General features: G+C 58.5%; 44 protein-coding genes and 1 pseudogene (1 of these 45 cut by a window edge). 19 read left to right on the top strand and 26 right to left on the bottom strand.

The features are described from left to right. Window positions 1-142: 142 nt before the first annotated feature. The 7 genes and pseudogenes from HU765_RS08765 to HU765_RS08740 all read left to right on the top strand — a co-directional run bounded on the left by HU765_RS08765 (window position 143) and on the right by HU765_RS08740 (window position 7,118). Complete coding sequence (locus HU765_RS08765; protein WP_186619788.1) at window positions 143-1,159, top strand: AraC family transcriptional regulator; 1,017 nt, start codon at window positions 143-145, stop codon at window positions 1,157-1,159. 248 nt (window positions 1,160-1,407) lie between these two features. Continuing rightward, the gene (locus HU765_RS08760) at window positions 1,408-3,072 is read left to right on the top strand and encodes an AMP-binding protein (RefSeq protein WP_186619779.1); all 1,665 of its coding nucleotides are present in this window, start codon (window positions 1,408-1,410) and stop codon (window positions 3,070-3,072) included. Window positions 3,073-3,090: 18 nt separating this feature from the next. Further along, window positions 3,091-3,852: an SDR family NAD(P)-dependent oxidoreductase gene (locus HU765_RS08755; RefSeq protein WP_186619778.1), complete on the top strand. Its 762-nt coding sequence runs from the start codon at window positions 3,091-3,093 to the stop codon at window positions 3,850-3,852. A gap of 12 nt (window positions 3,853-3,864) precedes the next feature. Next, window positions 3,865-5,058: an acetyl-CoA C-acyltransferase gene (locus HU765_RS08750; RefSeq protein WP_186619777.1), complete on the top strand. Its 1,194-nt coding sequence runs from the start codon at window positions 3,865-3,867 to the stop codon at window positions 5,056-5,058. A gap of 11 nt (window positions 5,059-5,069) precedes the next feature. Beyond that, window positions 5,070-5,165, top strand: a pseudogene (locus HU765_RS27075) (metal ABC transporter ATP-binding protein); the annotation flags it as partial. A 36-nt stretch (window positions 5,166-5,201) separates the two neighbouring features. Next, a complete protein-coding gene (locus HU765_RS08745) occupies window positions 5,202-6,329 on the top strand; it encodes an acyl-CoA dehydrogenase (protein ID WP_186619776.1) in 1,128 nt (375 codons plus the stop codon). Between the two features lie 15 nt (window positions 6,330-6,344). Beyond that, on the top strand, window positions 6,345-7,118 hold the full coding sequence (locus HU765_RS08740) for an enoyl-CoA hydratase (protein WP_186619775.1): 774 nt from the start codon (window positions 6,345-6,347) through the stop codon (window positions 7,116-7,118). A 418-nt stretch (window positions 7,119-7,536) separates the two neighbouring features. Here the strand turns inward: HU765_RS08740 and HU765_RS08735 are convergent, their stop codons facing one another. From HU765_RS08735 to HU765_RS08715, 5 genes are all read right to left on the bottom strand, one after another. Continuing rightward, window positions 7,537-8,688, bottom strand: a complete 1,152-nt coding sequence (locus HU765_RS08735; RefSeq protein WP_186619774.1) for an acyl-CoA dehydrogenase family protein — start codon at window positions 8,686-8,688, stop codon at window positions 7,537-7,539. Between the two features lie 3 nt (window positions 8,689-8,691). Next, window positions 8,692-9,798 carry an enoyl-CoA hydratase/isomerase family protein gene (locus HU765_RS08730; protein WP_186619773.1) on the bottom strand — a complete coding sequence of 369 codons (1,107 nt, stop codon included), beginning with the start codon at window positions 9,796-9,798 and terminating at the stop codon, window positions 8,692-8,694. Window positions 9,799-10,071: 273 nt separating this feature from the next. After that, complete coding sequence (locus tag HU765_RS08725) at window positions 10,072-10,761, bottom strand: HPP family protein (RefSeq protein WP_186619772.1); 690 nt, start codon at window positions 10,759-10,761, stop codon at window positions 10,072-10,074. Window positions 10,762-10,916: 155 nt separating this feature from the next. Beyond that, a complete protein-coding gene (locus HU765_RS08720) occupies window positions 10,917-12,095 on the bottom strand; it encodes an MFS transporter (protein ID WP_186619771.1) in 1,179 nt (392 codons plus the stop codon). 670 nt (window positions 12,096-12,765) lie between these two features. Beyond that, window positions 12,766-14,145, bottom strand: a complete 1,380-nt coding sequence (locus HU765_RS08715) for a UDP-glucose/GDP-mannose dehydrogenase family protein (protein ID WP_186619770.1) — start codon at window positions 14,143-14,145, stop codon at window positions 12,766-12,768. Between the two features lie 415 nt (window positions 14,146-14,560). On the opposite strand from HU765_RS08715, the gene HU765_RS08710 reads away from it, so the two are divergent. Next, on the top strand, window positions 14,561-15,406 hold the full coding sequence (locus tag HU765_RS08710) for a tyrosine-type recombinase/integrase (RefSeq protein WP_238344673.1): 846 nt from the start codon (window positions 14,561-14,563) through the stop codon (window positions 15,404-15,406). 6 nt (window positions 15,407-15,412) lie between these two features. Here the strand turns inward: HU765_RS08710 and HU765_RS08705 are convergent, their stop codons facing one another. The 5 genes from HU765_RS08705 to HU765_RS08685 all read right to left on the bottom strand — a co-directional run bounded on the left by HU765_RS08705 (window position 15,413) and on the right by HU765_RS08685 (window position 21,650). Continuing rightward, complete coding sequence (locus HU765_RS08705) at window positions 15,413-15,967, bottom strand: PqiC family protein (protein ID WP_186619769.1); 555 nt, start codon at window positions 15,965-15,967, stop codon at window positions 15,413-15,415. A gap of 16 nt (window positions 15,968-15,983) precedes the next feature. Then, the gene (locus HU765_RS08700; RefSeq protein WP_186619768.1) at window positions 15,984-17,639 is read right to left on the bottom strand and encodes an MlaD family protein; all 1,656 of its coding nucleotides are present in this window, start codon (window positions 17,637-17,639) and stop codon (window positions 15,984-15,986) included. 202 nt (window positions 17,640-17,841) lie between these two features. Then, on the bottom strand, window positions 17,842-19,143 hold the full coding sequence (locus HU765_RS08695; RefSeq protein ID WP_186619767.1) for an FAD-binding oxidoreductase: 1,302 nt from the start codon (window positions 19,141-19,143) through the stop codon (window positions 17,842-17,844). Next, window positions 19,140-20,228, bottom strand: a complete 1,089-nt coding sequence (locus tag HU765_RS08690; protein WP_186619766.1) for a polyamine ABC transporter substrate-binding protein — start codon at window positions 20,226-20,228, stop codon at window positions 19,140-19,142. The genes HU765_RS08695 and HU765_RS08690 overlap by 4 nt, the downstream gene beginning before the upstream one ends. A gap of 63 nt (window positions 20,229-20,291) precedes the next feature. Beyond that, the gene (locus HU765_RS08685; RefSeq protein WP_186619765.1) at window positions 20,292-21,650 is read right to left on the bottom strand and encodes a glutamine synthetase family protein; all 1,359 of its coding nucleotides are present in this window, start codon (window positions 21,648-21,650) and stop codon (window positions 20,292-20,294) included. Window positions 21,651-21,812: 162 nt separating this feature from the next. Here HU765_RS08685 and HU765_RS08680 point away from each other — a divergent pair, with 162 nt between their 5' ends. Next, a complete protein-coding gene (locus tag HU765_RS08680; RefSeq protein WP_186619764.1) occupies window positions 21,813-22,712 on the top strand; it encodes a helix-turn-helix domain-containing protein in 900 nt (299 codons plus the stop codon). A gap of 11 nt (window positions 22,713-22,723) precedes the next feature. On the opposite strand, the gene HU765_RS08675 is transcribed toward HU765_RS08680, so the two are convergent. The 15 genes from HU765_RS08675 to rfaH all read right to left on the bottom strand — a co-directional run bounded on the left by HU765_RS08675 (window position 22,724) and on the right by rfaH (window position 40,629). Continuing rightward, a complete protein-coding gene (locus HU765_RS08675) occupies window positions 22,724-23,773 on the bottom strand; it encodes an acyltransferase (RefSeq protein WP_186619763.1) in 1,050 nt (349 codons plus the stop codon). Window positions 23,774-23,868: 95 nt separating this feature from the next. Then, on the bottom strand, window positions 23,869-25,371 hold the full coding sequence (locus tag HU765_RS08670; protein WP_186619762.1) for a family 16 glycosylhydrolase: 1,503 nt from the start codon (window positions 25,369-25,371) through the stop codon (window positions 23,869-23,871). After that, entirely contained in the window at window positions 25,368-26,423 is a 1,056-nt protein-coding gene (galE, locus tag HU765_RS08665) for a UDP-glucose 4-epimerase GalE (RefSeq protein ID WP_186548177.1), read from the bottom strand. Before galE ends, HU765_RS08670 begins: the two co-directional genes overlap by 4 nt. Before the next feature lie 32 nt (window positions 26,424-26,455). Continuing rightward, the gene (locus HU765_RS08660) at window positions 26,456-27,874 is read right to left on the bottom strand and encodes an oligosaccharide flippase family protein (RefSeq protein ID WP_186619761.1); all 1,419 of its coding nucleotides are present in this window, start codon (window positions 27,872-27,874) and stop codon (window positions 26,456-26,458) included. A gap of 13 nt (window positions 27,875-27,887) precedes the next feature. Continuing rightward, entirely contained in the window at window positions 27,888-28,841 is a 954-nt protein-coding gene (locus HU765_RS08655) for a glycosyltransferase (protein WP_186619760.1), read from the bottom strand. A gap of 17 nt (window positions 28,842-28,858) precedes the next feature. After that, entirely contained in the window at window positions 28,859-30,172 is a 1,314-nt protein-coding gene (locus HU765_RS08650; RefSeq protein WP_186548183.1) for an O-antigen ligase family protein, read from the bottom strand. After that, window positions 30,169-31,281, bottom strand: coding sequence for a glycosyltransferase (locus tag HU765_RS08645; protein ID WP_186619759.1), 1,113 nt, complete (start codon window positions 31,279-31,281; stop codon window positions 30,169-30,171). Before HU765_RS08645 ends, HU765_RS08650 begins: the two co-directional genes overlap by 4 nt. Then, complete coding sequence (locus HU765_RS08640; protein ID WP_186548187.1) at window positions 31,278-32,360, bottom strand: glycosyltransferase; 1,083 nt, start codon at window positions 32,358-32,360, stop codon at window positions 31,278-31,280. Before HU765_RS08640 ends, HU765_RS08645 begins: the two co-directional genes overlap by 4 nt. A gap of 2 nt (window positions 32,361-32,362) precedes the next feature. Continuing rightward, a complete protein-coding gene (locus tag HU765_RS08635; protein WP_186619758.1) occupies window positions 32,363-33,067 on the bottom strand; it encodes a WecB/TagA/CpsF family glycosyltransferase in 705 nt (234 codons plus the stop codon). Between the two features lie 13 nt (window positions 33,068-33,080). Next, the gene (locus HU765_RS08630) at window positions 33,081-34,421 is read right to left on the bottom strand and encodes a UDP-glucose/GDP-mannose dehydrogenase family protein (protein ID WP_186619757.1); all 1,341 of its coding nucleotides are present in this window, start codon (window positions 34,419-34,421) and stop codon (window positions 33,081-33,083) included. A gap of 68 nt (window positions 34,422-34,489) precedes the next feature. Then, window positions 34,490-35,881: an undecaprenyl-phosphate glucose phosphotransferase gene (locus tag HU765_RS08625; RefSeq protein ID WP_238344671.1), complete on the bottom strand. Its 1,392-nt coding sequence runs from the start codon at window positions 35,879-35,881 to the stop codon at window positions 34,490-34,492. A 147-nt stretch (window positions 35,882-36,028) separates the two neighbouring features. Beyond that, a complete protein-coding gene (locus tag HU765_RS08620; RefSeq protein WP_186619756.1) occupies window positions 36,029-38,350 on the bottom strand; it encodes a GNVR domain-containing protein in 2,322 nt (773 codons plus the stop codon). A gap of 2 nt (window positions 38,351-38,352) precedes the next feature. Continuing rightward, entirely contained in the window at window positions 38,353-38,886 is a 534-nt protein-coding gene (locus tag HU765_RS08615) for a polysaccharide biosynthesis/export family protein (RefSeq protein ID WP_186619755.1), read from the bottom strand. Between the two features lie 12 nt (window positions 38,887-38,898). After that, window positions 38,899-40,059 carry an outer membrane beta-barrel protein gene (locus tag HU765_RS08610; RefSeq protein ID WP_186619754.1) on the bottom strand — a complete coding sequence of 387 codons (1,161 nt, stop codon included), beginning with the start codon at window positions 40,057-40,059 and terminating at the stop codon, window positions 38,899-38,901. A gap of 36 nt (window positions 40,060-40,095) precedes the next feature. Next, the gene (gene rfaH / locus HU765_RS08605) at window positions 40,096-40,629 is read right to left on the bottom strand and encodes a transcription/translation regulatory transformer protein RfaH (RefSeq protein WP_186619753.1); all 534 of its coding nucleotides are present in this window, start codon (window positions 40,627-40,629) and stop codon (window positions 40,096-40,098) included. A gap of 879 nt (window positions 40,630-41,508) precedes the next feature. Here rfaH and HU765_RS08600 point away from each other — a divergent pair. The 4 genes from HU765_RS08600 to HU765_RS08585 all read left to right on the top strand — a co-directional run bounded on the left by HU765_RS08600 (window position 41,509) and on the right by HU765_RS08585 (window position 46,436). Next, window positions 41,509-42,525, top strand: a complete 1,017-nt coding sequence (locus HU765_RS08600) for a LecA/PA-IL family lectin (protein ID WP_186619752.1) — start codon at window positions 41,509-41,511, stop codon at window positions 42,523-42,525. 55 nt (window positions 42,526-42,580) lie between these two features. Further along, a complete protein-coding gene (locus HU765_RS08595; RefSeq protein WP_186619751.1) occupies window positions 42,581-44,437 on the top strand; it encodes a hypothetical protein in 1,857 nt (618 codons plus the stop codon). 337 nt (window positions 44,438-44,774) lie between these two features. Next, window positions 44,775-45,188: a hypothetical protein gene (locus HU765_RS08590; RefSeq protein ID WP_238344670.1), complete on the top strand. Its 414-nt coding sequence runs from the start codon at window positions 44,775-44,777 to the stop codon at window positions 45,186-45,188. Window positions 45,189-45,704: 516 nt separating this feature from the next. After that, the gene (locus tag HU765_RS08585) at window positions 45,705-46,436 is read left to right on the top strand and encodes a hypothetical protein (RefSeq protein WP_186548205.1); all 732 of its coding nucleotides are present in this window, start codon (window positions 45,705-45,707) and stop codon (window positions 46,434-46,436) included. Between the two features lie 108 nt (window positions 46,437-46,544). Here HU765_RS08585 and HU765_RS08580 read toward each other — a convergent pair whose 3' ends face one another. Beyond that, window positions 46,545-47,174 carry a dTMP kinase gene (locus tag HU765_RS08580; protein WP_186619750.1) on the bottom strand — a complete coding sequence of 210 codons (630 nt, stop codon included), beginning with the start codon at window positions 47,172-47,174 and terminating at the stop codon, window positions 46,545-46,547. 102 nt (window positions 47,175-47,276) lie between these two features. Between HU765_RS08580 and HU765_RS08575 the strand changes: the two genes are divergently transcribed. From HU765_RS08575 to HU765_RS08550, 6 genes are all read left to right on the top strand, one after another. Further along, window positions 47,277-48,338 carry an SDR family oxidoreductase gene (locus HU765_RS08575; RefSeq protein WP_186619749.1) on the top strand — a complete coding sequence of 354 codons (1,062 nt, stop codon included), beginning with the start codon at window positions 47,277-47,279 and terminating at the stop codon, window positions 48,336-48,338. Window positions 48,339-48,812: 474 nt separating this feature from the next. Continuing rightward, window positions 48,813-49,328, top strand: coding sequence for a DoxX family protein (locus tag HU765_RS08570; RefSeq protein ID WP_186619748.1), 516 nt, complete (start codon window positions 48,813-48,815; stop codon window positions 49,326-49,328). Window positions 49,329-49,356: 28 nt separating this feature from the next. Then, window positions 49,357-50,241, top strand: coding sequence for a DUF692 domain-containing protein (locus HU765_RS08565; RefSeq protein WP_186619747.1), 885 nt, complete (start codon window positions 49,357-49,359; stop codon window positions 50,239-50,241). Further along, the gene (locus tag HU765_RS08560) at window positions 50,234-51,025 is read left to right on the top strand and encodes a putative DNA-binding domain-containing protein (protein WP_186619746.1); all 792 of its coding nucleotides are present in this window, start codon (window positions 50,234-50,236) and stop codon (window positions 51,023-51,025) included. The genes HU765_RS08565 and HU765_RS08560 overlap by 8 nt, the downstream gene beginning before the upstream one ends. A gap of 316 nt (window positions 51,026-51,341) precedes the next feature. Continuing rightward, complete coding sequence (locus HU765_RS08555) at window positions 51,342-51,809, top strand: hypothetical protein (protein ID WP_186619745.1); 468 nt, start codon at window positions 51,342-51,344, stop codon at window positions 51,807-51,809. 355 nt (window positions 51,810-52,164) lie between these two features. Next, window positions 52,165-52,233, top strand: the 5' portion of a protein-coding gene (locus HU765_RS08550) for a DUF1206 domain-containing protein (RefSeq protein WP_186619785.1). 735 nt of this gene lie beyond the right edge of the window; only the first 69 of its 804 coding nucleotides appear in the window; its start codon is at window positions 52,165-52,167; the stop codon falls past the right edge of the window.

The raw sequence follows: 52,233 nt of genomic DNA, 5'->3' as shown, positions 1-52,233 counted from the left end.
CGATGTCGGTCTATCAGTCACATCTTGTTAGCTGACACAACGCCATCGCGAGCAGGCTCACTCCTACAAGGGAACTGTGTGGGGGGCGGGAGGCTGGGTTAAGATGCCCACCACCCAAAAACAACAAGGCTCACCTCGCTCCATGGCGGAAAAAGACACCATTGCCATCCAACTGGTGCGCGAAGCGCTGCTGCAAAGCTGTGCGCCGGGCGCGGCCACGGAAGAGGCGTTGAACAAGGTTGGCATCGATCCGGCGCTACTGATGACGGATCAGGGCAGGGTGCCGGCCTCGCAGTACGCCAGGCTCTGGCGTCTGCTGGCCCGGCGCGGCGATGACGAATTCTTCGGCATGGACCCGCGCAAGCTCAAGTCCGGCAGCCTGGCCTTTCTGTGCCGCAGCGCGATGGCGCAACCGACGTTGGCGGCGGGTCTGGAGAACGGCTTGAGTTTTTTGTCGTTGATGCTTGAACGGCTGCCGGCGCAACTGGTGCGTCAGCAGAGCCTCGCCGAAATCGTCCTGCTCGAAGACGACGCAGACCCGCGCCGCGCCTTCACTTATTTCACTTATTGGATGATCGTCCACGGCGTCGCCTGTTGGCTGGCGGGGCGCCGGATACCGATTCTGGCAATTGAGCTGCGTTGCGCGGAGCCGGCGTTCATCGATGACTACCAGGTGATGTTCTCCGACAACCTGCGCTTCGACCGCCCGCGCACACGGATGATTTTTTCCGCCGATTGCCTCGATCTGCCGATCAAGCGCAGTGCCGAAGAACTGAAACGCTTCCTGGCTCACGCCCCGGCCAACATTCTGGTGAAGTACCGCGACCCGCAAAGCCTCGCCAGTCGGATCAAGCACGATCTACGGCAACTGCCAGCCGAACAGTGGCCGGAAACCGAGGCACTGGCCCAGCAACTGTGCATGTCCGCCTCGACCCTGCGCCGGCGCCTGGCCGAAGAGGGGCAGACCTATCAAGGCCTCAAGGACAGCGTGCGCAAGGAGTTGGCGATTACCTGGCTGGCTGAGCCTTCGATCAGTTTTGTCGAGATTGCCAGTCGCCTGGGCTTTGCGGATGCGAGTTCGTTCTATAAGGCGTTTCGCAAGTGGTCGGGGTCGAACCCTGGACACTACCGGACGTTGATTCTCAACGAAGTCGTCTGACCCGAACTTCCAGGCGCTTATATCGGCCCTTTCGCGAGCAGGCTCGCTCCCACACTTTTGGAATGCATTCTCTGTGGGAGCGAGCCTGCTCGCGAAAGCGTCCGACCCGGCGACACATTTCCCAAGCCTTGGCCAAACCAGTCAGCCACTTTGATAGCTTTGACCATTGCCGCCCAAGCCCCGCAGCGCGACTATTCCCCTGTTGTTTACGGTTCCCAGCCTAATAAAAACACCGAGGGATTCTGGCAATGCGCGATTACCTGTCTGCCACCGCACAGTTCAATTATCAGCACACCGTGGAGGCCGCGCTCAGCGGTACGCTTGAGGCGCTCAACGCCTGTGTCGAATGTTGCGATCGCCATGCCTTGCCCGGGCGCATTGCGCTGTTCTGGGAAGGTCGTGACGGCGCCAGCGCGACGTACACGTTCAGCGATCTGCAGGACCAGGCCGCGCGTTTCGCCAATTTCCTTCTCGCCCAGGGTGTGCGCAAGGGCGACCGGGTCGCCGGTTTGCTGCCGCGCAATATCGAACTGCTCATCACGGTGTTCGCCACTTGGCGCATTGGCGCGGTGTATCAGCCGTTGTTTACCGCATTCGGCCCCAAAGCCCTCGAACATCGCCTGAACAGCTCCGGGGCGAAAGTCGTGGTCACTGACGCGGTCAACCGGTCGAAACTCGCCGAAGTTGCCGACTGCCCGACCATCGTTACGGTCGGCGGCAGCAAAGGCCAGGGCATCGTGCGCGGCGATTTCAGTTTCTGGGCCGAACTGGGCAATCACTCGAACATCTGCGAACCGGTACTGCTCAATGGCGAAGACCCGTTCCTGCTGATGTTCACCTCGGGCACCACCGGGCCGTCGAAAGCGCTGTCGGTGCCGCTCAAGGCTATCGTTGCATTTCAGAGTTACACCCGCGATGCGGTGGACCTGCGCCCCGAAGATGCCTTCTGGAACGTGGCCGATCCGGGTTGGGCCTACGGCATCTATTTCGGCGTCACCGGGCCGCTGGCGATGGGGCACCCGATCACGTTCTACGACGGGCCGTTCACCCTTGAAAGCACCTGCCGGGTGATCAACAAGTACGGCATCACCAACCTCACCGGATCGCCGACGGCGTACCGTTTGCTGATTGCCGGCGGTGACACGTTCGCCAAGTCGGTCAAAGGCAAACTGCGCGTCGTCAGCAGCGCTGGCGAGCCGCTGAACCCGGAAGTCATCCGCTGGTTCGCCGACAACCTCGACGTGGTCATTCATGATCATTACGGCCAGACCGAGCTGGGCATGGTGCTGTGCAATCACCATGGCCTCGATCACCCGGTGCACATCGGCGCCGCCGGCTTCGCCTCGCCGGGCCATCGCATTGTTGTGCTGGACGAGCACTACAACGAGCTTGGGGCCGGACAGCCGGGCATCCTCGCCATTGACCGTGGGCAATCACCGATGTGCTGGTTCGGCGGTTACGAAGGCGCACCGACCAAGGCCTTCGTCGGCAATTACTACCTGAGCGGCGACACCGTGGAATGGAACCCGGACGGCAGCATCAGTTTTGTCGGTCGAAGCGATGATGTGATTACCACCTCCGGCTATCGCGTCGGCCCGTTCGACGTCGAAAGCGCGCTGATCGAACACCCGGCCGTGGTCGAAGCGGCGGTGGTCGGCAAACCCGACCCGGAGCGCACCGAACTGGTCAAAGCCTTTGTCGTGTTGAGTGCGCAATATCGCGCGGCGCCGGAGCTGGCCGAAGAACTGCGCCAGCACGTGCGCAAGCGCCTGGCCGCGCATTCCTACCCGCGTGAAATCGAATTTGTCAGCGAATTGCCCAAGACCCCCAGTGGCAAATTGCAGCGCTTTATCTTGCGCAACCAGGAAATCGCCAAGGCTCAAGAGGCCGCGGCGCACAACGTTTCAGCTTGAATCCAAGGGAACACCGACATGCAGATCGACAACAAGGTTTTTATCGTCACCGGCGGCGCTTCTGGCCTCGGCGCCGCCACGGCTGAGCTGCTGGTGAACGCCGGTGCCAAGGTGATGCTCGTGGACATGAATGCCGAAGCGCTTGCCGCTCAAGCCCAGCGCCTGGGTGCGCAAAGCGTCGTCGCGGACATCAGCAACGAAGCCGCGGCCGAGGCTGCTGTGCAGGCGACCGTCGCCGCGTTTGGCAGCCTCAACGGTCTGGTCAACTGCGCCGGCATCGTCCGGGGCGAGAAGATCCTTGGCAAGAACGGCCCGCATGCGCTGGCCAGTTTCGCCCAGGTCATCAACGTCAACCTGGTCGGCAGTTTCAACATGCTGCGCCTGGCGGCTGCGGCCATTGCAGAAAGCGAAGCCAATGCCGACGGCGAACGCGGCGTGATCATCAACACCGCCTCGGTCGCCGCGTTCGACGGGCAGATTGGCCAAGCCGCGTATTCGGCATCGAAAGGCGCGATTGCCAGCCTGACCCTGCCGGCCGCCCGTGAGCTGGCGCGTTTCGGCATTCGCGTAATGACCATTGCACCGGGCATTTTCGAAACCCCGATGATGGCCGGCATGACCCCCGAAGTGCGCGACTCGCTGGCCGCCGGCGTGCCGTTCCCGCCGCGCCTGGGCAAGCCGGCCGAGTACGCCGCGCTGGTGCGGCACATCATCGAAAACAGCATGCTTAATGGCGAGGTGATCCGTCTCGACGGCGCCTTGCGCATGGCGGCCAAGTAAGGAGGAACCATCATGACTGTTTCCAACGATCCGATTGTTATCGTCAGTGCCGTGCGCACGCCAATGGGCGGCTTTCAGGGCGAGCTGAAAAGCCTCACCGCTCCACAACTCGGCGCCGCCGCGATCAAGGCCGCGGTTGAACGCGCCGGTGTCGCCAGCGATGCGGTTGATGAAGTGCTGTTCGGTTGCGTCTTGCCCGCCGGCCTCGGTCAGGCTCCGGCACGTCAGGCCGCGCTGGGCGCCGGGCTGGATAAATCCACCCGCTGCACCACCGTCAACAAGATGTGCGGCTCGGGCATGCAAACCACCATCATGGCCCACGACATGCTGCTCGCGGGCAGTGCCGACGTGGTCATCGCCGGCGGTATGGAGAGCATGTCCAACTCGCCGTACTTGCTGGATCGTGCCCGCGCCGGTTATCGCATGGGCCATGGCCGTGTACTCGACTCGATGTTCCTCGACGGCCTCGAAGACGCCTATGACAAAGGACGCTTGATGGGCACCTTCGCCGAGGATTGCGCCGAGACCAATGGCTTCAGCCGCGAAGCGCAGGACGCCTTCGCCATCGCCTCGACCACCCGCGCACAGCAGGCGATCAAGGATGGCAGCTTCCAGGACGAAATCGTCCCGCTGACCGTGACCGTCGGCAAAGAACAGGTGCTGATCAGTCACGACGAGCAGCCGCCGAAAGCCAAACTCGACAAAGTCGCCTCGCTGAAACCGGCCTTCCGCGAAGGCGGCACGGTGACGGCGGCGAACTCCAGTTCGATCTCCGATGGCGCTGCTGCGCTGGTGCTGATGCGCCAGTCTCACGCGCAGCAACTGGGCCTCACACCACTGGCTGTGATTCATGGTCATGCGGCGTTCGCCGACACGCCGGGGCTGTTTCCGACCGCGCCGATCGGCGCGATCAAAACCCTGCTGAAACGGACTGGATGGGCGCTGGATCAGGTTGATCTGTTCGAAGTCAACGAAGCGTTTGCCGTGGTCGGCATGGCGGCGATGACGCATCTGCAGATCCCGCACGACAAGCTCAATGTGCACGGCGGCGCCTGTGCGCTGGGCCACCCGATCGGTGCGTCGGGCGCGCGGATTCTGGTGACGCTGCTGGCGGCGCTGCGGCAGAAACAGCTCAAACGCGGGATTGCGGCCATCTGCATCGGCGGCGGCGAAGCCACGGCCATGGCTGTGGAATGCCTCTATTGAGGTAAACAACAATCCCTGTGGGAGCGAGCTTGCTCGCGAAGGCGTTCTGTCAGCCAACATTAGGGTTGAATGACACACCGCCTTCGCGAGCAAGCTCGCTCCCACAGGGGTTCTTTGTGGTAACCCGGATTTAAGGATTCACCATGATTCCCAACCAAGACCAACAACAGATCCGTGACATGGCCCGGCAGTTTGCCGGGGAGCGTCTCAAGCCGTTCGCCGCCGAGTGGGATCGCGAGCACCGGTTCCCCAGAGAAGCCATCTCTGAGATGGCTGAACTGGGCTTCTTCGGCATGCTCGTGCCGGAGCAGTGGGGTGGCTGCGACACCGGCTATCTGGCCTACGCCATGGCTCTGGAGGAAATCGCCGCCGGCGATGGCGCCTGCTCGACGATCATGAGCGTGCACAACTCGGTCGGTTGCGTGCCGATTCTCAAGTTCGGCAACGACGATCAACGCGAGCGATTCCTCAAACCGCTGGCCAGCGGCGCGATGCTCGGCGCCTTTGCCCTGACCGAGCCGCAGGCCGGTTCTGACGCCAGCAGCCTGAAAACCCGCGCACGCCTGGAAGGCGATCACTACGTGCTCAATGGCTGCAAACAGTTCATCACTTCCGGGCAGAATGCCGGTGTGGTGATTGTGTTTGCCGTGACCGATCCGAGCGCCGGCAAGCGCGGCATCAGCGCGTTTATCGTGCCGACCGACTCGCCGGGCTATAAGGTCGCAAGGGTCGAAGACAAACTCGGCCAGCACGCTTCAGACACTTGCCAGATTCTCTTTGAGGACGTCAAAGTCCCGGTAGCCAATCGGCTGGGCGAGGAGGGCGAGGGCTATAAAATCGCCCTGGCGAATCTTGAGGGCGGCCGCGTCGGTATTGCTTCCCAGGCCGTCGGCATGGCGCGCGCCGCGTTCGAAGCGGCGCGTGATTACGCCCGCGAGCGCGACACCTTCGGCAAGCCGATCATCGAACATCAGGCCGTTGCGTTCCGCCTCGCCGACATGGCCACGCAAATCGCCGTGGCCCGGCAGATGGTGCATTACGCTGCGGCCCTGCGCGACAGCGGTCAGCCGGCGCTGGTGGAGGCGTCGATGGCCAAACTGTTTGCTTCGGAAATGGCCGAAAAGGTCTGCTCCATGGCCTTGCAAACCCTCGGCGGTTACGGTTACCTCAACGACTTCCCGCTGGAACGCATTTACCGCGATGTGCGTGTCTGCCAGATCTACGAAGGCACCAGCGACATTCAACGCATGGTCATTTCGCGCAATCTCTGACAAGGAATTTTATTCATGACTTACGAAACGATCCTCCTGGAAATCCGCGACCGCGTTGGCCTGATTACCCTCAACCGGCCCCAGGCGCTGAATGCCTTGAACGCGCAACTGGTCAGCGAAGTGAACCACGCCCTCGACGCGCTGGAAGCCGACGCGAACATTGGCTGCATCGTCCTCACGGGGTCGAAAAAAGCCTTTGCCGCCGGTGCCGACATCAAGGAAATGGCCGAGCTGACCTATCCGCAGATCTACATGGACGATCTGTTCAGCGACAGCGATCGCGTCGCCAACCGACGCAAGCCGATCATCGCCGCGGTCAACGGCTTTGCTCTTGGCGGGGGGTGTGAACTGGCGCTGATGTGCGACTTCATTCTGGCCGGCGACAACGCCAGATTCGGCCAACCGGAAATCAACCTTGGCGTCCTTCCGGGCATGGGCGGCACCCAGCGCCTGACCCGCGCCGTGGGCAAGGCCAAAGCCATGGACATGTGCCTGAGCGGGCGCATGATCGATGCCGTGGAAGCCGAGCGTTGCGGCATCGTCGCGCGCATCGTGCCGAGCGATGAATTGCTGGCAGAAGCGCTGAAGGTTGCGGCGGTGATTGCCAGCAAGTCACTGCCGATTGCGATGATGATCAAGGAAAGCGTCAACCGCGCTTTTGAAGTGAACCTGACTGAAGGCGTACGCTTCGAGCGCCGGGTGTTCCATGCGGCGTTTGCCACCCAGGATCAGAAGGAAGGGATGGCCGCGTTTGTCGGTAAGCGCGATCCGGTGTTCCGGGGCAAGTGATGCAGCGTCCGGGCTGACGCCTTCGCGAGCAGGCTCGCTCCCACAAGGTTATGCGAGTACTCGCAGCATTTGTGGACAACAAAGCCACTGAGGGACCAGGCCTGCTCCCTCTGGTTTTTTGGCTGTCAGCAGGTCCTGTGAACACTGGAAACCACTGTGGGAGCGGGCTTGCTCGCGAATGCGATCTGTCAGCCAGAGCAGTGCTGACTGACCCACTGCCTTCGGGAGCAAGCCCCCTCCCACATTGAATCTGCGCTGCACACACGTTCCCTGTAGGAGTGAGCCTGCTCGCGATGGCGGTTTGTCAGTCACTCTATCTGCTGACTGACCCACTGCCTTCGGGAGCAAACCCCCTCCCACATTGAACCTGCGCTGCACACACACATTCCTTGTGGGAGCGAGCCTGCTCGCGAAGCTTTTAGAGCTGATAGTTCTTCAGATCGCGCGCAATCACCATTCGCTGTATCTCGCTCGACCCCTCATAAATCTGGGTAATCCGCGCATCGCGGTAGTACTTCTCGACCGGGTAATCTTCGAGATAGCCGTAGCCGCCATGAATCTGGATCGCCGAAGAGCACACTTTCTCGGCCATTTCCGAAGCAAACAGCTTGGCCTGCGACGCCTCGGACAGGCAGGGTTTGCCCGCCGTGCGCAACCGCGCCGCATGCAGAATCATCAACCGGGCTGCGTTGATTTGCATGTGCATGTCCGCCAGCAGATTAGCGATGCTCTGGTGCTCGATGATCGGTTTGTCGAACTGCACCCGGTCTTTCGAATACGCCAGCGCCGCTTCGAACGCCGCCCGGGCGATGCCCAGCGCTTGCGCGGCGATGCCGATACGGCCGCCTTCAAGGTTGGACAGGGCAATCGCCAGCCCCTTGCCGCGCTCACCCAGCAGATTTGCTTCAGGAATGGCGCAGTTATTGAGCGTCACCGCGCAGGTATCGGACGCGCGGATACCCATTTTGTGCTCAGTGCGGTCGACGATGAATCCCGGTGTGTCGGTCGGCACCAGAAACGCCGAGAGGCCTTTCTTGCCCAGGTCCGGATCGGTCACGGCGAATATGATCGCCAGTTTCGCCCGCTTGCCGTTGCTGACAAATTGCTTGGCGCCGTTGATCACCCATTGGCCGTCACGCAATTCAGCGCGGGTGCGCAGGTTGTGTGCTTCGGAACCCGCTTGCGGTTCGGTCAGGCAGAAGCAACCAATGGTTTCACCGCTGGCCAGCGATGCCAGCCAGGTCTGTTTTTGTGCTTCGCTGCCGTAGTTGAGCACCGGACCGCAGCCGACCGAGTTATGGATGCTCATGAACGCGCCCGTCGCCCCGTCGCCGGCAGAAATCTCTTCCACGGCCAGTGCGTAAGCGACGTAATCCATGTAAGTGCCGCCCCATTCTTCAGGCACCACCATGCCGAGCAGGCCCAGCTCGCCCATTTTCGCAACCAGGGCGTCGTCGATCCAGCCGGCCTTTTCCCAGGCTTGCGCGTGGGGGGCGATTTCGCCGCGGGCAAAGTCCCGGGCCATGTCGCGGATCATCACTTGTTCTTCAGTCAGTTCGAGATCGTGCATGGCTCAGTTCCCGCTTTCATCAAAACCGTGGAAGAAACTCGCAACCTTCGCCGCGTCCAGCCCTGCGAGGGTTGGCGGGTTCCAGCGAGGTGACTTGTCCTTGTCGATCAGCAGCGCGCGGACGCCTTCAATCAAGTCGCCACGGGCGAACCACTGGCGATCCAGATGCAGTTCAAGGGCGAAGCAGTGTTCCAGGCTCAAGTGGCGACCGCGACGGAGCATTTCCAGCGTCACCGCCATGGCCAGCGGCGAGCGGGTTTCGAGCAGATCGGCCGTGGCGGTGGCCCATTCATGGCTGTCGGCGACAGTCACGGCACGCAGTTGCTCGACCATGCTTGGCACGTCGGGCAAGGCGAAAAAGTGGTCGATGACCGGGCGCAGCGTTTGCAGCGGCGCATCAGGCAGGGTCTGCACGGCGTGTTTTGCCAGCAGGTTCTGCAGGGCCTTGAGCGGCGTGTCCTGCCACTCCATCTGGTCGAGTTTCTCGTCGAGCAGCGACAGTTTGCTGCTGTACAGGTACCAGTCGGCCAGCCCGCAGTACAACGCATCGGCTGCACGAATCTGCACGCCGCTGACACCCAGGTAAATCCCCAGTTCGCCGGGAATGCGCGAGAGAAAATAGCTGCCGCCGACATCCGGGAAATAGCCGATGGCGACTTCCGGCATCGCCAGACGACTTTTCTCGGTGACCACCCGCAGGTCGGCGCCTTGCACCAGACCCATGCCGCCGCCGAGGACGAAACCGTCCATCAAGGCCAGCACCGGTTTGCGGTAGTGATGAAGGGTCAGGTCGAGGGCGTATTCCTCGACGAAGAAATCTTCGTGCAGGGTGTCGCCACTGTTGTAACTGTCGTACAGCGATCGAATATCGCCACCGGCACAGAACGCTTTCTCGCCGGCACCGCGCAGGACCACCGCGTTGACATCGGCGTCCGTCGCCCAAGCGTCGAGCTGGCGCTGTAGCTGGCGCACCATGTCGAGGGTGATGGCGTTGAGGCCGGCGGGGCGATTGAGGGTCAGGTGCCCGATGTGGTTGCGCACCTCGGCCAGCACTTCGTTTTGCGTGGCATCCATGGACGGGGTCCGCGGGGATGAAGCCTGAGCTGTCATCAGTAACTCCCTGCTTTTATTGTCTTTATTCGAGAAGCTCGCGCGCGAGCGTTAACGGATCCTAACAGTGCAAATTTGCCTTGTACAATGTGGATATGTGCAGGGGGAGTCTGCATTTTTATCTTATGGTTGCGGTCTGGGTAGGAGCTGCCGAAGGCTGCGATCTTTTGATCTTGATCTTGATCTTGATCTTTAAGAGCAAGATCAAAAGATCGCAGCCTCGTTGCACTCGTCAGCTCCTACGGTTAGTGCGTACGGGCGGCGTTTGCTGTGTCAGCGGGTGAAGACTTCGCCGATGCTGCGGCGCTTGGCGTGCAGTTCGGTGGCGTGGATCAGCCGTTCGAGGTCTTCGGGGGTGACGTCGATGAAGGCTTCCATGTCTGCCAATGCGCGCTTGAGGTCTTCGGCGGTAATGGCCTGACTGTCGACCGGAACCACCGGCGGGGCCGGATCGGCCGGGCGTTTCGGGTAGCGGATGCGCGTCAGGTTGTTGTAGGCCAGGGCGCTTGCAAGCATGCACACCGCGCCGAGCATCACCGGTTCCATGGCTTTCCAGTCCAGGGCGATGGTCGCCGGGTCGGCCAGCACCAGCGTAAGCGCGAGGGCGCCGGCCGGTGGGTGCAGGCAACGCAGCCAGCACATCAGGATCAGCGCCATGCCCGCCGCCAGACAGGCGCTGCCGAGGGTGCGCCCGAGTACGTGAGCGACCAGCAACGCAACGACGCCGGCACACAGATAGCCACCGAGAATCGACCACGGCTGGGCGAGGGCGCCGGAGGAGACGGCGAACAGCAGCACGGCCGACGCGCCCAATGGGCCGATCAGGTGATAAGCGACTTCATGACCGAACACCTGGGCACACAGCCACACGCTGAACAGCGTGCCCAGCGCCATGCCGATGGCGGCGCGGCTCCATTCGGTGGGGCGGGTGTTGATGGCGGCGGGCAACCAGCGAGCAAGCATGTAGAGCCAATCCTTAACAAAATCCGGGCAAAAAAAAGGACTTGTCCGGCAAATCCGGAAAGCCCTCGAAGCGTTCCAACATTGGGGGAGGAACGCGCACAGTGTGCCGTTCCGTGACGATGCTGACAAATTCATATAAATGCAGCTTTAGTGCATTATTTTTGAGTTATGGCGATGCGTCGACCGCTCATGAAACACAAGTAGCCGCCTACTGCGGCCAATGCGCTCAAAGCGTAAAACATGCTCGGCGCCGGCGTGTGCATCAGCAGAAAACCGCATATGACCGGGCTGGCCGCACCGCCCAGTGCCGCCAGGTTCTGCGCGCCGTAGTAGCTGCCGCGCAAGTGTTCCGGGGCCAACGTGTCGACAAATAGAAAGTCTGCGGGATAGATGATCATCTCGCCCAGGGTAAAGATGAACATCGCCACGCACCAACTGACGAGACTGTCGGCCAGACTGAAGCCGATCAGCCCAACGATGAACAGGGCGGTGCCGCCGGCGATCCAGTGGCGCAGGCGTTCGCGGGTCAGTAAACGGCCGACCTGATATTGCAGCAGGATTACGCTGATCGCGTTGCAGGCGAGCAGGGCGGCCATGGTGTCGAGCGTCTGTTGCTGGGTGTGGGTGAGCAACAGATATTGCGACAAATACAAGGTGAAGCGCCCGTGCACCAAGGTGCTGAGCAGGCAACCGAGGGTGAACAGGACCATCGTGCGGTCGTTTTTCAGAATGACCAGCGTGTTCACAAAGCTCGGAGGTGGGTTGATCGATGATTCCGGCTTGGCGTCCCTGCCGACGCCGAGCAACAGAAAAATGCTGCCAATGGCAATTGCCCCTGCGACCAGAAACGGCGCCGCAGGCTCTACACCGGCGATCACCACGCCGATCATCGGACCGACCGCATAGCCGATATTGGTCAACGTGTAATTGAGGGAGAACGCCTTGACCCGTTGGCCCACCGACAGGTTTTCACTGAGGATGGCCTTGGAGCAGATCAGGAACAGGGCAGACGCCGTTTCGCTGATGATCAGCACCAGGGTGGTCAGATACAGGTTCTGTGCGAAGGTCAGCAGGATCAGACCGATCCCGCTTGAGAGCATGGTCAGGATCAGCAGGCGGCGCTTGTCCAGGCGATCGATGATGTAACCGCCGTAAAGCGAAAGTAGCGTGGCGCTGAATACCGCGATCCCCAGCAACAGCCCGACGTCCTGGGGGTTAAGCCCGAGAGTGTTGCTGAGGAACAAGGTCAACAACGGGCTGATCAGGGCGCGGCTGATGACGACGCTCAACGAACTGATCATCAAGCGGCGGATGAGGCGCGAGTAGGTGGCCACGGAGGTCAATGTCCTTATTTCAAAGCCGGGCAGGCGAACGCTATCCTCTCTGTGCAGGCTCTGCCGGTCAAGCTGAGACATATCTGTGGCAGGAGCTTGCTCCCAAAGGTCTGGTGAACACCGGGGCTATTTACAGCCCACCACAAAACCAATGTGGGAGAGGCCTTGCTCCCACAGGTTTGGGGTGCGCCGGGGCAATTGCTGACCACCAAAAAAACCAATGTGGGAGGGGGCTTGCTCCCGAAAGCGGTGGGTCAGTCAGCATTGATATCGACTTACAGGCCGCCTTCGCGAGCAAGCCCGCTCCCACAGGTTTGGAGTGCAACAGAGTTATTACTGATCATCACAAAACCAATTGTGGGAGGGGCTTGCTCCCACAGGTTTGGGGTGCGCCGGGGCAATTGCTGACCACCAAAAAAACCAATGTGGGAGCGGGCTTGCTCCCGAAAGCGGTGGGTCAGTCAGCATTGATATCGACTTACAGGCCGCCTTCGCGAGCAAGCCCGCTCCCACAGGTTTGGAGTGCAACAGAGTTATTACTGATCATCACAAAACCAATTGTGGGAGGGGCTTGCTCCCACAGGTTTGGGGTGCGCCGGGACAATTGCTGACCACCAAAAAAACCAATGTGGGACAGGCCTTGCTTCCACAGGCTGGGTGTGGGCTTTGTTCACGCGACGTCCGAGGCGTGCGTCCACTGTTGCAACGAAATCGGCAATTTGCGCGATTCACCGCGGCCCATCGGGAAGTATTGGAAGCCGTTGCGCGCCAGGCGGTCGGCGTCGTACAGGTTGCGCCCGTCGAAAATCACCGGACTGTTGAGGCGTTGCTTGATCAGGTCAAAGTCCGGTGCCTTGAACTGCTGCCATTCGGTGCAGATGATCAGCGCATCGGCGCCGGGCAGGACCGATTCCGGGGTGCCCATCAACAGCAGTTTTGATTGGTCCGGATACAGCTTCTGGGTTTCCTGCATGGCCTCCGGGTCAAACGCGCGCACGCTGGCGCCGGCGGCCCACAACGCTTCCAGCAGGACCCGGCTCGGCGCATCGCGCATGTCGTCGGTATTGGGTTTGAACGCCAGGCCCCACAGGGCGAAAGTCTTGCCGCGCAGTTCGCCTTTGTAGAAGGCATTGATGCGTTCGAACAGCTTGTGCTTCTGCCGCTGGTTGATCGCTTCGACCGCTTGCAGCAAATCGCTGGAGCAGTGTGCCTGTTCAGCGCTGTGGATCAGCGCGCGCATGTCTTTGGGGAAACATGAGCCGCCGTATCCGCAGCCGGGATAGATGAAGTGATAACCGATGCGCGTGTCAGCACCGATGCCCTGGCGCACCGATTCAATGTCAGCGCCCAGGTGTTCGGCCAGTTCGGCGATCTGGTTGATAAAGCTGATCTTGGTCGCGAGCATGCAATTGGCCGCGTACTTGGTCAGCTCGGCGCTGCGCAGGTCCATGAACAGGATGCGATCGTGGTTGCGGTTGAACGGCGTGTACAGATCGCGCATCACATCGCGCACCGCATCGCCTTCGCAGCCAATAACGATGCGGTCCGGACGGCGGCAGTCGGCAACCGCCGAACCTTCCTTGAGAAACTCCGGATTGGACACCACATCGAAATGCAGCAGACGGCCAACCTTGATCAGCGCTTTTTCAATGTGCGTGCGCAGGGCATCGCCGGTGCCGACCGGCACCGTGGATTTTTCCACGACGATCAAGGGCTGCTGGCGATGACGGGCAATCGCGTCACCAACCGCCAGCACATGGCGCAGGTCCGCCGAGCCGTCTTCGCGCGAGGGCGTGCCGACCGCGATGAACGCCACCCGGCCATGCTGCACCGCGAGTTGCTCATCAGTGGTGAATTGCAGCCGCTTTGAATCCAGCCCCTCGCGCACCAGACTCGCCAGCCCCGGTTCGAAGATGCTCACGTGGCCCTGACGCAACAGGTCGACTTTATTCTGGTCGATGTCCATACACACGACATCATGACCAACCTCTGCCAGCACTGCCGCTTGCACCAGACCGACATAACCACTGCCAAACACTGTGATTTTCATCGAACACTCCTGAGCGCTGTTCCTTGCGTCAGGATAAGAAGGTCATGTTTCAGTTCGCCTACCGTGTGTTGTCGGTAGCAACACTGTGCAGTCAGCGAGGAAGCAGACCGTTCGGGGAATGCCCGATTGACTTTTGCCCTCACGAACGGCAGGTTGTCGGCCTTTTGCGGAAACCCCTGTTATTGAGTCATGCCGTTTTTTGCCAAAGATGCCCGTACAGAGCGGTCGGCTACTTATCTTTCCGTCTCCAAAGCCACCGTAATGATGTTCTGCGTGCAGTGTTTTTTTTGTTGAATCGTTTTCTATTTCAAGGCCGTTTCGTTTGATCGACTTATCGAGTACTGAATCCACCCCGTCCAACTCCAATCCGCTGACGCTGTATCTGGCACGCCTGGCGCCGTCCAGCCAACTGACCATGCGTTATATCCTGCAGGACGCTGCCGATCGTCTGGGTTTCGAAGACATTGATATCGAGGAAATCCCCTGGCACGGGTTGCAGCCTGAGGATGTCGTCGCCCTGGTCGCCGCGTTGCGCGCCGACGGTTACGCGCCCAATACTTCATCGCTGTATGTGAACGCCGTGCGCGGCGTGATGAACGAAGCCTGGCGCATGAGCCTGATCACTCAGGATCACCTGTTGAAGATCCGCTCGGTCAAAGGCATTGCCGGCACGCGGCTGGCGCAGGGGCGTAATCTCAAACGCACCTTGATTCGTGAGCTGATGGACGTCTGCGCGGCCGACCCGCGGCCGCAAGGGCTGCGCGATGCTGCGGTGATTGCGCTGCTGTACGGCACCGGCATGCGCAAATCGGAATCGGTCGACCTGGACCTCAATCAGGTCGATTTCACCGAACGCAGCCTGACCGTCACGGGCAAGGGCAACAAGCAACTGATCAAGTACGCGCCGGCGTGGGCGTTCGCCAAGCTCGATGCGTGGCTCGAACTGCGGCGCTCGCAGCTCAAGGAAGGGGAGAGCGACGATGCGTTTCTGTTCAACCGTATTCGCCGTGGCAACCACATCACTCGTGAGCGCATCACCAAGCACGCGATCTACTACATCGCCCGCCAGCGTGGCACCCAGGTCGGGGTGAAGATCATGCCCCACGACTTTCGCCGGTCGTTCATTACCCGGGTCATCGAAGAGCACGACTTGTCGATTGCGCAAAAACTGGCGCATCACAGCAATATCCAGACGACCGCCAACTACGATGTGCGCGATGACAACGAGCGGCGGCGGGCGGTGGATCGCTTTGACTTGTAGGTGGATTCAGGACGCGGTCGGGCAACTGAACGTCTCACTCGCCGCCGCCTGATTTATCGCGGCGGCGAGGCGTTTGACGTTGCTTTGCTGGGCACCGACCAGGTCCTCGATGCTTGTGCCGGACGGTGTTTGAATCAGGGTGCGACAGGTCAGCGTCGATGGGTTGGCCTCGGCACGCTGGCGCAGGCGCCACTTCACATCGATCAGTGCGTACTGGCCGGGAATCGAGTCGAACCGCTGCACGTCGATGCGCACCGACACCGGCTGCTGACGGACGCCGGCACTGAGCTGCTCGTTCAGCGCACCGCGCAACTCATCGGCGAGGGTGGCGGCCCACCAGTCTGCTTCCAGAATCGCCACGCCGCTGTTGCCCTGGCGGATGACGATTTGCGCGCGATCGACCTGGGGCGGCACGGTGATGCCTTCAATGGCAATCTCCGCACCGCTTATGCCAGCACCCGGCTGGACCGGGGTCAGGGTGTGAAAGCTGATCGGGTCGCTGCGGCACGCTCCCAGCAACAGACACGCAGCGAGCACGGTGATCTTCAGCGGTACAGCCATGGTTCAGCTCCTGTGCTCAATTGCGCGGCGGCCCTTGCAGATCCAGTGGCGCAGCGTTGTCGGGACGGCCGCGGATCAGCGATTCGGGATGCCGGCCCAGATAATCCGAGAGTTCGCGCAGCGAGCGCGACATGCGTCCGAGTTCGTCGAGGGTCTCGGTGAGTTTCTCGCGCTGCGGCGAATCTTCAGCCAGCGTCGAGCTGGCCGATTGCAGGGTCTTGCTGAGGTCGCCCAAGGTGGTTTGTACGCCCGGCAAGGTTCTGCCGTTGAACTGGGCCAGGCCTTTGCGCAGCTCGACCAGATTGCTGTCGAGGTTGTTGGCAATGCGGTCTATCGGCAGTTTGTTGACCTTGTCGACCATGGCTTCGAGTTTTTCCTGCATCTGTTCGAGGCTGCCCGGCACGGTCGGGATCACTACCGGGCGCAACGTTGGGTCGAACGCGACTTTTTCCGCTTTCGGGAAGAAGTCCAGGGCGATATACAACTGCCCGGTCAGCAGGTTGCCACTGCGCGCCTGGGCACGCAGGCCGTTGTCGATGAACGTGCCCATCAGCCGTATGCCCGCGGCTTCGTCGTTGGGGTCATGCTTGAAGGCGGTGAGCATTTTCGAGTACGCCTGGCCGAGGCGCTGCGGGTAGATGACGATGCCGACATTCAGCGGGAAGCTGCGTTTTTTCGCGTCGAAATCCAGATTGATCGCCACCACGCGACCGATCTCCATGCCGAGGAACTCCACCGGTGCATCGACCTTGAGCCCGCGCAGGGCCTGGTCGAAACGCAGGCTCAGGTATTGCGCCTTGCCATTGGGTGGGGCGAGTGCAGTCTGTTGGTCGGCGAACAATTCGAAGTTTTTATCGTCGGGGGCAGCGCTGTCGTTGGGGTTGTAATTGGGCGCGCGGAAGGCGATGCCGCCCACCAGCAGCGTCGAGAGCGACTCGGTTTTTACCGCAAAGCCGTTGGCGCCGACATTGATGTCGATGCCGCTGGCGTTCCAGAAACGGGTGTTTTCGGTGACAAAGGCATCGTTCGGGGCATGGATGAACACTTCGATATTTACGCCTTTGCCGTCAGGGTCCAGCGTGTAGGTGACGACCTGGCCGACCGGGATCTTGCGGTAATACACCGGCGAGCCGATGTCCAACGAGCCGAGGTCTGGGGCATGCAACATGAAGCGCTTGCCGGGTTCGCCATAGGTGATCGGCGGCGGGTTCTCCAGCCCCTTGAAGTTTTTGGCGCGGTTGTTGGACTGGCCAATGTCGGCGCCGATGTAGTCGCCGGAGAGCAGCGTGTCGATACCTGAAACCCCGCCAGCGCCGATCCGTGGGCGCACGACCCAGAATTGCGAGTCTTCGCGGGTGAAGGTTTCGGCCTGCTTGGCCAGTTTGACCGTGGCGTTGACGTTTTTCTGGTCGTCGCTCAGTTCGACCCCGGTGACATGGCCGATCACCACGTTGCGGTATTTCACTTCAGTCTTGTTGGCCGTCAGACCGCTGCCGGTCTTGAAGGTCAGGACGATGGTCGGGCCTTCCTGCATGACGTTGTGCACGACCAGCGAGATGCCGACCAGCACCGCCACGATCGGCACGATCCACACCAGCGAAATGCCGAAACGGCGGGTTTTGATTGGCGCCTGGCCGGGTGCTCGCGGCTCGTCGGTGGCTGACGACTTCATCCATGTCCTCCTCGATTGATTGGGCACTGAGCGTCAGGAACGCCAAAGCACCTCATGAATATAGAAGTGCTTGGCGATAGAGCAAATGTGAATAGGTAACCTGCCAGGCGAATTTTGCGGCAGGTGTTGCCGAAGGCTTCGATGTAGGGACGCAGAGCGTCCCTGGCCGCATTCCCACGCAGAGCATGGGAACGATCACAGGTCAGCCGAAGATTTCCCGCAGGCGATACCAGAACATGCCCAACGCCAACAGCGGCGAGCGCAAGGCCGGGCCGCCGGGGAAGGTCATGTGCGGCACAGCGCTGAACACGTCCAGACCTTGGCTATGACCGACGTGAATCGCCTCGCCAAGCAGTTTTGCGCACCAGTGGGTGACGTTGAGGCCATGACCGGAATAGCCCTGGGCGTAGAACACGTTCGGGTGTTGCTTGAGGCGACCGACCTGGGGAAAGCGGTTGGCGGTGATGCCGATTTTGCCGCCCCACTGGTAGTCGATACGCACGTCCGCCAGTTGCGGAAAGACTTTGAGCATTTTCGGACGCATATAAGCCGCAATGTCCGCCGGGTCGCGACCCGAGTAATGGCAGGCACCGCCGAACAGAATGCGCCGGTCTGCCGAGAGCCGGTAATAATCCAGGCCGACTTTCTGGTCACAAAGGGCCAGGTTGTGCGGGATCAATTGCGCGGCGCGCGCTTCGGACAGCGGCTCGGTGGCGATAATGTAGCTGCCGGCCGGCAGGACTTTGCCGCTGAGCTGCGGTTCGAGTTCGTCCAGATGCGCGTTGCAGCCGAGCACCAGACTGCCGGCGCGCACGCTGCCGCTGGCGCAACGAACCTGCACGGTCGCACCGTGAATGATTTCCAGCACCGGGCTCTGCTCGAAAATCCGCACGCCCAGTTGCGCAGCCACGCGGGCTTCGCCCTGGACCAGATCGAGCGGATGCAAATGGCCTGACCCCATGTCCACCAGCCCGCCGGCATACACACTGGCATCAACCACTTGCTCGCGGATTCGCTCAGGGCCGACCAACCGTGTTTCGTGGGCGTACCCGAGGTCGGCAAGGCTGGCTTGCTCGTCCTTGAAGGCGGCAAATTGCGCCGCCGTGTTAGCCAGCTCGCAAAAGCCCCAGCGCAAATCGCACTCAATGCCGTGGGCACTGACACGCTGGCGCACCAGTTCCACCGAATCGATGCCGGCGCGCTGTAAATAGCTCACGCCTTGCTGGCCGACGTATTTGCCGAAGCCGTCGACGTCATGGCCGATCCCGCGGATCAACTGACCGCCGTTGCGCCCGCTGGCGCCCCAACCGATGCGCCGGGCTTCGATGAGGATCACCGAGAGCCCGCGCTGCGCCAGTTCGATGGCGGTGTTGACGCCGGTGAACCCGCCGCCGATGACGCAGACGTCCGCGCTCAGATCGCCATCCAGCAGCGGGTAGGGTGTCGTCGCCCGGGCCGAAGCGGCGTAATAGGAACGGGCGTGTTGCTGGGTGTACTGATTCATTTGTTCGACTTCACTTTGCTCCAGGAACGGGTCATCAGACGCATGATGGCCTGGGGCGGGGTCGTGGAGATGTACAGTTTGTCGAGTACGGCCTGAGGCGGGTACACCTCGGGGTTGTTGACCAGTTCCGGATCCATGTATTGCTTGGCGGCAGGGTTCGGGTTGGCGTAACCGACCGAGGCGCTGACCTTGGCAATCACCTGCGGATCGAGCAGGTAATTAATGAAGGCGTGGGCTTCTTTGGCATTGCTGGCGTCGGCGGGAATTGCCAACAGGTCGAACCAAAGGTTGGCGCCTTCCTTGGGAATGGCATAGGCGATGTTCACGCCGTTGTTGGCTTCTTTGGCGCGATTGGCGGCCTGAAACACGTCGCCGGAATAACCGAAGGCCACGCAGATGTCGCCGTTGGCCAAGTCCGAGACGTATTTTGAGGAATGGAAATAGGTGATGTACGGGCGGATGCTCAGCAGCTTTGCCTCGGCCTTTTTGTAGTCTTCGGGACTTTCGCTGCGTGGGTCCATGCCCATGTAGTTGAGCACGGCCGGGAAGACTTCGTCGGCGGAGTCCATCATCGACACACCGCACTGGGAGAGCTTCTTCAGGTTCTCGGGTTCGAACAGCACGGCCCAGGAGTCGATGCGATCGATGCCGAGCACTTGCTTGACCTTGTCGACGTTATAGCCGATGCCATTGGTGCCCCACAGGTACGGCACCGAGTGCTGATTTCCTGGGTCATTTTTATCCAGTAATTCAAGCAGTTTGGGGTCGAGGTTAATCCAGTTTGGTAACTGCGAGCGGTCCAGTTTCATGAATGCGCCGGCCTTCACCTGACGGGCGAGAAAATGGTTGGACGGCACGACCACGTCATAACCGGTGCGCCCGGCCAGGAGTTTGCCTTCGAGGGTTTCGTTGGAATCGAAGACGTCGTAGATCACTTTGATCCCGGTCTTGCTCTGGAAGTCGGCGAGGGTGGTTTCGCCGATATAGTCGGTCCAGTTGTAGACGCTGACCGTCGGCTGGGCGTGGGCTACGGCGCTGAACAAAACGCTCAGGGCGACCGGGAGTACGGATTTCAACAGACGCATTTCAACACCTCTTATTCTTCGATTTATCAGGCGCGCCCCCCACAAGGACGGTGCAGATTTGGATCAGACGCTGAGCAGCAGGAACTCGCGCTCCCAGGAGCTGATCACGCGTTTGAAGTTTTCGTGTTCGGCGCGTTTCACCGCGACATAACCGCGGACGAATTTGCTGCCCAGGTATTCGGCCACTGTCGGGCACTCTTCCATCTGCGTCAGTGCTTCTTCGATGGTGATCGGCAGGCGCAGATTGCGCCGCTCATAAGCTCGGCCCTCGACTGCCGCGCTCGGTTCGACCTTCTCGACCATGCCGAGGTAGCCGCAGAGCAGGCTCGCCGCGATTGCCAGGTACGGGTTGGCGTCGGCGCCGGGCAAACGGTTTTCCACGCGCATCGACTCAGGTCCCGAGGTCGGCACGCGCAATCCCACGGTGCGGTTTTCCTCACCCCATTCAACGTTGACCGGTGCCGAGGTGTCCGGCAAAAAGCGGCGGAACGAATTCACGTTGGGCGCAAACATCGGCAGGACTTTGGGAATGTATTTCTGCAGGCCGCCGATGTGCTGGCGGAACAGTTCGCTCATGCTGCCGTCGGTGTTGGCGAAGATCGGCTGGCCGGTGGCGATGTCGACGACGCTCTGGTGCAAGTGCATGGCGCTGCCCGGCTCGTCGCCGATCGGCTTGGCCATGAACGTTGCCGTCACGTTGTGCTTGAGTGCCGCTTCGCGCAGGGTGCGTTTGAACACGGTGATCTGGTCGGCCAGATCCAGCGCGTCGCCGTGGCGAAAGTTGATTTCCATCTGCGCCGGGCCGTCTTCGTGGATCAGTGTGTCGAGGTCCAGGCCCTGCAATTCGCACCAGTCATAGACGTCTTCGAACAGCGGATCGAATTCGTTGGCGGCATCGATGGAAAACGACTGCCGACCGCTTTCCGCACGGCCCGAACGTCCCAGCGGTGCCTTGAGCGGCAGGTCCGGGTCTTCGCAGCGCTGCGTCAGGTAGAACTCCATCTCCGGCGCAACGATCGGCTTCCAGCCTTTATCGGTGTATAGCTGCAAAACTTTTTTCAGCACGTTGCGCGGCGACAGTTCGATCGGGTTGCCAAACTTGTCGAAGGTGTCGTGGATGACGATGGCGGTCGGTTCGATCGCCCACGGGATGACATACACGGCGTCGGAAACCGGCTTGCAGACCATGTCGATGTCGGCCGGGTCGAGCAAATCGTAGTAGATGTCGTCGTCGACAAAATCCCCGGTTACCGTTTGCAGCAGCACACTTTCCGGCAGGCGCATGCCGCGCTCATGCAGGAACTTGTTGGTCGGTGCAATCTTGCCGCGGGCGATGCCGGTCAGGTCGCTGACCACGCATTCGACTTCGGTAATCTTGTGATCTTTCAGCCACGTGAACAGCTGATCGAAAGGGGCATTCATAAGGACCTCGTTATTGGTTTTATAGACGCCGGGGAGGGCGGGTTTCATCTTCCGCCCCTTCCCCTGTGGCGCGTTGGCGTCTATCTTGGGCGCGGCTGGTGAATCCATCTATCCACTTTAAGCAGCACCAAAGCGCACCAAAAGAGTGCGCAAGGTCACTCCATGACGACGTGCAATCCGCTCCAGGTTCAAGCCTTCAATACCGCCGATGTCGCTGAACAAGTCCGCGCCACTCCGGGCTGGGTCCAGCATTACCAACAGATGTCGCCGGGGCATTTCGCCGGGCAGATCCGCTATCTGGATCTGCAAGGCGTCGAGGTCTACGAAGAGCAAATGAATACTCGGGTCGAGCAAAATTTCAGCGCGCCAACGGGTGCCCTGGCCTTTTGTTTCGATCGCAGCGACAACGCGCTGTACCTGCTCAACGAAGAGAGCCGCAACATCTGGATCACCCCGGAGAACTACCAGGAAATCGCCGTGGTGTTCGGCCCGGCCTTCGTCCGTGAGCACGCGCTGGATGTGGCGAAATTCGACGGGCTGTTCATGGCGCCGCTCACTTGCGGGCAGAACGCCTTGTTCAGTCGCTGGTTAAGCTCGACTCTCACGAAGTTGTCGCAAACCATTGATATCGATAGCAAAGAGGTGTTGGCCGAGCAGTTGCTGGAAGATTGTTTGTTCATCCTCGACAACGCACAAGCGCGCCTCGATCGCAGCGGCCTGCAACGGCGCGGCGAAGAACGGATGATCATGAAACGCGTGGGGGAGTGGGCGGCGGATTCGCCGGAAGATGCGCTCAATCTGCTTGAACTGGCGCAGGTGGCGGGGGTGTCGCTACGGCAATTGCAACAGGCCTTCAAGGCCTACACGGGGATGACGCCAAGTCACTGGTTGCGCTTGCGTCGACTGAACAGCGCGCACCGCGAACTGCTCAGGCGCAGGCCTTCGGAAACCACCGTGGCCGAGGTGGCGATGCACTGGTCGTTCTGGCATCTGGGGCGGTTTTCCAGCAGCTATCGGGCGCTGTTCAAAGAGCTGCCGAGCGAGACGCTCAAGCGCAGTTGAGGCCGGACGGCCTAGTCGGCCCTGACCAGTTTGAAGGAAATCGAAAGTGACCTCTTGATCGACCGTGCCATGGGCTTTTCTATCTGTTTGTGGATCAGCCAGGAAACACTGACCATGAACGCCACAGTGCCCCACAGCAACACATGCGGATCAACCGCCGGATAGGCGATATTGAAGATCATGAAGCCGATCATTTGATGCAGCAGGTAAAGCGGGTACGTCAGCGCGCCCAATGCGGTCCAGTTCCAGCGCTGCAAGGCTGCCATTCGGTTCGTCGCGATCAACAGAAAAATCAGGAAAAACAGCACGACCATGGCGCAGATGATCAGCGGGTTGTAGTCGGTCGAGTATTTGCTTTCGATCGATGCCGCCCAAACCACTGCGGTGAAACTCGCCAGTGCCAAGGCCCCCACCAGCAGCAGAATGCGCAAAGGGGTGAAGCCTTTGGCCCACGCCAGATAAAACGTCGCACCGGCGATGAACCAGGCCGCGTAATCGGTAATCAGCAGCGAGCGCAGCTTCTCAAATTCGAGTACCTCGGCGATGGCGGAAATCAACAGCCAGACCACCATGCACGGCTCGATATGGTCGATTTTCTTCAAGGCCAACAGCACGGAAATCATCAGATAGAACTTGATCTCCACGAACAGCGACCAGTACACGCCATCGATGGGCTCGACATTCAACAACTCGCTCAGAAACGCCATGTTGACCACGTATTGATAAAAATCAGCGCTGAACCGTGGCTGCCCAACGGTGAGGGTGACCAGGAACGTCATCGTGCAGCACACCCAGAAGGCCGGGCAGAGACGAACCACCCGGGAAATGAAAAAGACCTTCAGGTTATTGCTGGAGGCGGTCATCAGAATCACGAACCCGCTGATCATGAAAAACAGTTCGACGCCCAGATAGCCATATTTGGCCGGCTCAGCCAGCAGCGGGTAGGGCATCGCCGACATATCGCCCTTGGCATAGCCGCGAAACGCGTAATGAAAAAACACCACGGCCATGGCCGCCAAAAAACGCAGTAAATCCAGTTCCTTGAGCCGTCGATTGTTCATGTAAATGCGCTCCGGACTGATCAGCGCTGATCAAAAACTGACGACTCTGCCGAGTTAAGTCGACCCAAGGCGCAAGCTGAAACAGCAGTGGCGGCTCACGGCGTGCTCCCGGCCTGGGACAGCGATGAACGGCGTTGCCACATCTTGATGTAGTCGACTTCGAACGTTGAGGGGAGGTCAGCGTCATCGACCACGCCAAACCATGACCACATGGCCTCGCTGTCGAAGACGATTTCCATAGGGAAGAAGAAGTGCTTGTTCCTTGACTCCCGGACCAGTACGCCATCGACATACCAGCGCAGGGTATCGGGCTGCCAGTCGAAGCCGTACACATGGAAGTCATCCGCCAGCCGCCATGGACTGATCCAGATGCTGCCATCGGCGATGTGCTCGGTACTTTGCGGGGTGGCCCACAGGTGAGCGTTCATGTGGTACGAGCGGTCCAGCTTGCCGTCCCTGGTCTTGCCGGCGATTTCGAAAATATCGATTTCGGTGGCGTTGTCGGCCATGCCCGTCCAGGCCAGCCAGAACGCGCTGGAGCCGGCGGAATTCATCGGTTTCGCCCGCGCTTCGTAATAGCCGAACAAGCCTTTCTCAAGGGTGCGGACCATGGCGGAGGTGTAGTCCTTGAAACCGAGTTTCACGTACTTTTCCGGCAAGGTTTCCTTGCGAAAGACAATGTTCAGGTTGCCATTGCCGACGCTGGCGTTTTTTTCGGTATACAGCGCCGGTTTGCGGCCGAGCGATTCGTTGCCGACGCCGTGGTTGACGTGCCAGCGCGTGCGGTCGAGGCTGCTGCCGTTGAACTCGTCGGACAGCTTGTCGTTGAGTACCCATTGACCGGTATTGGCCTGGTCGGACAGCGGCAGATTCGGGTTGTTTCGGGGCGGTATAGGGCCGAGCGGCCCGACCCGGGTCCAGGTATCTGCGACCGGGGGAATGGCGATCGTCCACCTGTCCGCCAGGTATTGAAAAGCCTGCTGGCGTTCGGCGAGGGAGGCGAACGCGCGGTCGTACACCAGCACTTCAGCGATGTCGCCGCGAAAGTTATCGGCCGTGCCGACGGCGTTACGCCCAATGCCATACGGGCCGATCGGCACATCGTAAAGCTCCAGCACGGAAACGCTCGGCGCGTAGGCGGCGGTGTCTCTAAGGCTGATGGCGAAATTCGGCAGAACGTTATCGTTGTCGGCGGTTTGCGGGCGTGAGCTGAACAAGCGTTGCCAGGGATCGACCTGGGCTTGTTCGGCTGTGCGCCGGGACACGACCAACACCGTCACCGGACCTTTGGCGCTGCGGATGGCTTTGCCGAGCAAGCCCGACACGCCGTTGAAGCGCACGATTGCACGACCGTTCACCGCGTCTGGCAGCCACTGTGGCGCCGCGCCGGGATTGTCGACGCTCGCATCATGGCCGCTGGCGGATTTGTCCTTCCAGCGCAGGACACGGTTCTGTTCATCGAGCTGCAGGCTTTGCGCATCGGCCGCGTCCAGCCACAGCACCAGCCCGGCGCCAGGCACACCGGGTGGCGCTTGCGCAGCGTTGCCGGCCAGGGCAAAGCACAGCAGCCAGAGGACCAGCGCGGCTTTGAGTTTCATCTGACCGCACTCAATGCCGCGATCTTGAAGGAGGACTGATACCCCTGCGGATTGCACGACTGCCATCGCCAGGCATCGATGATCATTTGGCGCAGATCGCGTTGCGCGGTCCAGCCCAATTCCCGTTTGGCCTTGCCGGGGTCTGCGAAACATTTGGCGATGTCACCCGGGCGGCGTGGTGCAAAGCGATAGGGAATGGCGATGCCGGTGATGTCTTCGAAGCTGTGAATGATCTGCAACACGCTATAGCCAACGCCGGTGCCGAGGTTCCAGACATCGATGCCGCTGGTTTGCTGCAATTTCAGCAGGGCTTTGAGGTGGCCGATGGCGAGGTCCACGACATGGATGTAGTCACGCACGCAGGTGCCGTCGACCGTGGGGTAGTCGCTGCCGAACACCGTCAGTTCAGGAATCCGGCCAATGGCGACCTGGGTCAGGCAGGGCAACAGATTGTTGGGGCGGCCCGTGGGGTCTTCGCCGATCATGCCGCTCTCATGGGCACCGATCGGGTTGAAGTAGCGCAACAGCGCTATGCTCCAGCGCGGATCGGAGTGGCACAGGTCGCTGAGCAATTCTTCGATCATCAACTTGGTCCGGCCGTACGGGTTGACCGGTTTGCCGGTGCCGAAATCTTCGGCAATCGGCGTGCGTGTCGGCTCGCCGTAGACCGTGGCCGATGAGCTGAACACCAGCTTGAACACGTTGTTGCGGGCCATGGCCCGGCACAGGTCGAGCGTGCCGGCGACATTGTTGGTGTAGTAGTCCAACGGGTTGCTCACGCTTTCTGCTACCGATTTAAGGCTGGCGAAATGCACCACGGCCTCGACGTCATAACGGCTGAAGATGTCGTCGAGCAAGCGCGAATCACGGATGTCGCCCTTGATGAAATCGACCCGGGTCAGGGTCAATTGCTCAAGACGCTTGATGCACTCCCGACAGCTGTTGCACAGGTTATCGAGGACCAGCACGTGACGTCCGGCATTGATCAGCGCCAATGCAGTATGGGAGCCGATGTAACCGGCCCCGCCAGTAATCAACGTAGTTTTGCGCATGGATTGGCCTTCCTGTTTTTCGGGGACTGAATTCAGCGAGCGGTGAACACCGATTTGAATTCCTGCGGCCAGCGCGGGTGCAGGACGCTATACGCCACGGCATAGCTCAGCGCGCCAAGCAAAATACTGCCTGCCAAGTGCAGATAGCCTTGGACACCCAGCTGCGGTGATACGGCCAGAACGGTCGCGACCATCACCAGCGAGGCCAGCACGCTGCGGTAATTGGAATCGAGGAACCGACGCCAGTCATAGCCGACAGCGGCGTTGAGCCCACGGATCTGCAACGGCGTGATCATCAGCATCCGTGCCAGCAGCGCAACGGCGGCGGCCATGCCGCCATAGACACTGCCGAAGACGTACACCAGCAGCAGCGCCAGCACTGTTGTGACCACTTCAGCCTTGATCGTCAGGTGGCTGCGGTTGACCGCTACCAGGGCCGTGGTCGCGTACATCGCCGTGTTGCCAATGGCCGCCGTGCACGCCAGCACTTGCAGCAGCGGGATGGCTTCGGCCCACTTGGCGCCGAAGATCAACAGAATCAGGTCGCTGGCGGTGAGGGCGATGCCGAGGAACAGCGGCGTCAGCAGAAAGCTGCTGACGACGGTCGAGTCGCCGATGATCCCGAGCAGGCGCACCGGCTCGCTGCTGCGCCGGGAGAACGCCGGCAGCGCATAGCTCAGCAGGCCGTTATAGATTGCCGTACGCGGCAGATCGATGATGCGCATGGCCATGTTGAACATGCCGACCGCATTGGCCCCGGCGGTCATCCCCAGCACCACGTTGACGCCGCGCTGGAGGGTCTGTGAACTCAACGCGTTGATCGCCACCGGTGTGCCGGCCCTTAACAGTTCGCGCAAGAACGGACCGTCAATGTAAAAGGCGATGCGCCGCGGATCTGCGCGCATCAAGACGATGATCGAGACGAACTCCATGATCAGCGCCTGGGCAATCACCGCCCAGGCGCCCAATCCCCACAGCGCGACAGCAATGCCGGCAACACCGCCGACCACCTTGCCCAGTAACGTGCGCGACGCCAGCATCTTGAAGTTGCCGCTACGGCGCATTTGCGCCACGTAGACACGCGCCATCATGGTGAACAGGATTTTCACCGAGGCCAGCGCCGTCATCCAGCGCAGCATCGGATCGGAGGTGTAAAACACCACCGCCACAGAAATCAGCACGATCGACAGCAGGCTGACCAATACCGCCGCCCAGAACGCCGTCGAAATGTGCTTGTCCTCCAGCCGCTGCAGACGGACCAGCGGATCTTCCAGTACCGATGAGTAAATCAGCCCGACCAGCTCGACGATGGCAATGATGATCGTGCCCACACCCAGTTCGGCCGGCGACAGCAGCCGCGCATACGCGACAAAAGTGATCATCGACAGCAGGATCAGGCCGAATTTCTCGGTGAAGATCCAGCCTAGGGTGACGAGACGGTGGTTGGCCATGGCGGATACCGATTCATTGAGCGATGGTTGACGCCGGTGCCTTGCGCCATGACTTGGCGAGGGCGTAGAGGTAGCGCAAGGTCGGTTTGCCGTGATCGAAGATCAGCGTCTGCCAGGAGTATTCGAACATCCGCCGGTACACATCGAGCACCTCGACATGCTCGCCGCGCCGGGAAAAGGTGTTGAGAAAATCCGTGTGATTGCCCAGCACAAAATCGATGTGTTGCTGTTTGCTCAACTGCGCGCCATAGCGTTCGAGATACACCTCGATGAACTTGATCTTGTTCTGGTAGTGCTTTTTCGGTTGCGCGGTCATGTTGCCGTCATTGACCGTGCGCTCGAGCAGCACCTGCGGCACGGTGTGGATCTCCCAATGCTCGGCGATGCGCGTCCACATGAACCGGTCTTCGCAGTAACGCAGGCCGGCATCGAAGCCGCCGAGTTGCAGCATGACGTCGCGCTTGACCAGTGCGGCAGATACGCCATTGAGCACGTTGGCGTGGACGAAATCGTAGAAGTGCATGCCGCTCTTGCGCACGTTGTCCAGTTGCCGCTTGCCGTTGCTGTAGTTGACCTGGGCGTAACAGTCGATCAGCCCGACCGGGCGGCCCTGACGCTCGAGTTCGTCATACAGCGCCAGTTGCAGCTCGAGTTTTTGCGGGCGCCACTGGTCGTCGGCATCGAGCATCGCCACAAACGTTTCCTGGCTGTGGTGCAAACCGGTATTGCGCGCACTGGCCTGGCCGGCGTTGGCCTGCTGCAACAGGGTCAGACGAAACGGCGCGGCGAAGTCCCGGACCCGTTGTGGCCCGTCATCGGTGGAGCCATCGTCGATGACAATGACGTGATCGGGCAGCCGGGTTTGCTCGGCCAGCGACGTCAGCGTTTGCTCGATGCTGTCGGCGCCGTTGTACATGGGGATCAAAACGCACACGGTATGCGCTGAAAGCGGGGCTTGGTTTCGCACGGGTGCTTCTCCTTGTGTCACGCCTTGGCTGAATCAGGCGCAAATGCCTGGCCAGCCGGACGCTGACGCTGGGTTGCGGGTGATGACGCGGGGTACATGACCAGCCGATGCCGGAACGACAGGGCGAGGGTGCAGAACACGAGAAACTCGGCGGAGCGGTAGTTGGGGATCACATACGCGACATAGTTGGTGACGACGAACAGGCCGATGATTACCAGCGCGCTGGCGCGGTACTGGGCCGCGTGGTTCGCGGTGACGGCGCGGTATTGCTTGAACAGCGCTTCGCCCAACAACAACACCAGCGCGCTCAATTGAATAACACCGCCGTTGAGCAGGGTTTCCATGTAGCCACTGTGGGCGTTGCCGATGTAGCCCCAGCGCGTGATGAAGGCATCGGCATCGGGACTGGCCCAGAAGGCGCCGAAGCCGTAGCCCTTGAGCCATTGTTGCTCGACGAACGGAGCGAGCAATTCCCAGATCAGCGTGCGATCGGTCAGTGACGGATCACGACCGGCGATTTCCAGCAGCCAGGCCAGGTGGTTGTAAAGCAGCAGGCACACCAGCAGAAACAGCACCGTGCAACCGAAGAACAGCCACTGCGAGCGGTTGATGCGCAGACGAATCAACGTGAGGAAGTAGGCGTAGCTCACCGTCCCGGAAATCACCAGCGCCACGCCGGTTGCCGACTGCGCGAGCAGGATAGCGATCAGCGAACACAACGCGCAGAACAGCGCCCGGCGATTGCCCTGGCGGATCATCGGTAACAGCAGCAGGATGGCGACCGCGTTGAGCCGTGCGCCGGCATTCTTTTCGGCAAAGATGCCCTTGAAGGCACCGTCGCGGATGCCACCGGACAGGAACGCGACCTCGGGCATGACCAGCGCGAGAATCAGCCCGATGAACGCTGCCACACCGATCGCACAACCGAGCATGAAAACGATTTTTTCCAGCGGGTAATTCCAGGCAATGAAACCGGCAAAAAACACCACGCCGAGCAGTGCGATCACCCGCTTGAGCGTCAACATCGGGTCATGCGACCAGCCGATCGAGGCGATGACACAAAGCAGGAACAGCAGCAGAAAGAAGTTGCTGCGGTAGAAGGTTTTGCTCAGGAATACCTTGTGGCGGATAAAGAAAAACAACGGCACCAACAGCGTGATAAGCCCGCAGATTTGGTTGGCGACACTGCCTTCGAGGTCTTTGTCGACATCGCCGAAGCTGAATCCGCCGCCCAGCCCGAGGACAAACGTGATCACCTGAATGTAAAACAGCACGCCGAACAGGGCGAAGCCGTCGCGTAATGTCGAATATCTGATCGCCAGTGTGCTCATGATGCAGCGCTCCCGAGCATCGCGGTGAGGTAAGTCTGCACCGCACGGGTATTGGCAAACCGGGCGGCCGCCTCAAGCCGGGTATGGCGCTTGAAATTGCGCGGCGTGCCGAGTTGCAGGACGATCGCCTGTGCCAGGGCGACCGCATCATCGACCTCGACCAGCGGCGCCACCAGCCCGTTGATGAGAATTTCCGCCGGGCCATGGGGGCAGCGGGTCGCCACGACCGGCGTACCTGTGGCCAAGGCTTCTACCAGCGCATTGGGGCTCCCTTCGAAGCGCGACGACAAGACAAAACAATCGGCCGCAGCGACTTCGGCCAAAGGATCGGCGGTGTACCCCGGCAGGTCGACACGATCGGCGAGGCCCAATGCCCGAGCCTGATCCAGCAATTGAGCCCTGAGCGCACCTTCACCGAAAATGATCAAGCGCACGCTGGTGGTCGGGAGCGCGGCGATTGCCGTGATCAGCGTATCGAAGCCTTTTTGCTGGGCCAGACGGCCCACGGCAACCACCACTGCGCCAGACTTTTCCAGCAGCCAGCGGTGACTCGGCCGCCCCGGCCGCTTTTTGTAAAAGTCATCGTCGAGCACCGGATTGTCAGCCGTGGTCACGTCCTGGCGACGCGCGATGGTGGTATCGACCAGATCCTGGGCAACACCTTTCGAGACGCAGATCACCGGATTGGGAATCAGCCGATACAGCAGCGGGGCCGCCCAGTAGGCGAGCCTTACCGTCAAGGCTGGATTGACGTGCTTATCGTGGGAAAAGGCATTGCGCTCACTGACGTGCAGGCGCGCCAGCGTGCCCGACAGCGCGGCCGCGGCGATTGCCACGACGTTGACGTGAGTGAGGACCGCCAGTTGCGCATCGAAGCGATTGGTACGCAGAAACTGCGCCAGCGCCGGCACCGCACGGGCGCTGCGGGGGCAGTGCAGCTCAACGGTCTTGACCCGCGGGTCGAGGTAGGCCGCATTAACGCCGCCACCGGTGAGCAGCAGCAAGGTCACCTCGTTACCGGCGTCGACCAGCGCACCGGCCAGGCGCGTCATCATCTTTTCCGCCCCGCCTGCGCTGAGGTCGTGCAGGATGATCAGGAATTTTTTCATTGATTCCATACCTGGTAATACGCTTGCGCCGCGTGCTGGCTGGTATACGGGCGAAGGGCGTCGGTCAGGGTTGTTTCGTTGGTCACCACGTCATCCCGAGAGGTCAGGCTGCGCAGCATGCCCTCGGCCAGTGCCGGTACGTCGTTGACCTTGACCAGCAGGCCAAGTTGACCGTTATTCAACAGCTCTCTGGGGCCGGTTTCGCAGTCGCAGGCCAGCACCGGCGTACCCAGCGCCAGTGCTTCAATCAGCACGGTCGGCATGCCTTCATGGGTCGAACTCAAAATGAACAGGCGCGCGTGTCTGAGCAGTGGATAGGGGTTGCTCAGAAAACCGGTGAAGTGCACCCGTTGCGCGATGCCCAGGCGCTGCGCCTGTGCGATCAGTGTGTCGCGCATCGGCCCGTCGCCGGCAATCACCAGATTTGGCAGCGCACGGTGTTGCAATGCCAGGGCGTAGGCGTCGAGTAACAAATGAAAGCCTTTCTGCTGCGTCAGTCGCCCCAAGCCCAACCAGTAGGCATCGGGCAACCCGGCAACGAGAGGCTCCCGTGAGGCCTGGAACAGTTGTTCGGTGATGACGGCGTTGGGGCAATAGCTGATTCGCTGCCGTCCCCACGGTAACAAGCCGACCAGCGACTGACGCAACGCCGTCGAGACCGTGACCACTTTGCCGCTGCCGCACAGATACAAGGCATAGAGCAGGCGCAAGCTCGAAGGGCCGGTTTTCTGCTCCTTGCAGTCGAGGGCGATGTGCCGGCTGTAGATGACTTTGCAGGCACTGCCCAGCGTCGCGAACCAGGTGCAGACGTTGGCCTGTTCCTTGGCGGAAACCAGGTGAGTGACGTGTTCGTCCCGAATGAGCCGGCGCAACAGCACGATCGAGCGCAGCAGGCCGACGACGCCGTTGCCGCCGCCACTGTGGTGGCGTTGATCGCCTTCGGTGTCCGGGGTTTCGCCGTTCATGACAAAGAAGCTCACGCGCCGGCCATCCTTGAGAAATTGCTCGGACAACCGTTGCTGCACGCGCTCGACGCCGCCGCCCGATTTGAAATCCTTGAGAATGAACAGAATGTGCATGATCACTCCCCGACACTGATGGCGACTTTGCGTCGCGCGAGCAGGGCCAGCAGGTGCAAGAAGTTGCTGGGGTAATCGATGAGGTAGCGTTTGATCGTGTGGGGCTCGCGATACATCCGGTAGAACGCGCGCAAATGCAGGCGATTGATCAGCGCCGGGTAGTATTGCCGCGACGCCAGTGCTTCCTGGCGAATGAACCCGCCGCAGGTGAAAGCCACGCCTTCAAAGCCTGCACGCAGCACGTCCTGTTCGAATTGTTCTTGCAGCCCGGCGCCGAGGCCAACGATGAGGATGTTCGCTTCGCTGCGGCAAATATCGGCCCGAATGGCCTCGGCCTCGGCGGCATCGAAATAGCCGTTGTGGTAACCGGCAATGATCAGCTGTGGATAAAGCGTCTTGATCTTTAGGATGAACAGCTCGAGTTCGGCTTGGCGGGCGCCGACAAAATACACGCGTTTGCCTCGCTGCTCGGCACCGCCCAGTACGTGGTCGGCGATGGACGTGAAGTCAAAACTGACCCGGCCGATCGTTCTGCCGGTCACCCGCGACATGAAGGTCGACATCAACATGCCGTCGCAAAAATAAGTGATGGTGCTCGGGCGCTGCTCGAAGAAGCTGCTGATCGAGGCAAAATTAATGAAGGAATAGGCGTGGTTGGCCTCGAGTAATTTCGGCGAATACTGTCCGACCAGTTCAAGTTTCAACATGGCGCGGCTCCCGTCAGATCACTGCGGGGGTCTGGCGACCCACGGAGACGTAGGTGAAGCCGCGTTTGCTCATGCGTTGCGGATCGAACAGATTGCGCCCGTCGAAAATCAACGGTTGCTTGAGTCGCGCGCTGAGCACATCAAAGTCAGGCGCACGAAATGCTTGCCACTCGGTGACGATGATCAGCGCGTCGGCATTTTTCAGCGCCGCTTCCTTGGTGCCCGTGAGGGTCAAGTCATCGCGCGCGCCATAAATGCGCTGCGCCTCGTCCATGGCTTTGGGGTCGAACGCCTGGACGTTGGCACCGGCGCGCCACAAGGCTTCCATCAACACGCGGCTGGGGGCTTCGCGCATGTCGTCGGTGTTGGGCTTGAAGCTCAAGCCCCAGAGGGCGAAAGTCTTGCCGCTCAGGTGGCCGTCGAAGTGATTGAAAATCTTGCTGTAGAGGCTGGTTTTCTGTTCCTGATTGCGCGCCTCCACGGCCTTGAGCACCCGGGCATCAAAGTCGACGCTGGTCGCGGCGTGGATCAGCGCCTTGACGTCCTTGGGAAAACACGAGCCGCCGTAGCCCGGGCCGGGATAGATGAACTGATAACCGATGCGCGGATCGGAGCCGATGCCGTGGCGTACCTTCTCGATGTCGGCGCCAAGACTTTCGGCGAGGCAGGCCATTTCGTTCATGAAGCTGATCTTGGTTGCGAGCATGCAGTTGGCGGCGTACTTGGTCAGCTCGGCGCTGCGCACGTCCATGACGATAATTTTTTCGCGGTTGCGATTGAACGGCTCGTACAGTTCGCGCATGACGTCTTCGGCCCGCGCGCTGTCGGTGCCGATGATGATCCGGTCCGGGCGCATGCAGTCTTCGACGGCGCAGCCTTCCTTGAGAAATTCAGGATTGGAGACCACGTCGAAGGTCAGGTCGCTGCGGTCGTTGGCGGCCAGCACTTGTTCGATATGGGCGCGCACCCGATCGCCCGTGCCGACTGGCACAGTGGACTTGTCGACAATGATCTGATGACGGTCCATGTGCAGCGCGATGGTGTGCGCCACGTTCAGCACGTATTGAAGATCCGCCGAACCGTCTTCGTCAGGCGGCGTGCCGACCGCGATCAACAACACATCGCCGTGGTGCACGGCCTCGACCAGGTCGGTGCCAAAGCGCAGTCGGCCGCTCTGGTAATTGTCACGCACCAGGCTTTTCAAGCCCGGCTCGTAGAGGGGCAGGGTGCCTTCCTTCAATGCCTCGACCCTGGCAGCGTCAACATCGACGCAGAGCACACTGTGCCCGACCTCCGCCAACGCGGCGCCTTGGACAAGGCCAACATAACCAATACCGAATACGCTCACATTCATGGTCAAACCTCAGGTCGTCATGACGGTTATCAACGGTCGGGCGGGGCAGGTAGCAGTGGGGCAGGGGGTCAATAGATGTTTTTCGAGAACAGCGTGAAGGGGGTCTTGAGCAGGATTTTTATGTCGAGCCACAGCGACCACTGGTTGATGTAGTTGAGGTCCTGGGCGACCCGCAGCTGCATCTTTTCCAGCGTCTCGGTTTCGCCGCGATGCCCGGTGATCTGGGCCAGTCCGGTGATGCCCGGCTTGAGGCGATGGCGGGCCATGTAGGCGCGCACCTTGCCGGTGTAATAAAGGTTGTGGGTGACGGCATGCGGGCGCGGGCCGACCAGAGCCATCTGGCCGGACAGGACATTGAACAGCTGCGGTAATTCGTCGATGGAACTGCGCCGCAGAAAGTGACCGATCGGCGTGAGGCGGTTGTCGTTGCGGGTCGCCTGGCGCACCTCACGGTCGTCGTGGACGTGCATCGAGCGGAACTTCCACACCTTGATCACTTCGCCGTTGCAGCCGTGACGGTTTTGCTTGAACAGCACCGGGCCGGAGGAGGTGAGCTTGACGGCGGTCGCCACCAGCAACAGCAACGGGCTGAGCAGAATAATCGCCAGCGCGGCCAGGCTGCGTTCGAACAGATCCTTGCAAAACAGGCTGGCCGGATGCGAGCTGATCAGACTTTCATTGAGGTAGATGGCCGGCATTCGCTCGATTTCCGAGATCGAATGGTTGAGCAAGACCATGCTGCCAAAATCCGGAATCCACACCACGTCGACATTGACGTCCAGCAGGTCGATGTAGAGCGCCTCGATGGTGGCGGCATGCGCCATGGTCAGCACGATATAGACGCGGCGCACTTCAAGGCGCGCGATGATCTCGCGGATCGCATCCACATGGCCGAGCAGCGGCAAGATACTCGGGGCAGGGCCAGTGTCGTCGGCGGCGGCGACGAAGCCCAGCACCAGCGCTCGGTTGGGACTGGACAGCTTTTTGGCGAGCTCATGGGCGGTCGGACAGGTGCCGATGATGACCGAGCGACGCTCGTTGCAGATCCGCCGCGAGTGCAGTCGGGCGAGGTAATGCAGGGGCAGAAAACTCGCCGCCTGGACCACGAATCCCAAGACTGCCCAGACGATGATCACCTGGCGCGAATAGACCGCGCTGGTCTGGGTGACGAAGGCAATCGTCGCCAGCACCGCCAGCAGGATCAACCAGCCGGCCAGTAGCCTGCCGAGCCCGGCCAACAGGCCATAGCGTTTGTGGTAAACGCGCATGACGCTGTAGATCGGTACTGAGCCAAGCACGGTCAGGATGATCAGGATGCGATATTCGCTGGTCAGATGGCCGACTCGCCAATAAACCAGTAGCACCAGCAGCGACGTGGCTAACGTCAGTGCGCACGACCACTGGCCCCAGAAAGTCAGGCCTCGGCGGTGCGTCATATGAGCGGTATAGAGCGGTGTCATGGGCTTTACCTCAAGGCAGCAGTAATGCGTCAGCGCTGAGCGACAGACACGAGGGTGTCTCCCGCTGGCTTTTCCGTGGCTCGGCAGAGGTGAAGCGAGTTGTGTAGTGGCAGAACGGGGTGCAGCGACAGGCGTAGTCGCCCGGTGTTACCTGGGCGCGAAATCGTAGTTATAGAACGCCCGGGAATGGTGATGGCCGTACTTGCGCGCCTTGCGCAGGTCGACCTGGTTGAGCACGGAGCCAAAGACCGGCACATGGCTCTGTTGCAACATGGCGAGGCCACGCTGCACTTGGCTGATAGGTGTGCTGTCAGCCTTGACGACGTAAATGACCGCATCCGCATGTTTGGCCAGCAACAGGGCGTCGCTGATCATTTCTGCAGGTGGTGAGTCGATGATGATGTGGCGGTAACGCGACCTCAGCGCTTCAAGCATGCGCGCCATGCGCGGTGAACTGAGCAAATCCTGCGGCGGCGGTTGTAGGGCGTTGCGCGGTTCGGCAGGTGAGGGCAGGCGTGGCGCGGCGAAGGTATCTCGCGCAGCTGGCATGACCTTGCCAGCCAGCAGCATGTCCAGATTGCCCACCGAAACAATGCAGTCTTCAAGCCGCGCGGTACCGGCAATGACATTCGCCAGGCCAGGGCTGTCAGGCGGGAAATCGAAGTTCAGCGACAGGGTTGGCTGGCGCATGTCGGCATCGATCAGCAGCACACGCTCCAGAGGCGTCAGGGAGCTGGCGAGGTTGTTGGCAATGGTGCTTTTTCCCTCACCGGCGACCGTCGATGTGATCAGCACCACCTGCGATGGCATGTCGTTGCTCTGCAACATCAGCCAGGTGCGCAGGTTACGGATCGTCTCGGAAAAGCGCGGATGATCGTTGTCTTCAAACAGGCGCGCCAGTTGCCGACGATTTTTCTTCATGACTAACGGCACGACGCTCAGCAGCGGAATGTTCAGCGCGCTTTCGATCGACTCGTCGGTCTTGAAGGTATTGCTCAGGCTGTCGAACAGCAGCGCCAACGCTACACCGACCACCGCAGCAATCAGCGCGACGATCGCAACAATCAACGTTTTACGCGGTTTGCTGGGGTCAGCGGGAACGATGGCCGGGTCGACGATCCGCACTTTGGTCGAGTCCATGTCAGCGGTGGCCGTGGTTTCTTTCAAGCGGGTGACGAAGGTTTCGTACAGCGCGCGGGAGCTGTCGACCTCACGCTGGAACTCGCGCAACTGGAATTCCTTGCGGGCAATGTCCTGAATTTGTGCTTTGTTGCTGTTGAACGATTGACGCAGCGAGGCCTCACTGGCGGTGGCGAGCTGGTATTGCCGTTCGATGCCGGCAACCACCTGCTGCACCTGTAGCTGCAGGTTGCTGGTGGCAGTGCGCAATTCCGACTGCGCGGAAAGCAGGCTAGGGTGCTTAGGCCCATAACGCCCCGACAGCTCATCGACCTTGGCCTGGGCCATGGCGCGATCGGCCTGGAATTTCTGCACCAAGAGGTTACTCAAGACCGCGGGTACGCTGGACAGTCGACTCAGATCGCCGTTGCTCAAAGCCTTCGCCTGCCGGTATTCGCTTTCGGCTTCGGCACGGTTGCGCCGGGCATCGACCATGCGATTGCCGGTCATTTCCAGTTCGTTGGCGCTGATCGTGGCCACGCCGCCGACGTCGACCAGGCCTTGTTCTTCGCGGTAGCCCTGAAGCTTTTTCTCGGCCGCGCGCAGGTTGTCACGCAGCTTGACCAGCCGTGTGTTCATCCACGCCGTGGTGGTTTGCGACGACTTTTCGCTGGTGTCGAGCTGGCTGTCGGTAAAGCCACGGGCCAGGGCATTGGCTGCTGCGGCTGCCAGTACCGGGTCCGGCAGCTCGACTTCGATTTCCAGCAACTGGCTCTTGCCGACGAATTTGACGCTGGTGTGCAGCATCAGGTTCTGGGTGACCTGGTTGAATACATCTTCTTCGGTGATGGCTTCTTTTTCCGGTAGCCAGCGCTCCAGGCCGAGGCCCGGCAACCATTTGTCCAGATCAAGATCGGCCAGCCATTCACGCGGTGCAAACCATGGCTTCGGTTGCTGGCGCGGGTCGGTGAGCGGGTGAGTGGTCAGGCCGAGTTTCTTCACCGCGCGCTCGGCAAGATCACGCGATTGCAGGAGTGCCTGTTGTGTCTGTAGGTAATCAGTGGTGTTGCTGTTCGAATCCTTGACCTGCTGAAAGGACATCAGCGGAGGTGTTTTATCGTTGAACAGCAGGGTCGTGCTGCCGATGTATTGCGGGGTGATGTTCGAGACCACAATGGCCGCCAGCAAACCGCTCACCAGGATCAGCCATCCGATGCTCCATTTGGCGCGCCAGATCACCCTCCAGAGTTTCAATAGATCAAGGGTGTCCTTGTCTTCGCTGTACGGCTGATGCTGATGCACATGCGTTTGCAAAGGACGTTCGACATAGGTGCCAAGGCTGTTGTCCATGATCAGAAGAACCCTTGTGCAATGGAAATGGTGTCGCCGGGGGCAATCGTGGTGCTGCGCGTCACGTCATCGGTGAGGGTCGCACCACCGTCGCCACGCAAAATGGTCACGCGTTTGATCGAGGCTCGCTCGGTCAAACCGCCGCCCAAGGCAATGGCCTTCTCCAGTGTCAGGCCCGGCACAAACGGATAGCTGCCGGGTTTTTTCACTTCGCCATTGATGTAGAAGGAGCGGTATTCGATCTGGCTGAGGCTGACTTTCGGATCGACCAGATAGCCCTGTTTAAGTCCATCGACGATGATCTTTTCAACCTGCCCAGGGGTCAGCCCTTTGGCGGAGATTTCTCCGAGAAAGGGGTAGGAAAACGTGCCGGCATCGCTGAGACGGATCTTTTTCAGGCTCAACTCCGGCTCACCGAACACGATGATGCGCAACACATCGCCGGCGGCCAGTTTGTATTGAGTGCCGGGATCGGCCGCATGGGCAGTCGATGCCACAGCCAGCGTGAACGACAAGACAAGTGCGTGTGTGTTCATGTCGAGACCCTCTTAAAGGCTGACGTTGAAGCTGATCTGAAACACGTTGCGGGTGAAACTTTCATTGTCGGCATCGGAATCGTTGTCGCGGTAGCGATAACCGAGTTCGATATCCAGCCAGCGGCGCATGGCGTAGATGAGCGCCAGGTTGTAATCCTGAAAGTCATCGGTGCGACTTTGTCCTTCGTAGACATACCGACCGAGTCCGGCTTGCGCCACGGTGGTGATTCGTTCGGTCCAACCGTGTCGCCATCCGACTTGAGTGAACGTCGACTTTACGGCCTCCGCACCATCGTCGCCTTCGGCAAGTGCCTGGCGAGCGACAAAGGTAAACGTCGAATACGTGCGCGGTTTCCATTGCAAATCGACTTGCCAGGTGGGGTTGTCGAGGTCGTTGGATTCGCTGCTGTCGAAGTTCTTTTTTTGATAACCGACGCGCACTTTGCCCGTCGTGCGTGCCGTGAAATCCCATACGGCACCGGCCAATACGGCGTCGGATTTACTGCTGCGCGGACTGTTCGCCTGCTGATAATCGAAGTCGGTGTGGTCATATTCCAGCAAACCTCGGGTATTGCTGCCGATGCGGTGGTACCAGGTACCCGTGACGGCGGTGGTATCGCGTTCTTTATCGTCATTGATGCCATCGGCATTGTCGTAGCGCAGTTGCGCGTAATTTGCCCCGAGCTCGATTTGGTTGTCGGCACTCTTGGCGCCAAAGGTGTAAAGGCCGCCGACGCGTTTATTGTTGATTTTGTCATTGACGCCTTCGACCGCCGTCGACTCCGTGCGCTCGTACTTGCGATATTCGGCTTCGAGTTTCAAACGATGACGGTCGGTGAACTCCATGATGCTATCGGCGCGTACGCGTTGCGCTGTGTTCGAGGCATCAGACTCGTCGTGATAGATGTAGCGAGTCGGCTGCCAGATCAATCGCGTGGCGCTGTTGCGATCTTCGGCCTTGAGCTCGAAGGAGGGCGCCAGCTTGGTAATCATGGAGGACTGTTTGCGGTCTTCCAGTTCGCGAAAGTTGTCGTCATAACTTTCCGAAAACATAAAGCTCGGCGTGAAATCGAATCCGTAAACATCGATGGCTTGCGGCTCGATACTCCAGGTCATTCCCGGGTAGAAAGAGGCCATGATCAGTGCAACAGGGCAGCGTGATTTCAAGGCCATGTCATGGCTCCTGAGAAAGGCACATGAGACAAGCGGTTATTTGTAGGATTGAAAGCTTGGTTTTTGTCGTTCAATGACGCTAAGCGGCAAACAGACTGGCTGCTCGCGGTTGAGAAACTGCAGCAGGAGCAACACGCGATCGTTACCGTGCAGCGCCTGGAATACGCCCTCCAGTGGCGAGAGGGGGCCGCTTATGATTCGCAACGGCTCGCCGGGTTCGAGGCGACCGTGCACATTCGAATCCGACTCCAGGCACCGTTCGCGCAGATGCTCGATGACGCGCTCTTCCACTGCCACGGGGCCATGATTGAATTCGACGACCCGGCTGACACCTCGCGTCGAGCGCAAGGGGGCCCAATTGTCCGTACGGCTAAGTTGGATGAACAGATAACCGGGGAACAACGATTCCATGACCCGCTGCCGTTTCCCGCGAATGACGCGCTCGGTAAACAGTTGAGGATGGAAGACCACGTAGTTTTGCTGCAGCAGGTTGAGGTGGGCGCGCTCATCCTGGCGAGGCTTGCATTGCAACAGGTACCAATTGGGTTGATCCGAGCTGATTGCTGGCATGCTGGTAAACTCTTTTAGGTTCGAAAGTTTATGCAGGCAGAAGCTCTATTCAGGGCTGTGAGAAGACAATTGGCAGGGTGTGTTTTTATTATGATGTAACGCTGAAGTGTTTCAACAATGAATCACTTGTTCAGGTCGACGTGCGGCTGAACTTTTTCGAAGACAAAGCTACCGCACTGTCTGCATGTTGCAGCATTTACGTTAGGTTGCTAAGTGGTTAGCTCGGAAACTTCGGGAAGCGAGAAAAGAGCACTCGCGCCGTGTTCAGCTAGACGTTGGTAGTTATCGGCCAGTCTTCACGGTCTGTCAAACGATCCGAGTCAAAAAACACGCCATTTGTCGAGTAGGAGCCTGGCTAGCGTCTATCCTATTGTTTTTTCGTGTTTTTTATTGGCGGCCGCGTTTCTGAATTTTTCTGATCCGACTGACAAAGACCTGAACTTTACGTTTGACCTACTTCAAATTCGTTATAAGGCATGAACCGCGGCCGCCCATCAAGGCTATAACTAACCGCCAATTCGCTTGAAGGAAGCAGACATTCTGACCAGTCATTAGAACTGGCGCCGCAGGACTTATCGGGTGTGCACGGTTAAACACTTATCTCTTTGCAAGGCGATAAATCCATGCATCGATGACTGTTACTTTGGTGCTACTTGCGCAGCTTAAGTAACTAATGAGCTATAGGATCTTCATTGTTCAATTCTCGCGGATGGAGGCTCTGAATGGGATTTCTGACAATAATTAACAATCTGCCTGATCTGGCGATAGTGCATCTATAGTTTATCCGCGACCTGCAAAAATGAACTAAGTCGTCAGACAAGGAAAGGAGTTTCACAATGCATCGAGTTTCAAACGTTCTTGAGATCTTGGGAGGAAGTTATGCCTAAATCCGATACTTGGTCCGGGGCGGTAGACGGGAAGCTGGAGAATGGCCAGAAAACGGGCTTCATGGTCCAGAAGGGAGACACCCTTACGATCATCGCGTCAGGGTGGGTGGAACGCGGCCCCGGCAGGGCTTTTGGCCCTCAGGGGGACGAAAGCCTGGTGGGTTCATACAAGCCCGAGGGACTGATCTGCCCAGAAGGTCTTGTCGGTGCGCTTTTGATGAAAATAGGGGCTGACTATCTCACTCCGATCAATACAGGAGTATTCCGTTGGACGGTGCCGGTCGACGGGGAGCTCACCTTCCTGATCAATGACGTAGCCGGCGACTATAACAATAACGCCGGCTCATTCAACGTAAGTGTTGAGAAGAAAGCAGCCGTTAACCAGTCGACCGCGGATGTACTTAAATACGGCGACAAGGTTCGCCTGCTCAACGGTTATGCCGATTGGAATGGTGGTTACCTGGTTGTCCATGACCGTTCCAGAGAAGTTGGAGCCAAGCATGGCGTGGTGACCGCTGACACTCCGGAGTTGGCCGGGCCCATCGATACATGGTTGATCCGCTCAGCCACTGGCAAGGCAGATGGCTCGAGAGTCCGCAGTGGCGACGTCATCAGGCTATTCAACCTGTATGGAGACAATCCGGCCTACAACGATACAAACGGAGCCGGCTATCTCGATACGAATGGTCACGCCACGACACCAGAGCTCTACAACGTTTCGAGTGCGGACATGGCAAGCCGCGGTTTTGACAAAACCGGCCACAAGACGCTGGATTGGGTAGTGCTCTTCGGCGCTGTCGGTACGCAGATCAATATCGGAGATCCGATTAACCTGCGAAACGAATACAACAATTCTCAGGGCGGATACCTGGACACTTGTGGTCACTTCGATGGACGGAAGTTCAAAGGCTACAGTGTTTATACAAACCCATCTCCGAACAGGGCAGGTGTCGGCACGGGTAGCTGGAAATTCCTCAGAGCCAGAACATCTGGGCCAACCGCTCGCTAGACAATGGACTTGCACGACCGAACTGAAGTAGGTCTTACTTTAAAGGAGTGAATAAGTGAGTATTGAAAACAAAAAGGTTGACCTGGTTTTTTTAATCGACTCCAGTGACTCAATGAAAGATGAAGCGGCCGCGCTCAGTGAAAAACTCAATGCTGCGATCGAGGAAGCGAATAAAGCGTGTCCTTCGGATCTCCGTGTTGAGTTTCTCGGCATTGAAGGTACGTTTGCCAATTCGAAGTTTGATAAAACCGTACGCAACTACCTTACCGAAACACTCGGGGTAGATGACGGCCTGATCAAAAGTCGAAAATACGCGGCGATTGGAAATCCCGCGCAGGAAGACGTGGCACCCGCGGCCGAAGACGTCATAAAATCATATGATTGGCGCGCTGGAGCGGAAAAGAATCTGTTCGTATTGGGCGATGAAAGTCTGTACGGCGGAGAGATGGTCCTCAATGAAGAGCGTATCAAAGCCTGTGATGACGCCATCAGTGCTGCGTTGGATCACGCGGTTAAGGTTCACACTTATTTAGGAACCCCGCATCAAACTCTGCCTTATCCTACACCCGCCGATGAAAGAGCCATGATCAAGGAATACAAGCGATTGGCCTTGCGTACTGGCGGCGAACACTACATTTACACTAAGGGTATCGCGGATTTTATCCAGGTATTGAAAGATACTATTTGTGCCAGCAAAGTACCGCATGAAGATAGCGTGGACGAGAAGAAAGAAGAAGCCGATAAGCTGGAGGGTAAGGAAACCCCGGATAAGCCAGACAATACTGGACCTGGGAGCAGCGGTCTCTGTGAGCAGGCTGCCGATATTGTTCGGGCGGTAAATACACTTGCGGATGTACTCAAAGGCTTGGTCGAGTCTTGCGGACCACAACGCGCAGGCGATTGCACTTGCCATGAAAAGCCGCTCGCTAAACGTCAACAAACGGGTTGCAAGTGTGAGGGAGAACCAGCTGCAAAAAAGCCTGAACCGGCGCCCCAGTCAGACTCGTTGACTCAAAAGCCGCCGGTTAGCCCTCCACCAGTACCTGCTTCCCAAGATGAGTCCACGCAAAAACAACCCGACCAACCCATTTCCCCTCCGGTAGTACCAGCGCCCCCTCAATACACTGAAATCGACGAACTCTTCGCGATTGCTATCAATGAAAATAGTCAAGATGGCTCGGATATATACAGTCACGACCCACAAACCGGCAAAATCCTTAAGAAAGTCGTTGATAACAATCGCAATATCGGACAAAGCAACGCGCTTACGACTGATGGGTACTCCTATTATTTTTGGTCAAATCAGCGAAAAGCCTATCGGGAAAAAGATGGCAAGAGGGAGGAAATTCCCGGTCTGTCAGGTAAAAAAATTGATGGCATGGCATTCCGTAAAGACAACACTGGCTTTATGTTTACCGACTCTGCCAATCAGGTTTATTACTATCAGCATGACCCTGCAACATTGAATATGAAAAGGAGCGATAGTCACCGCCTGCAGGTCACACCTGGACCGGGAGAGAGCGTCGTGGCATTTGGGCGTGCCGACAGCCAGAAAGTCACCGACATGGCTTTCGACTCAGCCAATCGAGCCTATTTTATCGGCCTTCAGGGGCGTCTATGGGTTGTGGAGGACACGTCGTCAACCACTTCATGGCTAACGCGCTACTTGTTCCAGTTTGAACAATTAGAGACTGGCGCAGAAACCCAGTTCACCGGCATTACTTTTGACTCGCAAGGGTATGTTTATTTGTGTGGTCGGCAAATCAATAAGGGGGTGTCGCGAAGATTTATTGCTAAAGGTCGTCTAGAGGACAAAGGTAAGCTGACCCTGCTGTATAAAGGCGATCCGGGTGGTTATGCCAATATTACCACCCGCGCATTTCCTGATATTGCGGAGGAGGTGCTGAAATAAAGCAGTTATAGACAAAACGACGTAACTAGCCCTAAGCACCTGTTTGGTGACGATACTTTCCATATCGCCAAACAGGTGCGGCTTTTCTGGGGCACAAGTGGAACATATAAATACGGCTTCCACTTCGTAGTCAAAGTTATTGGTAGCTATATAACTCAATAAAAGAGCCATTTAGTTTAGTTATATTTAATTGTTATTAGGAATGGAGGAGGGCAACTCACCCAATGACCTAGGGTTAGCTCATCCTTAGCCGTCGATATATTCACTACAAAAGACAATGCATTATGGACTATGAGCGTTTGCCAAGCCCTGGGTTATCGAGGAAGCGCGTGCTTTTTTGAGGGCCGCACAGATCCTCGAACAAGGTGCTTCAATCGGTGATTTCCAGCGCTACTGGCCAGCCGTGATGAATTCGGCGCTTGCGTCTGAGCTGCTTCTCAAGTCATTCCTTGTTGAGGCTGACCGTCGATTTCCACGGTCTGAATATGATCCTGAAGTACATTTGCGTTTGGTCGCCGGCTTACCAGGAAACAGGCATGGTCTGATCGATCTCTACAACGCTATTCCTTTTGAGCTGGCAAACCAGCTGCGTGAAACGTCGGAGAGATTGGCTCCAGGCTTTCAACTGGAGAAATGGATCACGGCTAGCTCGAAGCTTTTCGTTGGCACTCGATATCCATATGAAGCCAACTCGGTTCAATCCGTTGACTTCGATGTGTTGAAGCTCGCGCCGCATCTGGATCAGTGCTAGAGAAAATGACTCGTCAACCAGTCGGTCTCAAGCTTCAAATCTGACCGCCAGAGCCCCCCAGCTCCGTATGTGGCGGTTCACATAATGTATATTATGTTAAATCATGTATTGCGCTACGTGCCCTGGCAGCAACACCGGTCTCGTTTGGTTTGGCATGCGCATCTGGATCATCCAGAGAAACGACCTACCTCATTACCCACCAGCGTGGTTCTTCCTCAGTGGTTGAACCGTAGTCTTTATACGCGCCCTTTTCTTTTAGTCTCACAATTTCAAAGGCTTTCAAACTCAAATCGAAACCGACCAAAGACTGACACTTCTCTATAACAAACAACCTCCAATTTCAAAATATTCAATAATTAGCACTCGAAGGATTTCAGCTCCAACCTCAATAGCCAATAAGTCTAAAGACCACACTTTATTTTTTGCGGATGAAGACTAGGCTCACCATTCGCGCAGGGACATATGGATGTAATGCGCGATAGCCAATCACGAAGAAATCAACGAAAGGACTACTCCATGGAAAGCTTTGGTCTCAACGATTCGCAAACCAATTGGAACGGCGGCCAGCGTATTACGCTAAACGCGGGAGATACGGCGACGTGTACTACTTTGCGTCCTGGCCAAATTTACGGAATATTCTTATACAACTCAGCGGGCAACGATAATAATGTCGACGTCAATGTTGTATGGAGCAACAGCAAAGCGCCGGTGAAAATACTCGTCCCTGGCACGACAGCCAACGCCGGCCTGGCGTCTATGGGCTTCGTCTCTGGCAGCGACACCCAGACCATTTCCATATCTATTTCGAGCGGGAGTGGCAACGGTCAAGTCGAAGCCTGGTTGGGCAGTGTGAGCATGCCAATCAATACAAGCGGCCTTACCAATAATGTTCTGCAAGCCAATGGAGAACAATATCAGTTCAACAAATACTCCCGGTACTTCGCCGTACCACCTTCAAAATGGATGAATTTGACTATTGTAAGCAAAATCACACAGTTCATCTCCTGCCAGTTTCGCGAAGCAAATGCAACTGTGTTCGTGGTCAATGAAACTTCCAACGGCTTGCTAACTGGCCAGGTGACCAGCATCGGCCCAACTGCCTCAGAGCCTGGCGCGGTTACTATCATCCCGACACAAATACAAAGCGTCTCCAACAACCTTCAGGGTGACGGTAGCCAATGGGTATGGATGGATGCGGATAGCGTGCAGGATTCTTCAAGTGCAAGCATTTCGCTGCAATCGCTTTAATTAGCAAAAAGAATAAAAAGAGTCGCACAAAGTGCGGCTCTTTTGGTGAGAGCTTATAGATTACCTGTCAGCAGATGCTGCCGACCGCCGACCCTGCTCATGGGGAACTCACGCTGGGACGCGCAGGCGGCTCGTCACCCGATTAATCTCCCCAACCACCCGCCTTGTCGCCTCCTCGATCGCTCCCTCATTGCGGCATAAAAACCAGCCCTGTTCAGCAACGGCTTGCTCAAACGCCTGAGTACAAGCGACATGCTCCTCCAGACCGCGAAGCACAGTACTGCTTAAGCCGCGCCGTCGTGCCCCTGCCCTCGCCCACGAAATCTCCGCCGCTGTGACCACCCCAACATGCAGGTCTGGCACCTGTACGTTGCGATCAAGGTTCAATTGGAGGATCTCTGCGAACGGGACTATGCGGCGAAACGCAGCATCGGACGGATACCAACGATCAATCAGGATAATGCTGTCGGTGGGTTGTTTCGTCAGCACGTGCCGGGAAATCCAGCTGCGGCTATCAGCCAGGCGTTGGCAAACTTCCAGCTCCAGATCCCGGTCAGGATGTCGGACGAGCCGGTTCACCAAGTGCATTGTTTCGCCCCTGAACGGGTCGCTTTTTTTCTCGCAAAGCCGGATGACTTTCTTATTGTCAGCCCTCAGGACTTCGGTGATGGCCTCCAACAGCGAGGTTTTGCCGACGCCTTTCGGGCCATCCAGAGCGACAAACAGCGGACGATTCATTGTTCACAGGCTTCAACGGAGAGTAGCGAACACTCTAACGGATTTTCAGGTTGAACCTCTGATGCTCAGGCGTACTCCGAAATTTAAATCCAGGAGAAACGTATGACCCAGACAGCTTTGGTCGTGGGCGCCAGCGGTATCGTCGGTAGCGCCACCACTCAATTACTGATCGACAACCAGTGGCAAGTCGCCGCACTGTCGAGACATCCTTCACAAGCGCAAGGCGTGATCCCTGTCGCGGCCGACCTTCAGGATCTTGCTTCGCTGCAACAGGCGCTGGCAGATTTAAAACCCACTCATGTGTTCATTACCACATGGTCGCGGCAAGCCACGGAGGCCGAAAACATTCGCGTGAATGCCGCCATGGTACGCAACGTGCTCACCGCTATTCGCCCAGCCAGGAGCGTTCAGCACGTAGCACTGGTTACCGGGTTGAAACACTACCTCGGCCCGTTCGAAGCGTATGGTAAAGGCAGCCTGCCGCAGACACCGTTCCGCGAGGAGCAGGGTCGTCTGGATGTTGAAAACTTCTATTACGCCCAGGAAGACGAACTCTTCGCCGCGGCTGAAAAGGACGGTTTCACCTGGAGCGTTCATCGCCCGCATACCGTCACTGGGGTAGCCGTTGGCAACGCGATGAACATGGCAACTACCCTCGCCGTCTATGCCTCGATTTGCAAACAAACCCATCGGCCTTTTGTGTTTCCGGGGTCACGGGTGCAATGGGACAGCCTCACCGATATGACGGACGCGCGGCAGTTGGCGAAACAACAACTATGGGCAGCCACCACGCCGGCTGCGGCCAATCAGGCATTCAACGTCACTAATGGCGATGTTTTCCGTTGGAAATGGATGTGGGGGCGCATTGCCGAATACTTCGATTTGCCTGCTGCGGACTATCCCGCTTCACTCTCACCCCTTGAGAAACAGATGGCTAACGACCAAGCCATATGGACGCAGATAGTCACGGAGCACGGCCTGAAAGAACCCGATATTGGTCGCCTGATATCGCCATGGCATACCGATGCTGACCTTGGGCGACCCATCGAAGTTGTCACGGATATGTCGAAAAGCCGCACCCTGGGATTCACGGCATACCAAGCGAGCGATCAGGCATTTTTCGACGTGTTCGACAAATTACGAGAGATGCGTTTGATTCCTTAGACCGTTCCAGAACGCTGGGCTGACTTGTTCGCGCCAGGCTGCTCCCACAGAAAATCAAGGTGGGCACTTGGCGCTGTCCCTGATTGAACAGAACTTTTCCGCGCTCTCTCTCCGAACGACCTGGTGGTCCATCCGGAAACCTCGACTTGATGTTCCATAGCGCCGCGTTACAGGTTAAACCTACGCGCCTTTGCCCTCCCCTGATCTGAAATATCCAAACTCCAAGCAAAATCCAAATGCCTCAGGCCAAGTGCCTGGATAGTGCGTTCTACAAGAGTGCTCTGTATCCAAGTGTGTACCGAGGCGGACGCGTTACACAACATTGAGCTTGCAGCAGCGCAAGACACAAGCGAGATACACCAACCGGATGAACTACGGCCATGGCCAGCGCAGTGGGTCCCGTGCCTGCCACCTCTCATTGGAAGTACCTGAAGTGCTTCCACTTTCTTGACGACAAGTCGGAGAATTAAATCAATGCAAGCAAACATGTCATCAGTCTTGAATCGGCTGCACCTTAACCTCGATCGCGTTGGAGACTGGATCGCACCTTTAAGCTTGCGCATATTTCTCGCTTGGGAGTTTTTTGAAGCCGGGTGGGAAAAGTGGAACGGTGAGAACTGGTTCCCAAGCATTCAAGGTGCATTTCCTTTTCCCTTCAATCAGCTGCCGGCTACGTTTAACTGGCAGTTATCAATGTGGGCAGAACTGCTCTGTTCCATTGCTTTGCTTGTAGGTCTGGGAACCCGCCTCTCGGCACTTGTCCTCATAGTAGTAACCGTCGTGGCGACTGCCGCAGTTCACTGGCCAGCAGACTGGTCGACGTTGAGCGACCTGGCCAAGGGTTACTCCGTCAGCAACAAAGGTTACGGCAACTTCAAGCTGCCCTTGATCTATCTCGTAGCACTGGTGCCGCTGCTGTTCACAGGAGCCGGAAAGCTGAGCCTGGATGCATTCATCGATCGGTGTAGCAAGCGTTTGAATGCGCGCTGAGGACCGTGGATTCCGGAGAACGAAACTCATGCAAACGAACATTTCATCATCAGTGCATTTAGATCCACAGCCCCCACTTGAGGCAACCGTTGGCCTCGGACTTCGCCGTGCGCTTCTCAAAACGCTTCGTGACGCTCCCGTTGGCGATTTCGACTTTCTAGAGGTTGCTCCAGAGAATTGGATCGGCATTGGCGGCGCTCATGGAGATGCCCTGAAGTTGCTAGCTGAACGCTATCCGCTGTCATGCCATGGCCTGTCGCTTTCGTTAGGTGGCAGTGCGCCCCTGGACGAGTCTTTTCTTGAGCAAGTACGCGGGTTCCTCGATCGCTTCAACGTGCCGTTTTATAGCGAACACCTGAGTTACTGCAGTGACGATGGCCAGCTATACGACCTGCTGCCATTGCCTTTTACTGAGGAGGCAGTACATCACGTTGCTGCGCGCATTCGTCGTGCACAGGACATTCTTGGCCGCCGTCTTGCTGTAGAGAACGTCTCTTACTACGCCGCTGCTCACCAGGATATGGACGAACTTACGTTTACCAACGCAGTACTTCGCGAGTCCGATTGCGACCTATTGCTCGACGTTAACAATGTGTACGTCAACTCAGTGAACCATCGGTTTGATCCAACGGTTTTCCTGGCCGGCCTGGAACCAAAACGCGTAGTCGCTATGCACGTGGCTGGCCATTATGACCAAGCCGATGACCTGATAATTGACACCCACGGCGCCTCGGTCAAACCGGTCGTCTGGTCATTGCTGAGGCAGGCTTATGACCTCTTTGGTGTGAAACCAACGCTACTGGAGCGCGATTTCAACTTTCCGTCCTACGCCGAGCTTGTGGCTGAGCTGAATATCATCAGGCTGTTGCAGCGCGACGCGGATGCTTGGGTGCGGGTGACCGCCGATGGCTGACTTCACTGCAAGTTTGCACAGTCAGCAACTCGCGATGACCCGTTACCTTCGTGATCCGGACAGTTATCCGCCGCCTGCGGGGATGAACCCCGTAAGAGCCCGGGTTTATCTCGATTTGGTGTTGAATAATCTATTGGGGTTGCTGGGTGGAACGTTTCCGGTACTGGTTGCCGTGCTCGGTGATGCCGGTTGGCGTGCACTGGTGCGACGTTTTTTGCGTGACTACCGCACGCAAACGCCACGTTTCGGAGAAATCGCACGTGAGTTCGTTGACTTCGTAGCGAGCCTGGAGGACTCGCCGGGTCACGAACATCCCTGGTACCCGTTCCTGCCTGAACTGGCCCATTACGAGTGGGTGGAGATGGCGCTGCAACAGTTGGACGCTGCCCCGTTAATGGCCAGTGATGCGGCGCAGTTACTCGACCGCCCTCTTCGGCTCTCCCCGCTCGTCTGGCCGCTGGCTTACACCTGGGCCGTGCATCGTCTCGGGCCAGGAAACCTGCCTTCTGAAGCGCCAGAACAACCAACATTACTGCTGATCAGCCGTGTGCCGAGTGGCCAAGTGCAGTTCTCGCAGGTCAGCCCGCTGGCATGGCGTTTGTTGCAGCGGATCGAGCAGTTCCCGGATATGGACGGCCGGGCGCAGTTGCATGCGTTGGCTGCAGAGGCTGGTGCTTCAGATGTGACGAGCTTCGTTGCCGACGCACTGGTTCTGCTGCGCCAGCTTCATGAGCAAGCTGCAGTCGGCGTAGCGGCGGCACCTGTTTTCAGGCTGTTGTCCTGACTGACCATTAACGGCTCATGGGCGGCTGTGTGCGTCCAGCAGGAAATGCAATCGCACTTTTTGTATCGCTGTGTACCCGTGCGCGGACTCTTGGGATTGGCTTACAAATCGCTCCCTTGCCTGATACAGCGTGGATACATAGCTCCGGCTTAATAGGTCTTACCCGATAAGGTCGCCCTGTCGAGGTGGAAAACGCTTGCATGCTTAAGTCATGGAATTCCAGGCTTTTCCCACTTCGCCTAGAGCTTCCGTAAGGGTTTATTCGCCCTGTGGCATGAATTGCGGCTTGGCCGCACAAAGCATCTGGAGAATCACCATGTACCGTAAATCATTATCAAACAAAACCAGTCTTGGCCTGGCTGCTATTGCTTTAGCTGGCGGCATGAGCCTGGCATCGTCTGCGGCTTTTGCTGTTGAGGCATTGCCCCAAGGCTATCAACTGGCATCGGCAGACAAAGCCGGCGAAGGCAAGTGTGGCGAGGGCAAATGCGGTTCTAGCCAAGCCAGCGACAAGTCCGCTACTGCCGAAGGCAAGTGCGGTGAAGGCAAGTGTGGTGACGACTCTTTCGCTCGCACAGACACCGACCATGATGGCCTCGTCTCTCTTAAAGAACTCCTGGCTGTGGCACCTCAGGGCGGTGAAGAATTTCAATCGATGGACACCAATCACGATGGTTTTCTTACGGAAGGTGAGGTCTACAAGTTCAGGACCAACCAGTACACCTCCAACGGCAAGAAAGTACCTACCGAGCTTTTCACCCGCATGAGCAAAGCGCAGAACTGATTCCTTTTCCCGCAATATTCACCCTCCCTGCGGCTGCAGCCAGGGAGGGCGATTTACTTCTGAATAGCTTCCGGTGGCCTGCATGCGACTTTGTCCGGAATCTAATCACGCCAGATATTTATTAGTTACACGGCGCCATAAGTGATGTTCTGCAACCCTCATTTATTCATTAAACGCAACATTCTAAAGTCGACCCCACTGCTCGCCTCATCCTATCGATGGGTCGCCAAAAGGAGACTTTCCCATGCACTTTCAGGGCGTATCAAAGCAAGCCTCAAACGGTGCAGGGCAACCTTTTTCGAACCCCTGCGCAACCCACAGGTCTGCTGCGGAACGATCTCTGGAAATAACCGCCATGTCCACCCGACACACTCTGGTCTTACTTGCTCGAGGCGGATATGCCGCGCGAGGTGTTCTGTATCTG

This window comes from Pseudomonas sp. SWRI81 (genome assembly GCF_014268545.1).
GTDB lineage: Bacteria > Pseudomonadota > Gammaproteobacteria > Pseudomonadales > Pseudomonadaceae > Aquipseudomonas > Aquipseudomonas hamedanensis.
Note: the sequence above shows the minus strand (reverse complement) of the source record. Positions and strands in the feature narration are given on the sequence as shown.

Coding starts and splice junctions, on each gene's coding strand:
- HU765_RS08765 (WP_186619788.1), top strand. CDS start 143: ATGGCGGAAAAAGACACCATTGCCATCCAACTGGTGCGCGAAGCGCTG.
- HU765_RS08760 (WP_186619779.1), top strand. CDS start 1,408: ATGCGCGATTACCTGTCTGCCACCGCACAGTTCAATTATCAGCACACC.
- HU765_RS08755 (WP_186619778.1), top strand. CDS start 3,091: ATGCAGATCGACAACAAGGTTTTTATCGTCACCGGCGGCGCTTCTGGC.
- HU765_RS08750 (WP_186619777.1), top strand. CDS start 3,865: ATGACTGTTTCCAACGATCCGATTGTTATCGTCAGTGCCGTGCGCACG.
- HU765_RS08745 (WP_186619776.1), top strand. CDS start 5,202: ATGATTCCCAACCAAGACCAACAACAGATCCGTGACATGGCCCGGCAG.
- HU765_RS08740 (WP_186619775.1), top strand. CDS start 6,345: ATGACTTACGAAACGATCCTCCTGGAAATCCGCGACCGCGTTGGCCTG.
- HU765_RS08735 (WP_186619774.1), bottom strand. CDS start 8,688: ATGCACGATCTCGAACTGACTGAAGAACAAGTGATGATCCGCGACATG.
- HU765_RS08730 (WP_186619773.1), bottom strand. CDS start 9,798: ATGACAGCTCAGGCTTCATCCCCGCGGACCCCGTCCATGGATGCCACG.
- HU765_RS08725 (WP_186619772.1), bottom strand. CDS start 10,761: ATGCTTGCTCGCTGGTTGCCCGCCGCCATCAACACCCGCCCCACCGAA.
- HU765_RS08715 (WP_186619770.1), bottom strand. CDS start 14,145: ATGAAAATCACAGTGTTTGGCAGTGGTTATGTCGGTCTGGTGCAAGCG.
- HU765_RS08710 (WP_238344673.1), top strand. CDS start 14,561: ATGCGTTATATCCTGCAGGACGCTGCCGATCGTCTGGGTTTCGAAGAC.
- HU765_RS08705 (WP_186619769.1), bottom strand. CDS start 15,967: ATGGCTGTACCGCTGAAGATCACCGTGCTCGCTGCGTGTCTGTTGCTG.
- HU765_RS08700 (WP_186619768.1), bottom strand. CDS start 17,639: ATGAAGTCGTCAGCCACCGACGAGCCGCGAGCACCCGGCCAGGCGCCA.
- HU765_RS08695 (WP_186619767.1), bottom strand. CDS start 19,143: ATGAATCAGTACACCCAGCAACACGCCCGTTCCTATTACGCCGCTTCG.
- HU765_RS08690 (WP_186619766.1), bottom strand. CDS start 20,228: ATGCGTCTGTTGAAATCCGTACTCCCGGTCGCCCTGAGCGTTTTGTTC.
- HU765_RS08685 (WP_186619765.1), bottom strand. CDS start 21,650: ATGAATGCCCCTTTCGATCAGCTGTTCACGTGGCTGAAAGATCACAAG.
- HU765_RS08680 (WP_186619764.1), top strand. CDS start 21,813: ATGACGACGTGCAATCCGCTCCAGGTTCAAGCCTTCAATACCGCCGAT.
- HU765_RS08675 (WP_186619763.1), bottom strand. CDS start 23,773: ATGAACAATCGACGGCTCAAGGAACTGGATTTACTGCGTTTTTTGGCG.
- HU765_RS08670 (WP_186619762.1), bottom strand. CDS start 25,371: ATGAAACTCAAAGCCGCGCTGGTCCTCTGGCTGCTGTGCTTTGCCCTG.
- galE (WP_186548177.1), bottom strand. CDS start 26,423: ATGCGCAAAACTACGTTGATTACTGGCGGGGCCGGTTACATCGGCTCC.
- HU765_RS08660 (WP_186619761.1), bottom strand. CDS start 27,874: ATGGCCAACCACCGTCTCGTCACCCTAGGCTGGATCTTCACCGAGAAA.
- HU765_RS08650 (WP_186548183.1), bottom strand. CDS start 30,172: ATGAGCACACTGGCGATCAGATATTCGACATTACGCGACGGCTTCGCC.
- HU765_RS08645 (WP_186619759.1), bottom strand. CDS start 31,281: ATGAAAAAATTCCTGATCATCCTGCACGACCTCAGCGCAGGCGGGGCG.
- HU765_RS08640 (WP_186548187.1), bottom strand. CDS start 32,360: ATGCACATTCTGTTCATTCTCAAGGATTTCAAATCGGGCGGCGGCGTC.
- HU765_RS08635 (WP_186619758.1), bottom strand. CDS start 33,067: ATGTTGAAACTTGAACTGGTCGGACAGTATTCGCCGAAATTACTCGAG.
- HU765_RS08630 (WP_186619757.1), bottom strand. CDS start 34,421: ATGAATGTGAGCGTATTCGGTATTGGTTATGTTGGCCTTGTCCAAGGC.
- HU765_RS08625 (WP_238344671.1), bottom strand. CDS start 35,881: ATGACACCGCTCTATACCGCTCATATGACGCACCGCCGAGGCCTGACT.
- HU765_RS08620 (WP_186619756.1), bottom strand. CDS start 38,350: ATGGACAACAGCCTTGGCACCTATGTCGAACGTCCTTTGCAAACGCAT.
- HU765_RS08615 (WP_186619755.1), bottom strand. CDS start 38,886: ATGAACACACACGCACTTGTCTTGTCGTTCACGCTGGCTGTGGCATCG.
- HU765_RS08610 (WP_186619754.1), bottom strand. CDS start 40,059: ATGGCCTTGAAATCACGCTGCCCTGTTGCACTGATCATGGCCTCTTTC.
- rfaH (WP_186619753.1), bottom strand. CDS start 40,629: ATGCCAGCAATCAGCTCGGATCAACCCAATTGGTACCTGTTGCAATGC.
- HU765_RS08600 (WP_186619752.1), top strand. CDS start 41,509: ATGCCTAAATCCGATACTTGGTCCGGGGCGGTAGACGGGAAGCTGGAG.
- HU765_RS08585 (WP_186548205.1), top strand. CDS start 45,705: ATGGAAAGCTTTGGTCTCAACGATTCGCAAACCAATTGGAACGGCGGC.
- HU765_RS08580 (WP_186619750.1), bottom strand. CDS start 47,174: ATGAATCGTCCGCTGTTTGTCGCTCTGGATGGCCCGAAAGGCGTCGGC.
- HU765_RS08575 (WP_186619749.1), top strand. CDS start 47,277: ATGACCCAGACAGCTTTGGTCGTGGGCGCCAGCGGTATCGTCGGTAGC.
- HU765_RS08570 (WP_186619748.1), top strand. CDS start 48,813: ATGCAAGCAAACATGTCATCAGTCTTGAATCGGCTGCACCTTAACCTC.
- HU765_RS08565 (WP_186619747.1), top strand. CDS start 49,357: ATGCAAACGAACATTTCATCATCAGTGCATTTAGATCCACAGCCCCCA.
- HU765_RS08560 (WP_186619746.1), top strand. CDS start 50,234: ATGGCTGACTTCACTGCAAGTTTGCACAGTCAGCAACTCGCGATGACC.
- HU765_RS08555 (WP_186619745.1), top strand. CDS start 51,342: ATGTACCGTAAATCATTATCAAACAAAACCAGTCTTGGCCTGGCTGCT.